Source organism: Microcoleus sp. S28C3 (assembly GCF_036700785.1).
Taxonomy (GTDB): Bacteria; Cyanobacteriota; Cyanobacteriia; order Cyanobacteriales; family Microcoleaceae; genus Microcoleus; species Microcoleus asticus.
Genome location: NZ_JAUBPO010000058.1, coordinates 1 through 47,687 on the forward strand (window position 1 = coordinate 1; position 47,687 = coordinate 47,687).

Consider the following 47,687-nt stretch of genomic DNA (forward strand, 5'->3'; position numbering starts at 1 on the left):
AAATCCAAACTACCGAAAACTCCTAGAATACGGCTCTCTCAGAGCCTGACTCTCCCAAAATATGTCCGAACTGTTGTGAAAGGGAAGCTCAGTTATTATGGCTGCCGATCTCGCGCTGAGGCTGCATCTTTGAGTAGTCTTTTTGGTTGGCTGTTAGCATAAGCACGAATCAAGGCGGACTTCTTAAGCCGTTTGACGCCACTCAAAACCAAGAGTGCAAACAGCGTTCCTATCAAACTCATCACCCACAAACCGCAGCCTGCCGCTGCACCTAATCCGGCAGCCAACCAAATAGTTGCTGCGGAAGTTAATCCTTTAACTTCAGCTTTACCCACTGGGTATTTAGTTTGTTGCAGAATGATTCCGCCTCCCAGAAAGCCTACCCCTGTGGCAACTCCTTGGATAGTTCGGCTCAAAGCATTGGAAGAGGAAAAGGTGCTGTCGCCATCCATCTGCAAAGGAATCATTACAAATATAGCTGCGCCTAGACTCACAATCATAAAGGTTCTTAAACCTGCTGGTCTACCTGGCTGCTGGCGGTTCATGCCGATCGCGAAGCCTACCAGTAGTGCAGCCGTCAGCCTAAAGGTGACTGTTTGCCAATCGTTGGGGCTAAAAAAGATAGAACTCATTGCCTGTACTCCTACTAGAACTCGCTCTTCACGCGCACGCATTCCCAGGCGTGGCAGGCTGACTTATTGTAACTCCGGTTAGTCGCTAGATTTACTAGGTAATCAGGTTAAGTTTAAGTTAAGACTAAGTTAAATTCAAGTAGAGGTTAGGCTCGATGTGCGGCCCGGAAACGTCAAACGCTGGAACTCGCACGCTTTGTTGAGGTGCTTGGCTAATAGCTTGCAGAGAAATATCTGCGGTTGCAAATTTACATCGTTGCTTCTTTCTTCACCACTTCCCCAAAGCCCCCCAAACAGTACCCGAAACTACCCCCCAAATCGCCCCCAAACCAGCCCCGACGATCGCCCCCGCCACAGGCCCCAACTCCACCGGCACCCCAGCGCTGACAGCCGGAAACATCGCAGACACCCCCGCCCCCAACACAGCACCCGCGAAAGTCCCCAAAAAACTGCCCCAAATCGCCCCCAAAGCCCCACCATTTACACCCGAAGGCTGAAACGAAATCGGCAGCTTCGGCGCAAACCCGCAAAAACCCAACAAACCCCCAGAAACCACACCCCCAACAGAACCCACACCAGCCGCCACGATCGCCACACCCAGCAGCAAACCAGCAAACTCATTCACCGGCCGCATCTGGACATTGTATTGCTGCCAAACCACCAGCCCAACCCCCAAAAAAACACCAGCCAGAGTCCCCACAAACGAGCCCCAGACCGCCCCCAAATACCCTCCCCGCCGGCCCCACACCCTCCCCACAGGCAGCGCCAGAGGAGGGCGAAAAGTTGCCCAAACACAGCCCCAGACAGCACCAACCCCCGCCCCAGCCAAAATCCTCTCTCCGATCCCCGGAGTGCTATTAATCGCGCCAAACACCGCACCGCCGATCGCCGCCAACAAAAAAGCCCCCCAAGCCGCCCCCACCAAAACTCCGCCCCACTTCCGCCAAATCTGGTTCGGCGCCAAAGTAAAAACGCCCCACATCATCCCAAAAAAACAGCCCCAAATTGTACCAACAAAAATCGCCCCCAAAATAGCCCCACCGCCCTCAGCTATTACCGAATAAATCCCCCCGATCGCCGCCAAACACAAACTACCCCAAACACCTCCCCAAGCAGCATCCTGAAAAATGCGCTCAAACTTGCCCGCGGGAACCTGAGGCGCAGGAGTCCGACTCCGAGACATCGGCATCGGTAGCAAGGGCACTGCGTACTGGCCGAGTTGACGCGGCAGCCCCGTGGCGGGCTGTAGCCGGCGCGCTGCGGGTTCCCTCACGACGGGCGGTGGTTGGGGCTTTTTACGCTTGATTTTCGCGGGCTGCAAGTGCAATCCGTTGCTAACTGCTTGCCGCGAAGGAAACGGATCGCGGCCTTTGAGGAGTTTTGCCCGATCGCACCAAGGGCAGCGATTCAGATGATTACCGTATTTATGCTGACTGTTTTTGCTGCAAGTAATTAAAGAATCTTCCGCTTCCCGAATCGCATTCACCCAAGTTTTCGCATCCGGGCGCGCCGAAGGATTGGCGTGCCCTTCCTCAAAACAGCGGACAAACATCTGTCGCAGTCGCGGATGCAGCATCTCGAAAGGAGGCGCAGCCGGCATCGGGCGGTAGGGAATCCGCTTCGTACCTGTAGGGAAATGGCCCGATCGAATTCTCGCTTCCAAAGCCGGCGGTTCGTCGCTACCGAGATAAACTCCCGAAAACGGGTGCGTACCTTCCATCAGCAATTGAAAAATTAATACAGCTAAACCGAACAAATCGTGCTCTGGAGCTCGATCGATATCGCGGAAAGTCTGGCCCTGCAACTCCGGCGGCGTAAACTCGGGTTTCCCCACAGGACACCGATAAACGTAACCCGTATAAGGATCGCGGACTTGAAACGAATCCGTGTCTACCAGCGTTACCAACGCCGTATCCGTGACGAGAATGTTCGACTCGTTTACGTCGCCGATGACGTAACCCCTGACGTGGAGGGCGTTTACAGCCGAGGCGAGATTTCTGGCGGTACGGTGGAGGTAAAGATAGTTAAACAGCGGTTTTTGTTCGCGCCTGGTTTTGGGAGTGTAAAAAGTGTGTACCGGCATCACTTTGTTGACGCGCGGCATCACAAAACCGACAATTTTTTCTCGCCCGCCGACAGTATGCAGCAAATCGATCGGCCAAGCAATTGAAGCGTGTCCCGGTTCCGCGATCGGCGCATCCGGCGGCATACTGAACATGACTGTGAGTTTGTCGCCGTCTTCGTCTGTCGGTTTGTGGTAGATTTTTGCTACAAGGGACGAGTCTTGGGCGATCGGGTAGATGCGACCTTCACCGCCACTGGCGATCGCGGTTTTGGTGTCGATCGCAATCAGTTGTCCGCTAAATTGGCGCTGCAACTGCATAGAATTCCGTTATGGGATAGAGGATTTGGAAGCCATCACTCAATAAACTTGACTTGCACATTAAATCTTACCTTTGTTCTGACTTAGGCACGGGTGCGTCGAAACCGGGTTTTTCACCAAAAGAGGCGTTGCAGCCCGCAGATTCGGTAAAAAACCCGGTATCTTGGGTCGGAGTGCGTCAGCCCTGTTTCTGTTGGTGGGATGGGCGTCCCGCCCGTCCGTCCATTGGTGGGATGGGCGTCCCGCCCGTCCGCGCTATCAAAATTAAATGTGAACCAGCTTCAAATCCACCGACAATAACAACATTTTATCCTCAATTTTTAGCCTGACGGCCGGTGTCACCTGACAATTATCGCTGTTGAGGCATTCCACCAGCAAGTTGTGGGCATAGTAATACTGTTTCAGCAAAGTTTTCTGTTGGGGGCAAAAGTTTCGATTGTAGCCGATCGCACTTTTGAATTTTGCCAGCCAACAGCGACCGCAATCTTTGCGCCACTTTTTCCAGTTTTGCAAATCAGGCATTTGAGTCTGAAATTGTGCCAGCAGTTGTTTAAGTTCTGGTTCAATATCCAGCGCCGAAATGCCAACCAATATATCCACCGCATCATGATCAAAAGCCAATTTCAGAGACTCGTTAACCTCCGCAAATTCTACATTTTTTCGCGCCTTGGCCAAACTATTCCGAAACTTGCGAACTTTCGATCTATCAAACTTCAGACTCGGATCGAGGACGCGAGTCAAAGCCAAATCGAGCACGCAAACTAAGGCAACATAAAAAGCGCGAATTTCTGCCGGTTTGAACTTCCTTTGCACTAACTGAGACTTGTGATTTGCCCAGATTAGCAACTGCTGCAAAGTTTCATCTTTAGCGGCCATACTGTCTAATTTTTGTTGCATCAGCAGCAAAAGTTCGTCAGCAGGTTGCAAAATGCTGACAACTCTCACAAATTCATTTTTCCACTTTTTGTCTGTAATCCGGCTGACCAATTCTGGCAGCGATTCAGGGTTGGCACTGTCAATCAGATATTCTGGTTGAGTGTCGGTTTCCTCTAGCAGTTCGTCAACTGCGCTTTTGATAAAGTTATCCACCAACCAGTCGCGGGTACGCGAGAAATTGCTCTCCAATTCCAGGTAATGACTGCCTAATTTTGCCTTAAAGTCTTTGGGAAAAATCTCTTTAGCCACCAACATATTTTTCCAGCGACTTAGCTGGCTGGCGTTGCGTTCGGGAAAGCGGTTGTACAGATAGTCGATCGCGATCGCATCTAGAATATCCGCACCCAGGATTTCCCGCCGTTTCACCTCGTTTTCGGGTCCTATTTGTCGCCGCCGCTGAGTTAGATCCCGATGCTGGCTAACAGTTGGTTCAATCAAGTGCTGAATCAGCCAGTTTCCCCCACGGAAAAAATCGCGATCGAACTCCAAGTAAATCGCGCCAAACAAAGCCTCAAAAGTCTTCGCCAAAATTCTATTGTACTGACTTTCTTCTGTTTCTTTCCGATTCCATACGCGCCTAGAGAGTTCCTTTAATTTCAAATTTTGTGCAAATTCCGCAACTTTTTTCGGGTCTGCTAAACGAGCTTTTAAGGTTGAGATAGCATCTGGATCGAGTTCTGGATATTCGCGGTACAGGTAATCGGTAACAACAGCACCGAAAATCGCTCCGCCTAAGAGTGACAGCCGTTTGTACTTAACCTCTTGCCAAGCGGGAGACTCTTCGGGGCGATCGGGGTAATCGCTGGTATAGTAACGGCAATTTAAGGCGATTTCCAGCAGTTTTGTCTGCTGAAAGCTGCAAAGGTCGATCGCTGCTTTAACTGCGTCAATATCTACCTTTTTACTTTTTATTAGCTCTAATTCTTCTTCACATTTTCCCCACTTTTCCAACCAATCACCGCCAGCATCTTCAACATACCGATCCACAAAATCTACGCCGTAATTCATCCATTCATCTTGCATTTTTCTGGCAGCTTCCAGTTCTTCCCTGACTTTCTGCAAGTTATTTTCAACGGTGTTCGTACCTTGTACTGTCATAGTATTGATTTTGATGTATTTTGATTTTATTTCCAACAATTTCACCGCGATTAAATCAAATCTCAATTGAATTTATGCCGTGTTGCTAGTTATTTTACAAGATTGATTTGTGCCGTAAATCTTCCCGTCGCTTAACCTTCGTATCAAACACCTGTTGCCGCCGTCTGGCAGACCCCTCCCGGAACTCGAAAAGGGGGAGGAATAATCTTGGTCTGTTTTCCCTTTTGCGGGAAGCTGGCTGGGGGCTAGCTTTGTTGCATTGTCGAGAATTGTGCAATATGTGAGTTAGTCAAAATTTCTTTTTCACCGAGTTGGGAGCAGTCGAACTATTCTCAGCAGCATATCTGCTTGATTTACGGGAACTTGAGGTAACGACCTGCAGGCAAATTATCGCTATTATATAATGCTATGTTAACTAACTGGTTCAGGAAATTTTCATCGTTTCTATCATAACTTAAAAATAATCCTCTGTCAATCCCCCAACCTTGAAGAGTTTGTTGCCAATTTTGATATTTTTGTTCAGAGAACTCATCCGAAAGAGTAGTCACTTGGATGCAGAGGGGCTGCTGTTGGCGGTTGCTAACGATCGAATCGGTTGCCATAGAAAGATCGGCAACATATCGATACAAAACAGTGCCTTGGCGATCGACAATTCGGGCTGCGATCGCTCGAATGACGAGATCGTCAGCCGGATCGAATTTACCGGCTTTCAGTTTTTGTTTCCAGATGTAAAATTTGCGATCGTTTTCGCTCAGCCACTTAGGAAATAGATAGCTGTACCAATACCTTTCCCCCGGAGTCATTAACTCAAACGCGGCTTGCTGTTCTCTTCCTGAAGGTAGAGATTGAACTGCCAGCCAAACCTGAGAATCTCGGATAAGCTGCAGCAAAAAAGCCATCACAAATTTTTTAGCAGTTAGCGAACCGGGTTTAACATCTTTCACCCAGCGATTGATTTCATCCAATCTTCTCGCCAAACTCGGATCTATTGGATCTGCTTCGCTAATTAGGGAGTTGAGCTTATCCTTAATCTCTTGTGCTTGCAAACGACGACCTACTGTACAGACTAAAGCAGAATTGTTGACACCTCGATTTTATTATAGAACCGCGCAAAATTTTCACCGCTGATTAGACATCTCGCAAAATTTTTGTGGGTAAGTATCCTGCCAGCCCTTGACTTTATTTGAGTAGATGCCTATTCAATAGTTGCTGCCGATTCCCGCAGCTCCTGGTACAATAAAACCATATAAACAGTCATCAACGGCCCGACTAAGAATCCCAGTAGGTTACTCACCATCTGAGATGCTAGCGAATTCCCCAATCTTGAACCGATTAGTCCAAAAATCAAGATTGCTGGCCCAAGAGCCACAATAGATAGCAGAAAATTCGCGCGAAATAACAACCACCAGCGCCCTTGAGTTAATTTCCAACTGCTGTTAAGACTATCCTGTAATGAAGAGTTATTAATGACCGTAACGTAAGATGAAAACATTAAACGAGATAATATATAACATCCTAAAATTTCTATTAGGAGTAGAATCAAGCCTGGCAAAAACAAATGGAACAACATAATCCCTATAATCCCTGCTAAAATAAGACCCAGAGGAATAAAATAAGCCAAGATGAGTTGCAGCAATCTCCTGTTTGCTTGATTAAAAGCCTCACTCACAGTTACTTGATTTCCTGTCAAACTTCGGTAACTGTAGAAAATCATAGCTCCCGACAAGAAGGGAATTAGCACGAACAAGTAGATAATATTCAAAGGAATAGCTGCTGAACCCAAACCAAAATTATTCACCAGTAAAATTATCAAACTGGGAGAGTTGATTATCAACAGAGGAGCGTATATAGCTCCCATCTTAGCAAAGGTTTCTCGTAACACGTATATTGCACTAATTGGTTGATCTATCATTATTTGGTATCCACACTTTATCAGTGGATTTAAACAGATTAGACATGACTCGAAAAACTTGCCAATAATAATGTTAAGTCATCATCGGTGCGTTCGGAAACGCGGGGCGATCGCAAAAATGACTCTAATTGCTGTTTCGCATCTTCTTCTTCTTTCCACTCGCCAGAAAACCGAAACAAAGGCCCAAAAAACGGCTTGTGCGGCGTGCCTTCCGGGATTTTGAGAGCTAGCATTTGCAAGCCGTCGGAAAAAACGGCTAAGTGCCGCAGTTTTTCCCGCAGTACCTGAAATTGCGCTGTTTCGATCGCATTCGGCGAAATCAAAAAGATAGTTTCGTTGATGTATTCGCCGCAGGGAGGTACAGTTAGGGCGATCGCATTTCCTGCACTGTCACCTGCTACCGCCGCACCGTCGCCGATTTGAGCAACTGCGATTAATTCTGGCGTAGCAACAACCGCAATTAAAGTGCAGGCTAAATCTCTCGCAGCCACTTCCCGCACTGCAGCTTCTGCTTCCACCTGCGCCCGCGCAACTTGCAGCGATGCTGTCAAGAATACCTGCCATTCGTCGTCATTTTTAGGCAGCCTTTCCTGTTGCTGGCAAATCGTTTCGACAACCGCTTCCACAGCAATTTTTGCCCCAACTTCTGCGAGTGCTGCCGAACCCGCGCCGTCGGCAACCGCTGCCGCTAAAACACCGTTTGGCAAGAGACGCCAGCAGTGGGCATCTTGACAAGGCTGCGATCTTTTTTCGTGGCTCGTACCTATTACCGATGCCGCTACAACTTGCCAATTAAAGGATGAATTCTGCATTAATTACTCTTTAACTCAAAACTTCGTAAATTCACAACTATGCAAAGTCTGAACGGGTTTATTTATCCCTAATTACAGCACTTTTCTGGGTTCGTAGGTACTAGCCCTTGTAGGGACACGGCAGTGCCGTGTCCCTACGGCACTCTTCCTAATGACTAATGACTGATGACTGATGACTAATCACCAATGACTAATAACTAAACTGTTCCCCATCCGGGTGGCGGCAGTGCTACTTGTTCATCAATTTTTGAGTGAGAAACTCTCTGCATACTAGCCGATAGCCAGATGAACATCTCTCTAAAGTCTAATCCTCTCAATTTTACAGGCGTGCGCTCGACTATTTGCCCGAGACGGGCGATATTAGCACCTTCCACTCCGACTGCAAAAAATGCCACGCGCTTGTTAGTTTCTTCCTCTTTAATCCGCTGTGCTGCTATTTCCACAACATCGTCTGATTCACCTTGAGGTTCGCCGTCGGTAATCATAAATACCCACGGGCGGTAGTAGGTAATGCCGTTGTTGCGGTATTCGGATTTGCGGGCCGCAATGGTATCTAATGCTAGCTGAATCCCTGCGCCCATGTGGGTTTGTCCTTGAGCTGTCAGCAGCGGCGTCTCGAACTGGTCGGCGGTCACGAAGTCTTGCACGACTTTGATATGATTGTCAAATGAAATAATCGCGACTTCGACTCGCTTTTTAGCTAGTTCGTCTTTAATTAGGTCATTCCTAAAAATTTCCAGCCCCTCATTCAAGGCATCTATGGGTGCGCCTTGCATGGAGCCGGAGGTGTCCAGCAGGAGGACGCAGGGACAGCGCGGCTCTGGGTTTTCGGCAAATTCTACGGCTTCGTCTAGTCTCATGGTTCGGGGTTGACCTGGGAGTGGCTCGATTTCTAGGTTTGTTACTTTACTGTATCAAGTCAGTAACAAATTTAAGTGCAAATTGCTAGGGCGATCGCATTTTACCATTTACCTGAATCGATTTGAGATTTTTAATTGTAGATTTGAGATTTTAGAATTGGATGTCTGCGGTCAAAAAAACAAATTCATTCCTGCCTGTGGTAATATAGACTAATAGTATTACTGCAAAATAAGGAGAAATCTTATGATTGCAACAGTCACAAAGAAATTAACCTTTGACCAATTCCTTGTAGAATGTCCAGAAGATGGACTCTATGAACTGGTAAATGGAGAAATTGTAGAGAGGAATGCCACAAGAAATTATGGTGATGTTGCTAATTTCATGCTATTTGGCTTCAACGATGAAATCCGGCGACTAAATTTGAATTATGTAGTCAACACTACAACCATTATCAAAACTGTAAGTAAAGCCGGCATCGAACAAGGGAGGAGACCGGATGTCAGCGTAATCGATCGCGACTTGTGGCGATCGAACCGTTCTGCTTATGCTGCCTTACGAGAACCAATTCAACTGGCAGTGGAAGTAACATCAACAAATTGGGAGGACGATTATATAGACAAATTGGACGAGTATCGGCGTTTGGGAATTGTAGAATATTGGATTGTCGATTATTTAGCAATTGGCAGCAGGGAATTTCTGGGAAACCCCAAAGTTCCAACTGTATTTGTCCACCTTTTGGATGCAGAGGGCAACTATCAAAGAAGCGCGTTTAAAGGCAGCGAACGAATTGTATCGCGAACTTTTCCCGAATTAACGCTGACAGCAGAAGAGGTGATGAATGTTTAACTTCGGTTAATCCAGCTACCCAGACTATTCTCCATAAAAAATTACTGAAAATATGAAATCTATTTCTGATAAAAAACTTTCCGATCGAAAAGCTATTAGTCCTTGGAGTTACAAACCTTGGTGGTGTCAGCCTTGGTCGATTCTTTTAACTGGTACTAGCCTGATTAGCGGTAGTTGGTTTTTATTAAAAACTGTTTGGATAACTGTTTTAGTCGCGATTCCTTTATTAGCCTGGATGGGTTTTTTCTTGTTAGTATGGCCGAGGTTGATGCTGTCTAGCGGAGTTTTAGATTCCGATCCAGATTAGGTTTTGGTGGCGCGCACCCTATGTTTAGGGTAAGGTGGCGCGCACCCTATGTTTAGGGTAAGGTGGCGCGCACCCTATGTTTAGGGTAAGGTGCGCGGTGCACGCCCTACCTTTGAGTGTTGCGCAGTCTAATTTTGCGGGTAATAGTCTTGAATTGCTTTTACTTGCATGGGGTGGGATTTGAGCGATCGAATTCCCGCTGCTGTCGCTTTGGCACCGGCTATTGTCGTAATAATCGGGATTTTGTAAGTCAAAGCTGTGCGGCGGATAAAGATGCCGTCGGCCCGGGATTCTTCACCGGAAGGTGTGGTGATAATTAGTTGAATTTTCTCATTCTTGATCGAATCCAACAAATTCGGCCGCCCTTCGTGCAGTTTCAATTCCAAATCTACCTCTAAACCTTGTTCTCGCAAAACTTTGCGTGTCCCGTGGGTTGCGACTACTCTGAAACCCAATTCTAAGAATTCCTTGACAACTGGTACAACTGCTAGTTTGTCCCGATCGCGCATCGAAACCAGCACGGTTCCAAACAGCGGCATCATTTGTCCCGCGCCGAGTTGAGCTTTGGCAAATGCTTTGCCAAAATCGGTATCAATTCCCATTACTTCGCCAGTCGATCGCATTTCTGGCCCTAACAAGGTATCAGTTCCCGGGAACTTAGCAAAGGGCAATACTGCTTCTTTTACCGAAACATGAGTGGGTATAATCTCTTTAGTAAAACCCAAAGCTTCTAGAGTTTTGCCTGACATGACGCGCGACGCCATTTTTGCTAAGGGAACTCCGATCGCCTTGGACACAAAAGGCACTGTTCGAGAAGCGCGCGGGTTAGCTTCCAAAATGAAAACTTGTTCCCCTTGAACAGCAAATTGAATATTCATCAACCCGATCACTTTCAGGGATTTTGCTAATTCTACAGTCCAGCGGCGGATTGTTTCTAAAGCTGCGTCCGAAAGCGTTTGGTAAGGGATAGAACAAGCAGAGTCGCCGGAGTGGATTCCCGCTTCCTCGATGTGCTCCATAATACCGCCGATCGTCACATTGCCAGTAACATCAGCGATCGCATCTACATCCACCTCGATCGCGTTCTCCAAAAACTTATCAATTAAAATCGGATGATCGGGTTCTACCAGCACGGCATAGGTCATGTAACGTTCCAATTCCGTATCGGAATAAACAATTTCCATTGCACGCCCGCCCAACACGTAACTCGGCCGCACCACCACCGGATAACCGATCCGTTGAGCTACTATTAAAGCATCCTCAAAACTGCGGGCCAAACCGTTAGCTGCTTGCTGAATATCCAACTCCCGCAGAATCTTTTCAAATCGCTCTCTGTCTTCAGCAGTATCAATGGAATCCGGCGAAGTGCCCCAGATTTTGGTTTGTACGTCGGGGTGATTTTCCAGAGCTTTTTGTAAAGGAACCGCTAATTTCAGGGGCGTTTGGCCGCCAAACTGAATAATTATTCCCTCTGGATTTTCTGCTTCGATGATGTTGAGAACATCTTCTTTTGTTAGCGGTTCAAAATACAGGCGATCGCTCGTATCATAATCCGTCGAAACCGTCTCCGGGTTCGAGTTGACCATAATTGTCTCAAAGCCGTCTTCTCCTAGGGAATAGGAAGCGTGACAGCAGCAGTAATCAAACTCAATTCCCTGTCCGATCCGGTTCGGTCCGCCACCTAAAATCATCACTTTTCGTTTGGTAGAAGGCAAAACTTCCGACTCCGGCGCGAGACTGTGGCCCACAGGCGAAATTTTCTTTTCTTCATCGCCCAATTCCCAAATTGCAGCTCCCGCTTCGTAGGTGGAATAATAATACGGTGTAAACGCTTCAAATTCAGCGGCACAGGTATCGACGGTTTTGTAAATCGGAATTACGCCTAACTGTTTGCGGTAAGCGCGGACTTGATCTTCCGATGTTTTGGTGGCGTAAGCAATTTGGCGATCGCTAAAACCCAACTGCTTTACTTCAAACATTGTCTCTTTTGTCAACTGTTCCAACCGCGTTCGTTTCAAGAACTTCTCAGTTTCCAGCAATTCCTGCATTTTATCCAAAAACCAAGGGTCGATTGCTGTGAACTCGAAGATATCTTCGACCGACATTCCCATCATCATCGCGTGGCGGACTGTAAAAATGCGATCGGGATTTGGCGTCCGCAATCCGGCGCGAATTTGTTCCAAACTCGGCAACTTTTCCGGTTTGTCGCAGCCGAAACCCGCGCGGCCGGTTTCCAATCCCCGCAGGGCTTTTTGGAAAGATTCGTTGAAGCTGCGCCCGATCGCCATTACCTCCCCAACAGACTTCATTTGCGTTGTCAGAGTCGGTTCGGAACCGGGGAACTTTTCAAAGGCAAATCGGGGAATCTTCGTCACCACGTAGTCAATTGTCGGCTCAAAAGACGCCGGAGTTTTCTTCGTGATATCGTTGGAAATTTCGTCTAGGCTGTAACCTACCGCTAATTTTGCCGCCATTTTTGCAATAGGGAAACCAGTTGCTTTCGAGGCCAAGGCGGAGGAACGGGAAACCCGAGGGTTCATTTCAATAACGATGAAATCTCCGTTGACTGGATTGACGGCAAATTGAATGTTGGAACCGCCGGTTTCAACTCCGATTTCGCGAATAATTTTCACCGAAGCATCCCGCAGGCGCTGATATTCTTTGTCGGTGAGAGTTTGCGCCGGGGCGACGGTGATAGAATCGCCAGTGTGGACGCCCATCGGGTCGAGATTCTCGATCGAACAAATAATCACCACATTATCTGCCAAATCTCGCATTACTTCCAGTTCGTACTCTTTCCAACCAATCAAAGATTGTTCGATCAAAATTTGCGATACTGGACTGGCATCAATCCCGCCTTGTGCCATTTCTTCAAACTCTTCTTGATTGTAAGAAATGCCGCCTCCCGTGCCGCCCATTGTAAAAGCAGGACGAATAATTAACGGATAACTGCCGATTTGGTGACCAATTGCTTTGGCTTCGTCGAGAGTGTTGGCAATTCCAGAAGGGCAAACTGCGACGCCAATTCGCGCCATCGCTTCCTTAAATAATAGCCTGTCTTCTGCCATTTCAATTGCTGGCAACTTAGCGCCAATCAACTCGACGTTGTACTTTTCTAAAACGCCATTTTTAGCGACGGCAACTGCTAAATTTAGCGCCGTTTGACCGCCCATAGTCGGTAAAATTGCTTGAGGTCTTTCTTTAGCAATGATTTGTTCGAGGATGGCAGGCGTTAGAGGTTCGATGTAAATGCGATCGGCAGTTTCCGGATCGGTCATAATTGTTGCCGGGTTGGAATTCACCAACACTACTTCAAAGCCTTCTTCTCGCAAAGCTTTGCAAGCTTGGGTCCCTGAATAGTCAAATTCGCACGCTTGACCGATAACAATTGGGCCGGAACCAATCAGAAGAATTTTTTTTAAGTCTTGACGGCGGGGCATAGGTTCGTAATTGGTAATTGGACAACGTTGAGGATTAATTTGATATTTTGCATCAGTCTGAGAAACAGGCTTTCTAAGCTGTTCCCCCAAAAGCTTACTCAAAATAGTGCAAGTTTTGTTGTTAAGTTGAAATTGTGCACCATTATCAGCATTTTGGAAGCAGAACCTCGCAACTCCGGCTGACAGACACCCGCAGCCAACCAGAAATATTCATGAGAAAAGGGTGCAGTCGATCGGTAAATCAAGACTATTTTAAGTGTTCCAGTGAAATCGTGTTCTAAAATACACAATCCCTGTATTCCGCCTGATTAATCATTGTAGAGACTTCGACCAAGGCGTGTCCTGACTGTGGAGAACGGGTAGAATTAACCGGGTTGGATGATGAAATTTCCCGTAGCTTGCGGGCGGGACGCCATCGCCCTCTGAGGATGTGACAATCGTATATCTAGCCATGTAGCCGCGGCGATGGAGGACACGGCATTGCCGTGTCCCTACCTCATTTAATCCAATTTTTAGGCTTTGCGCGATCGGCGAATGAGTAGGCTAATCACTTGTCCCGGCTTTGCACCTCGCTGCGGCGGGCTCCAATCCCCGACGGCGGCAAATCCCAGTCGGTACAAGGTGTGGATGGTTTCTAACACGGCGGCGCGGGAACCGACAACCGTTATCCGCACGACTTCCTGTTCGGATACTGCTGAGTCGTCATTTGGACGATCGGAAAAGTTATCGTCAGGCACGAATTCCTGTGACATAATATGGTCTCCTGGTTTTTGGTTTTCTAGGAAAACCCAAAAACCCAGCCGCCCCGCACGTTAACACCGAGCAGGGCGGCTACAGAGAGTGTTAAAATTCTCCATTAGCCTCCAGACTGCTGCTATCAGTTTGGCGGTTAGCTGTCCATTGCTGTTGGTAGCAGCTTTGGGCAGTGCAACTAGATTTTTGAGCGACGCGGGCTGCTTCCTCTTCGAGCAAAGCAGCCTTAATTTCACAGCGTAGCCGCAGATGGGGGCCGCCGTCAATCGATTTTAGATTTTAGATTTTAGATTTTAGATTGAGATTTTCCTGCAACAACTCAATCGATTTTAGATTTTAGATTTTAGATTTTAGATTGAGATTTTCCTGCAACAACTCTCCGGTCTCTCCCACTCTCCCCTTCTCCGGTCTCTCCCACTCTCCCCTTCTCCGTCCGGTCTCTCCCCCTCTGCCGTCTCCCCCTCTCCCACTCTCCCCTTCTCCCACTCTCCCCCTCTCCCTCAAGCCAACCTACTAGATGAGGGAATGCGCCGAGGAAGAGGTAAAATATGGAATCGTTCCAAAAGCTTAAAATCAAAAATCAAAAATAAAGATATGCCTAGAACTCAAGTGCGAATATTCCGTGCACCTGCTGCTTGAGGGCAACCACATCAATTTTAGATTTTAGATTTTAGATTTTAGATTGTCCTCCAACAACTCTCTCCATCTCCTATGCCTAGAACTCCCAGCGAATATTCTGTGCACCTGCTGCTTGAGGGCGGCCACCGCGAAGAAGTGCGTTTCGCAACGCTGCAAGATTTTCAAAAGTGGTACAGCAGTACGCTGGTGCCGAAACAAGATTCAAGAGAATTTCTTAACGTCCCGATTAAAAATATTCAAGGCGAATACATGGTAGTTCGGCCTACCAGCGTTCTCGCAATTCGCGTAGAACCGATATTTACTTCTAGCGTCGAACGATACGATGAATAAGGAAAATAATCAATTGAGTAGGAAAGATTGGAACTTGAGCAAGATTTTTCGCTATCAGCTATTAGCGATCGCCTGTTGCGTTTTGGCGATCGCTTTTTCGGTGCCCGCCGTTGCAGTTGCGCCGCTGCAACCAATTAGTCTAAATCAATTGCAAGCTGGCGAATCGGACGAGCTCGCCTTTGACTCTCAAATCTGGGGCGAAAATGGCAAATCGGGCGATCGGGAATTGCTGTTAAAGTCGATCGACAACAGCCTCCGCTATCTCGATACATCGGCCGCCGGCAGTGCTTACAGCCGCTATCCAGTAGCAGGAGTTACGCGCGATCGAGTCCGCCGTTCCCTCGATCGATTCCGCCAATTAGTTGTCAGTTCCACAACTCCTTCACAACTTCAGGAATCTGTCAAGCGCGAATTTGTATTTTACAAATCCACGGGCAAAGACGGCCAAGGAACAGTTGCATTTACAGGTTATTTCGAGCCGACTTACGCAGCATCTCGCACGCCGAATTCCGAATACCGTTATCCCCTGTACCGGATGCCGCCAAACATGGCATCTTGGCCGAAACCTCACCCGACAAGATTGCAATTAGAAGGCGAAGATGCTTTGCAGGCAAGTAAAGGATTGCTGCGAGGATTAGAATTAGTTTGGTTGCGCGATCGATTCCAAGCATTTCTCGTGCACGTCCAAGGTTCTGCGAGATTGCAGCTAACAGATGGCGGCGTCATGACAGTCGGTTTCGCAGGCAAAACCAGTCACAGTTATACAGGAGTCGGGCGAGAATTAGTTAAAGACGGAAAGTTTACTTTAGAAGAGTTAAATTTGCCGAAACTAACGGAATATTTCACCAACTTTCCCGCAGATATGGACAAGTATTTGCCGAAAAATGAAAGCTTTGTATTCTTCCGGGATACTAACGGAGTTCCAGCCACAGGAAGCATTGGAGTGCCAGTAACTGCCGAAAGGTCGATCGCCACCGATAAAGCCTTAATGCCCCCCGGCGCACTAGCATTAATTACTACGAAACTTCCCTATCCGAATGCGGCGGGAGAACTCGAACAAAATGCCGTGAATCGCTACGTTTTGGATCAGGATACTGGCGGTGCCATCAAAGGTGCGGGGAGAGTTGACGTATTTATGGGAACGGGGAATTTAGCGGGCAGTCGCGCCGGTTATATCAACTCCACTGGAGAACTGTATTATCCGCTTTTAAAGTAGATTAATTCTACTTCATGTGATTGTTCGCTGTGCGTCGCCATCCCGGACACGGCACTGCCGTGTCCCTACAGATATCGCGGACAATCTATATGTAATCCTAGTTTTGATAATTGCTATAAAATAGAAAATATCCACCCTCCCAACCCCACAAATGCTAAACAAAATTCTGCAATTTTTCAAACGACTAATTCAGCGAATATTCGGATACCCAACCCCACCCACCCCACCGCCGACAAATACCGCCATCCGCCCCACACTAACTGACGCGGAATACGAGTCAAAATTTATGGAAATTCTCGAAGGGGTGAATGCCGGCTGGAGTCGAGGGGATGTAGCGGGATTCTTAATCGCAAAACGCCTTAAAGATGGTGAATTGGCAGCTTGGTTGCGGCGGTTTGGGCAAAGATTGTTAGAGGGCGAACATGATGACACCGCTGCTACGGATGCCGTGGCATCGCTTCAGGAATTGGCGCAGCGGCTGGTATTGTTAGGTAGAATTGGCAGCGGGGAATTGTCAGAGGTTGCGAGGCAAATTGGGCGGGAGATATTGACACGGTTTCCGCTGCCGGAGGTTGAGGAGGAGGATGCAAAGGGGAGGGTTATTGAGGCAGTTTTTGTTGGGGATGGTTTGGGCTTTTCTGGGGAAGTGAACCGCACAGGCGCTGAGGCTGCGGAGGAAGAATCGGAAGTTAATGCAGATGCTGAGGCGTGGTGCGATCGAGGGAATGAGCAGTATAATTTAGGAAGATTTGAAGAGGCGATCGCATCTTATAACCAGGCAATTGCTCTCAAACCAGACTACCACGATGCTTTGCACAACCGAGAGGTAGCGCAACGTAAGTTAGGCGAAATTAAATAGACCAACTCGCTTGTATCCATAATTTTTGCTAAGTATTGCGATCGGGATGATACTATTAAGAATTAAGCGCAGTTTCCGCCGCTAATTATTATACACTAAAATAGGACTTTGAGTATTTAAATTCTCACTACAAACTTAATTGGTAAGGTGCGCCAAACGCACCATACAATACGTTTATACTATTATGGTTAGTCCCAAATCCTTGCATCCAAAATCCAAAATCGAATGACACAAGTAATCGGCATTGACTTAGGCGGAACCGCAATTAAACTCGGCAGATTTAGCGAAGACGGCATTTGTCACCAATCCTTAACAGTCCCAACCCCTCAACCCGCAACACCAAAAGCCGTTTTAGCCGCGATGACCGATGCTATTTTACAACTGAATCCGGCCGAAAATGCTGTAAGTGCGATCGGCATCGGCACTCCAGGCCCCGCAGACGCCGCTGGCCGCATAGCCAGAGTAGCAATTAACCTCAAAAACTGGCACAATGTCCCCCTCGCTGACTGGTTGGAAGCTAAAACCGGACTGCCGACTATATTAGCAAATGATGCCAACTGTGCCGGATTGGGAGAAGCTTGGTTGGGTGCAGGAAGGCACTTTAAAAACCTAATCTTACTAACTTTAGGTACAGGAGTCGGCGGTGCAGTTATCCTAGACGGCAAACTATTTGCGGGCCATCAAGGCACGGCAGGAGAACTAGGATTGATTGCTATAAATCCCGACGGCCCGGAGTGCAATAGCGGCAATCGCGGTTCTTTAGAACAGTATATTTCGGTGCAGGCAATTCGCCGGCAAACTGGTTTGGAACCTTTAGAATTAGCAAATTTAGCTAAGTCTGGAGATGCCAAAGCTTTAGAATATTGGCAAAATTACGGGCGCTATCTGGGTATAGGTTTGGCAAGTATAATTTATATTTTAACGCCGGAAGCTATTATTATCGGCGGCGGAATTAGTGCGGGTGCAGAATTTTTCTTACCGCAAGTTCAAGCAGAAATTCAGCAACGTGTACTGCCGAGTTCTCGCGAAGATTTGCAGTTATTGGTGGCTGAATTGGGCAATCAAGCAGGCATGGTAGGCGCGGCTAAATTAGCTTGGCAGCTTGCTCAATAGTTAAAATTTCAAAATGCAGCGAATTTTACTGCGCTTTTTTAATATCTAAACTTAGGGAGCAACCTAAGCATTTTAGGTCAAATAAAATAAAATGAATGTGAGGAGTTACTAAACATAGTCTCCTTCATTGTTCATGATTATAACTAAGGACTAAGGACTAAGGACTAAGGACTAATGACTTCTTCATGGCAGAGATTGTCCAGTCGTATTTTTAATGTATTCCTGAATTTCTTGATAAGCTTCCGGGTTGCTTTGGCGGAGTATAACAATATTAGTTGCGCTGTCAGGCAGGCAAAAGCTTAGCCGACCGTTCTGCTCGCAAGCAAAAGAGCTTATTCGACTCATATCGATCGCAAATTCTTTGCGGTCATAATTAATTTTAATCCACGAGCCTCTAGAATTGCGGTCAATAGTTTTTTTGAGGTAATCGAGAACTTGCTTGTAAGCCTCATAATTGCCTTGGGGATTGAGGATAATCGGCTGACTGCTATTAGGCAGCCAAAAGGTGAGACGCTTGTTATCCAGTTCGCTAGAAAAAGCACTAATAGTGTCAAGGTCAATTATGTATGTACTTTTCTCATAAGTAATTTTGCTCCAATAAGCCACAAAGCCTCCTCAAACCTGTGTGTCCTGGTATTTTAGGATAGTTTGACAACTCATACCATTTTAGATTTTAGATTTTAGATTTTAGATGGGGCATGACTGATGACTATCGGGGTTTGGAACTTGCCTAAAGTTGCATTTTTTTGTGAAACTGGTATCACCCTTAAAATCAAAGCGAAAAAGTTAACTAAAAATATCAGCATTTTTACCTTCTGCTCAATGCCTTTTGCCTTCTCCCTTCGGGTACTAGCCCCCCCAACCCCTATGCTAGGGCTGGGGGATGAGGTTTTTCATTGTTTGAGAATGCTGCCCGATATCTAGTCCGGTAAGTGCGACCCGAATCCAATGCGATTGTTGGGTTGGGCGGGTGAGAGTACGCTCGATAGTCTGCCTGATTTGAATATTGTGTACTCTCACCTGCCCCTACAGACATCTAATATATCAGAACTAATTGATCGGACATGATATCAGATCAGTTTCCTGCTGCGAGTTTCCCTGCCACCAAGTCGCGCCCCTCAACTTCTAAAAAATCCTGCTTTCCCTGGATGCTTGCCGCCTCGATAAACCCCTGAAACAAGGGGTGGGGGGCGCTAGGTCGAGATTGGAATTCGGGGTGAAATTGACAGGCTATGAAAAAGGGATGGTTGGGCAATTCGATCATTTCTACCAATCGGCCGTCGGGAGATGTCCCGGAGACTGCATAACCTGATTCTAAGAAAAGATTGCGGTAGGCGTTGTTAAATTCGTACCGGTGGCGGTGCCGCTCGTAAATCACTTCTTTCTGATAAAGTTTGAAAGCGAGGGTGTCTGGGTTGACACGGCACGGATACAAACCCAGCCGCATTGTACCGCCCAAATCGACTACATCGAGCTGTTCTGGCAATAAATTAATTACCGGATTTGCGGTATCTGGGTCAAATTCAGCGCTGTTGGCATCCTGTAGTTGGGCGATGTTGCGGGCCCATTCAATCACAGCACACTGCATCCCCAAACACAATCCCAAAAAGGGTATTTTATGGTGTTTGGCATATTCGATCGCCGCTATTTTGCCGTCTACTCCCCGAATCCCAAAACCTCCGGGTACAAGAATGCCGTTGATATCTTTGAGATAATTTTCGAGGTTTCCCGATTCTAAATCTTCTGAGTTAATCCAATGCAAATTCAGGTCGCAGCCGATCGCAATTGCTGCGTGCCGCAAAGCTTCTACCACCGAAAGATAAGCATCGTTCAACCGCACGTATTTGCCCACCAAAGCAATATCAATCTTGTGATTGGGACTGTAAAGTCGGTTGACTAAAGTTTGCCACTGAGTCAAATCGGGTTGCCGCGGTTCGAGTTGCAGCAAATTGATGGTTTGTTCGGCCAAACCTTCTTGTTCCATCATCAGAGGTACTTCGTAGATACTTTTAGCATCTTGAGCGGTGATGACGCATTCTTCCGGGACGTTGCAGAATTCCGACAATTTCTGTTTCATGCCCAAAGACAGCGGGCGATCGCACCGACAGACTAAAATATCTGGTTGAATGCCGATCGACCGCAATTCCTTCACCGAATGCTGAGTCGGTTTAGTTTTCATCTCCCCAGCCGAAGGAATCCAAGGTATCAGCGTGACGTGCATATACACAACATTTTGCCGCCCGACATCCTTGCGAAACTGGCGAATTGCCTCCAAAAACGGCAAAGATTCAATATCTCCCACCGTTCCGCCGATTTCCGTAATCACGACATCGGGATTGGTATTTTTTGCCACACGGTGAATTCGCTCTTTAATCTCGTTAGTGATGTGCGGAATCACCTGCACCGTACTCCCCTGATACTCGCCGCGGCGTTCTTTGTTGATCACCGCTTGATAAATGGAACCCGTGGTGACGCTGTTGAGGCGAGACATGGAAGTATCGGTAAAACGCTCGTAATGCCCCAAATCCAGGTCTGTTTCCGCACCGTCTTCCGTCACAAAGACTTCTCCGTGCTGAAATGGGCTGAGAGTGCCGGGGTCAACGTTAATATAAGGGTCTAGCTTCAAAATAGAGACAGAATAGTCCCGCGACTTCAAGAGGCGGCCCAAGGAAGCAGCGACAATTCCCTTGCCGATGCTGGAAACCACGCCGCCGGTCACAAACACAAATTTGCTCATAGGATTTTCGACTTTAGATGTTTCAATGTCAGGTCAGACTCAAATGTGACATAGGTAATCCATAAGGGCAACCACGGGGGATTGCCCCTACACCCATTTGACCCATCATTGACGATCGTTATGTGCTTGCAACCAAGTTGTCAAATCTGACACACTGGCAAAGTCTAATAGTGCCTCTCCTAGATTCTCTAATTGCTGAGCGGATAACTGAGCGATGCTGATTTTGATCTCCGGCGACAGCAGGCCGACACTGCGCTCCAACTGACGAACAATTAATGTCATATTTCCTTGTTTGATGCCTTGTTCGATGCCTTGTTCGATGCCTTGTTCGATGCCTTGTTCGATGCCTTGTCTTATTCCTTGTTCTATCCCGATTCTGGTAGCTTTGGTAATTGCCCCGCGCTGGTCTTGAATAAAAATTTCTCGCCTTTCTAAATCCTCCAATTCATCAGGATCGAGATTTGCTTCATTGGCAATTGTAAAAGCTTTGCGGAGTTCGGGTACATTTCCCAACTCTTCCGGCACAGACCTTAACGTCCGAGCTGTTTTCATGAAATATATCCACTTATCAGTCAGAGTTTCTAATTCTGCTAAAGTCTTGTCAAATTTGGGCAACTCAACAAATACAAATTCTAATTCATCCGCCAAATAATCGACCAAGTTGTTTTTCTCTTTGATACAAAACCGCGAAATTACTGTTTCCAGATGCTCAAACATTTGGAAATCTGTAATCGTCAAGGCAATCACGGGATTTAACAGGTTGTAGTTTTCTCCGCTTTTCAATTGCACTGAGTAAGCTTTGGTAGCATTGTATAAAATCCGCTTCTCAAAGGATTCTACATTCAACACCTGCATTTCAATGATTACAGTTTTGCTGCCACCAATTTTAGCTTTGACATCCAAGTAAGTATCTTTGACTCCTTTGATTTTGGGAGCTAAATAAGGGTCAAGAATTTCTAAATCTTCGATGACTGGCTGCGCTTCGTAGAGGATGGCATTTAAAAAGCTAATCAAAATGTCTTTGCTGTCAGCAGATCCGAATATTTTTTTAAATGCAAAGTCGGTTTTGGGGTTAATAAAATTCATGGCTTTTTCAATTTATTAGAGGTTGAGAGGTTGAGGTTAGAGTGATTTAATTATTTAACTATCATACAATTTTGTAGTTTGGCTTCGCGGACGATCGCCCCAACCGACATCACCCCAATACGGAGGCAAGCCGACAGCAGTCGCCCAGAGCAATCATGGCTTAGGCAAAACTGTCACCCCCCAATCCGCCCCTCTGGAGTCAATCTAAAATCTAAAATCTAAAATCTAAACTCGACCCTACCCCCCTCAGCCATTTTTCCCAAAAAGCTAACTCAGGAACGTTTCGCGAATCGTAAGGTCATGGTAAAAAAAGCACCTCAAGTCTGCCAAAAAAACAGCTATGAAGTTTGTCTGCGTTCTATCCCCCCGGTTGCTTTCTGCTGGTATCGCATTGCTCGCTGCGATCGAGTGTGGCGTATGGCTCGCTCCAAATGCGGCGCGGGCAAAAGCTCCTGGGGAAAATTATTTGTCTCTGTCGCCGAAAACCCTCGCTAGTAACGATGTTAAGTGCAATGGGGCGCGATCGCCACAAAATCCGTGTCCAGTCGGCGGTTTGTTCGTCAAAACTCAAAATACGGCCAGAGAACAAGTCTTTCCTCTCAAGCAGACTGAAGTTAAAGCCAAAATTGCTGGCAATATCTCCCGCGTCGAAGTTGTTCAGAAGTTTGAAAATCCTTTTCCCGAATCTTTAGAAGCTGTTTATGTATTTCCTTTGCCCGACGAAGCGGCGGTGGACGATATGGAAATTAAAATAGGCGATCGCACTATTAAAGCTGATATCAAACTCCGCGAGGAAGCTTTGGAAATTTACGAACAAGCCAGACAGCAAGGTCGGACTGCGGGTTTGTTGGAACAAGAACGCGACAATATTTTTACTCAGTCTCTGGCGAACATCAAACCCGGAGAAAAAATTGAAGTTACGATTCGCTACACCGAAAGTCTCAAATTTGCCGGCGGCGATTACGAATTTGTGTTTCCAATGGTGGTTGGCCCGCGCTATATTTCGGGAAATTCGACCGATGCCGATCGCATTAACCCGCCTATCTTGCCTCCGGGAACGCGATCGGGTCACAATATCGCTGTTTCGGTAGAAATAGATGCCGGAGTGGCGATCGGCGATGTCCGCTCTACTTCCCATCAAATTACAACTGACCGCAGCGGCAATATTGTGCAAGTCCAATTAGCCAATTCTGACACAATTCCCAATAAAGATTTAATTTTGCGCTATCGAGTGGCGGGCGAAAATACTCGGGCAACTATTTTGACTCAATCCGACAAGCGGGGCGGTCATTTTGCTACTTATTTGATTCCGGCATTAAACTACAAAACTAATGAAATTGTACCTAAAGATGTCGTGTTTCTGATGGATACTTCCGGTTCTCAGCAGGGCGAACCGCTGGCAAAATCTAAGGAGTTGATGCGCCGCTTCATTCAAGGGCTGAATCCTAACGATACTTTTACTATTATTGATTTTGCCAACACGGCAAAAGCACTTTCAACAACTCCTTTAGCAAATACGGCTGCCAACCGACAAAGCGCCATTAATTATATCGACAAGTTGCAGGCTAACGGTGGCACTGAACTGCTTAACGGCATTCAAGCAGTGATGAATTTTCCGGGTGCGGCAACGGGAAGGCTGCGGAGTATTGTACTAATTACTGACGGTTACATTGGTAATGAAAATGAAGTGCTGGCTCAGGTTCAGCGGAGTCTGAAACCGGGAAATCGACTTTATAGTTTTGGTGTCGGCAGTTCGGTGAATCGGTTTTTGCTCAACCGTTTGGCGGAAGTGGGAAGAGGCACGTCTCAAGTAATTCGTCAAGATGAACCGTCGGCAGAAGCGACAGAAAAGTTTTTTCGTCAAATTAATAGTCCGGTATTGACTAATATTCACATTAGTTGGGAAGGAATGGGGGAAAAACCGGAGATTTATCCGATCGCACCTCCAGACTTGTTTGCGAGTCAGCCGCTAGTTTTGTTTGGGAAAAAGACCGATCGATCTAACGGTCAACTTCGCATCCGCGGCACTGTTGCGGGCGGCAAAGCTTACGAGCAGATTTTACCTGTCAATTTTGCTCAATCCGGCGGGCGGCAGCGAGAGTCTACTTCAGTCGCAGCAACTGCTACGGATTTTGGCAATCCGGCGGTAGCTCAACTTTGGGGTCGATCGCGCATTAAAGATTTAATGAATCAAATGTTTGGTGCCGAGACTAAATCTCTGGTAGAAGCTGTAACTAATACTGCTCTGACTTATCGGTTGCTGTCGGAATACACGGCTTTTGTGGCTGTGAGCGAAGAAGTGCGAGTCGAACCAGATGGAACTCGTCGCCGCGTGCAAGTACCTGTGGAATTGCCACAGGGTGTCAGCTATGAAGGTATTTTCGAGTCGGGAGGGGCAGAGTCAACTAGGGGCGGCATTAGGAACGCTACCCCGACTCGCGCCCAGGCGCCGGTGATGCCAGCTCCTGTTATGCCGCCGCCGCGGCAGCGAGGTAACGGTGAGTTGCAACCCTCGGAGCCAAAGGCTTCTCGCTGGGAAGTAGTTAGCGCCGAAGGGTTGGATGCCGGGGCGATCGCCGCTTTGACTCAATACCTGCAATCTGTTAATCTCCCGGCGGGGGTTAGCGGTGAAACGGTGTGGGAGTTATCGGTACAAGACGGCCGCGTTGCCCGAGTGGGGATAGATACTCAAACCTCGACGCTGCAAGCAACAGACGCCGTAGAGACTCTCAAGAGGGCCTTGAGTTCCTGGCAACCTCCCGCAGGATTCAAGGGCACGCTGCGTCTGAAGTTGCGAATTACGGTCGATCGTTAAGGAATGACTATCTATGTCAAGAAACATTAACTTTTAATTCAAAAATACCGAAAGGGGGCTCGCTACCACGAGAAAGATATAAAATCTTTATTAAGAGAGCGCGTTTAAACAGAAAGTAATGCTAACAGAATTTATACAGTTTGAGGCAAACGCTGAAACAGTCTAGTTTCTGAAACAGTCTAATTTCTGAAACAACCTTAAGATTAGAGATTTCTCGCTCGAAACCCCCCAATCATAGAAGGTATCACGCCCTATGGAAGTTAGCGAACTACTCAACAATTATGAAAAAGGACAAAGAGACTTTGCTGGAGCCGACCTCAGCGGGGCAAACCTCAGCGGAGCAATCTTAATCGGAGTCAACCTTTCGCGAGCTAATCTTTCCGGGGCGAATCTCAGTAGAGCGTTTCTCACCAAAGCAACACTCAAAGGCGCACAGATGCAAAGAACAAATCTGAGTTTTGCCAAAATGGGCGAAACTAAACTCTCAGGCGCAGATTTGACAAAAGCGAATTTGAGCGGGGCTTTTTTGGTAAAAGCAAAATTGCCGAGGGTAAAATTAAGCGGCGCAACTTTAACGGGCGCAAACCTGCGCGGTGCTGCGTTGTGGAATGCGAATTTGTGCAGCGCCGACTTGCAATTGGTTAACTTGCTGGGCGCGAATCTGACAGGAGCTAATTTTAAGTGGGCAAACCTTTACGGTGCAAGGCTCAACAGTGCAAAACTTTTTGGAGCTCAATTAACCGGAGTCAGTCTGCGGCGAGCGCAATTGACAGGGGTGAATCTCTGCGGTGCAGATTTGAGCGGCGTCAACGTGAGCGAAGCTAAACTAATGGGAGCTAATTTGGAAGGCTCGAATTTGGCGGGGGCGAATTTCAGCGCGGCTCAGTTGCGGGGGGTAAAGTTGGCGGGTGCAAACTTAACCGGGGCTAAGTTGAGGGGAAGTTGTTTGAGAGAGGCAAATCTGAATTGGGCGAAGCTGTGTCAAGCTGATTTGATGGCGGCAGATTTGAGTGAGGCGACGTTAATAGGAGCTAATTTAGATAATGCTTTATTGGCAGGAGCTATTTTGCCGGAATCTACTAGGCGCTACTTTTCCTTAGCTGGGGCGGGCCAAGTCAATTCTTGGGAAGTTAATGAGATTTCAAATGGGTAATTGGTAATTGGTAATGGGAAATTGTTGGCGATCGACCAATGACAACTAAAAACTAATATCAATTTAAAAAAGTCTTCTGACAAGCCTCAATTTTATACGAATTTAGTTCGCGATCGCACTCGCCGACAAAGAAACCGGGTTTTTTAACTTTTATTGAGGCTTTTAACGGCGTGTATTTGGATTAAAAAACCAAGGTGATGGTCAACCGCGCGATCGCAAACTAGAATTATTAAAAGTGGCAGATATCGGCGCCGGAGACGGCATTGCCCTCTCCTTACAAAAAACTACGCTCAAGGTTTTCTGTTGAAATCTATTCTTTAATCTCAAATCTCAAATCGTTATGACTGTTAATTATGGGGTGGTGCTGGTAACTGCGGCATCGGAGGCAGAGGCGGAGAATCTCGCTAAATCTCTAGTTGAACACAAGCTGGCTGCTTGTGTGAGCTTGTCGCCAATTCGCTCGATTTATACTTGGCAAGGCGAGATTCAAGCCGAGTCAGAGTGGCAGTTGGTAATTAAAACTGATTTGGCTAAATTTGAGGCTTTAAAAACAAAAGTTCAGGAACTCCATTCCTATGAAGTTCCTGAAATTATTGCTATTCCTATTATCGCTGGCAGCGATGCTTATCTCAATTGGGTGGGACAATCTTTAAGTTTGTAGCCAAGACTTTAGTCCTAAATTATCCAATAAAGAGGGACTGAAGTCCCTACTAAAAATGGTCAGAAACCTACGAATTATGACTGGTAGGGCCGATGACGCCGATTTTGTGGCGAAAACTTAGTTCGCCGCCGAACCAGCCTGTAATGCCCAGCAAGGTTGCCACGACGATCGAAATTGCTAAACCTGTATATACGATCGGCTCAGCCGGATTTCCTTGTCGCAACACCAGGTTAATCAGGGTAAGTACCATAACCGCCACATTGCCGCCCATGTGCAACCAACCGGCACTGCGATCGCGCACTCTTTTAACTTTGAAAAAATCTAAAAAGCCCGTGATTGCTGCCAAAATCCCCGCAGCAAAACCCACACCCATCAGCCAAACCGAAGCTCTCGCCCAAAACGGATCGCTTGTCAGCCAATAACCGATGTCCGTGCCGGCGGCTCCTACTAAAAAGGCTACCGGAAAGATGACGATGATGGGGTGGATGGGATGGCCTGCAACTGAAAGCGTACTCGTAATGCCGGCGTCGCGATACTCTGCGTCGTCACTTTCGAGAATCGGCGGCAGATTGGGATAGGGCGTACTATTTCTGGGATTTGTTTCCATGATTCCTACAGATAACTTTTGTACAACTAAGCCGTTTTTATTGGATTGAAATTAATCCCAAACCCGCTCGCCATTTTCGTCAACGCGGGCCTGCCGAATTACGTCAGAAATTTCGTCGGCGTCTTTGACGTGGTGCAAAGCTTTCTTTTCCCCATCCGGTTCTTCTACGACCACATAAGTTGGAACTGTAACAACATCTCCCGTGATGTCGGGCACGTGGTCTACCGCCAGTTGCTGGGCTTTTTCTTCGATGCTTTGCGGTTCTTCGGAAATCCGATCGCCCGGATTGACAGTGCGCTCCATATCTTTGCCTGGTTTGTCGATACTCATAAAACCCCTCTGGTGTTTCTAATTTTTTGCTGACGCTGGCTGTAATTCCTACTATTGAACGAAAAATCTCCCTGCACATACATCTCCCGAGGGGTGGAAGTTTCATTTATGCCGATCGCAGGCAGCCTCTACCTACAGGAAGAGGCTTTTCGGCTGGTTCGGAAAAAACCTAAGGTAAAATCTAAACATGATATTTTCCTTCCCTTTGAATTGCCCATGAAAAGTTACGATTGGATTGTTGTCGGCGGTGGCATTACGGGTGCGTCACTGAGTTACGAACTGGCAAAAAAAGGTTTTGCTGTGCTGCTTTTGGAACGAGATTCTACCATGCAAAATGCTACTCGTTTTAGTTACGGCGGCTTGGCTTATTGGTCGGGAACGACTGATTTAACTCGGAAATTGTCTGGGGAAGGTATCGAACGCCACCGCAATTTATCGGCGGAATTAGATGCTGATACTGAGTTTCGCGAGTTGGATTTGTTGCTGACAATTGATGCGGGCAGTGATGCCGAAAAAGCGGCGGCTAATTACGCGCATTTTGCGATTGTTCCGCAGCTTTTGAGCGTTGCAGAAGCTGGCGAGTTGGAACCTTTGCTGAATAAAAGTGCGATCGCCGGAGCTCTGACTGTGCGTCACGGTCACATTTCGCCGACTTCCACAAATAAAGCTTACTGTCAAGGGTTTCTGCGGTTGGGAGGAACTATAGAATTTGCTGAAGTAATTGGGTTGATAAAAGAGGGGAATCGGATTTCTGGAGTCAAGACGGCGCAGGGAATTTATCGTTGTGAAAATGCTGTTGTTTGTGCAGGAGGTTGGAGTCGGAGTTTCCTAAAAGCCGCTGGTGTTTCTGTGGGAGTTTATTTTACTCGCACGGAGATTTTGGAAACTGCACCTGTGGATTTGAAACTCAGGACTTTGGTGATGCCTGCGGTATTAAAACGTTTTGAATTGGAAGCAGAATCGAGTAGAAATGAGGTGGATTTTCTTTGGGATGAACCCGGTAAAGAGTTGCTGTCGCCGATTTTAGATTCGGGTGCAATTCAGTTTAATGATGGCAGTTTGCGGATCGGGCAATTGTCGCGCACTTTGAGCGATTTGAATGCTAAAGTCGATCGCGAAACCAGCGAAAGGGCAATTCGTGCAGGAATCGGCAAGGTTTTGCCTGCTTTGGCAGGTTTACCGGCAACTTGGCACGAGTGTATTGTGGCATTTAGCGCGGATAATTTGCCTGTAGTGGGGCCGATTGCCGATCGCCCTGGATTACACGTTTTTTCGGGTCTCAGCAATCCTTTGGCTACTGTACCTGCTTTGGCTGAGCGATTTGCTAATTGGGCGGGGGGAGAAGAAGATAGGGCGATCGAGCTTTTATCTCCCGATCGATTTATCGCAGAAAGAAGAAGGAAGAAGGAAGAAGGAAGAAGGAAGAAGGATAGATGACTACTAACTAATGACTAATAACTAATGACTACTGACTACTGACTAATGACTCATTACTAAAAAAGGCAGCGCGACAATAAATGTAGTACCTTTACCTAGTTCACTTTCCACACTTATTGTACCGCCGTGCAGGTCAACTATGTGTTTGACAATGCAAAGTCCTAACCCCGATCCTTTAATCTTGCCGACATTCCCACCCCGTTCAAACTGCTGAAATAATTTCCCCTGATATTCCGCTGTCATGCCAATCCCTTCATCTCTAACGCAAAAAACTACTTGTTTACCCTCACAGCTTAATTCTAGACATATATTCCCACCATTAGGAGAATATTTTATAGCGTTTGACAGCAAATTAGTGAGGAGGTGTTGTAGCAGTTTTGCATCCAGATTGGCTTGGATTTTTTCTGTTCGATTGCGAAAAGCTACTAAGTGTTTTTGAGTAGCGAGGGGTTGCATTTCTTCTAAAATAGATTTGCACAAATCAATCACATTTACCGGATTTAAGTTCAAGGAAAGTTTTCCGGATTCGGCTTTGCTGAGCATTAAAATTTCCTCCAGCAATTCACTCATATTGCTGACGGCTTTTTTTATCCGCTCGACATTTTTATTGGTCGTTCCAGGGGTTTTATGCAATTCGCTATCTTCCAACATTTCAGCCGATAGCTGTATGGTAGTTAAAGGAGTGTTTAAATCGTGGTATGCCATTGAAATAAATCGAGACCTGTTTTCGCTTTTGGCTGCTGCCAATGCAATTAGTTGTTGCATTTTAACGGCTTCTTGATGTTTGCTCAGCGCTATCTTGATGGTGGCGTGCAGTTCTCTTTGTTTAAACGGTTTGAGGAGGTAGCCGTAAGAGCCAGTCTTTTCGGCTCGCTGCAAAGTTTCGTCATCGGCATAGGCAGTTGTATAGATAATTGGGATATCTAATTCTTGATTGATTATTACTGCTGTTTCTATGCCGTCAATGTCACCTTTGATGACTATATCCATTAAGATTAAATCTGGTTCCAGTTCGCCTGCGCGCTGGATGGCATCGGCTCCTGAAGAAACAATGTCTGCGATTTGATATCCCAATTTTTCTAATTTTTGGGATAAATTTTTAGCAATTAATAGTTCGTCTTCTACAATCAAAATATTAATTGCTTTTTCTGCTAAATCCATGATTTTAGAACCTTTGAGAATAGTTTAACTCGTTAAATTTTAGGTGGAAGGCTGTGCCATTTTGTCTTGACAGTTCGATGTTTCCTTCTAACTGCTCAGTTAAAGTGCAGACAACTTGAAAGCCCATTGAGTTAGTTTTCCGAAAATCTAAGTTTTGAGGAAAGCCGATGCCGTTGTCCTTAACTAAGAGGTTGATTTCTCCATCGCCCGTTTGATGACATTCTACACTAACTGTACCGCTAGTGCCATTAGGAAAAGCGTGTTTGAGGGTATTTGAAACCAATTCATTGGCAATTAAACCGCAGGGACTAGCAGTTTCAATGTTTAGGTAAATTGGTTCAGCTAATACCTGCAACTGAATGTGATTGTCACTAATATTGTAAGAGTGAAACAAGTTACTTACTAAATCTTCGAGATATTCGCCAAAATTGATTTGCGCCAGGTTAGTCGAGCGATACAGTTTCTCGTGAATCAGAGCCATAGAGTAAAGGCGATTCTGACTTTCTTCAAACATCTTGGCTATTTGCGGGTCGGCAACTGTGTTAGATTGCAATTCTAACAGACTCGCAACTACGCAGAGGTTGTTTTTGACGCGGTGGTGAATTTCTTTGAGCAAAATTTCTTTTTCTTTGAGGGAGCTTTTCAAATTTGCTTCCGCTTGTTTGCGTTCGCTCAATTCAGCTTGCAGTTGCTGGTAGAGTAGAGATTGCTGAATGGCGATCGCTAATTGATTCACCAACTGGTGAAATAAATTGATTTCCCATTCTTGCCACTCACGAGGGCCATCGCATTGGTGGGCAATCAGCAATCCCCAAAGCCGGCTGTGCTGAATAATCGGCACTACTAACTTTGCCCTAACTTGAAGTTCTTTCATAAACTCCATCACACAAGGTGTAATGCTGGGAGAATCTAGTTCGGAAATCGCAGAAATTCGCCCTTGCAAATAAAGCTGATAACTTTCAATCGGAAAAACCTCTTCGCCAAAACATCTATCCAGGAGTTGGCTGCATCCTTCTGCCACGGCTTCAGCAATGACTCGCCCGCCCTTTTTGGGTAAAATTTGATAAACCAAAACTCGATCGGCTAACAATACTTGCTGGAGTTCGGCAACCGTAGTGTTGAGAATTTCTTCTAATTGCAAAGACTGGCGGACGCGACGGGCGATCGCCTCCACGAGCCGTTCTCGCTCGAATTGCTGTTGCAGCGCGATTTCGGCATATTTAGAATTGGTGATCTCGGCGGCGTAACCAATAATTTCGATCGGAATGCCCCTGCTGTCAACCAATAGTTTCTGTTCCGTCCGCAGCCAGCGGTAAATTCCATCTCGGTGCAGAAAACGGTACTCGCAAATGCAATTTTTACCCTCGGACAAATTAGAAAACTTTTCTAAAAATAGTCGCCGGTCTTCAGGGTGAATCCGGCTCGACCAAATTTTAGAATCTGCTAACAGTTCTTGGGGTTCGTAGCCAACGATTGCCTTAACGTTGTCGCTAATGTAAGTAGTACAAAAATCTCCTGTAGGTGCGGCAGTAAAAATTACCGCCGGATTAGAAGCCAGTAAAAATTGCAGGCGTTCTTTTAACTGCTGAAATTCCATTTCTGCCCGCTTGCGATAACTGATATCTTCGATCGCCTCCATGCTGTAGAGAGGAATTCCCTCGCGGTCGCGGATCAGCGTCACCGTCAAGTTTGCCCAGATCAGCTCGCCATTCTTCTTAATTAAGCGTTTTTCGAGCCCGAAGCGAGAAATATTGCCGCAGACCAACTCCTTGACTTGCTCCAATTCTGCTTGTAAATCTTCTGGATGCGTCAGTTGAGTAAAAGTCATGGTCGCCAACTCCGAATCGCTGTAGCCCAACATCTGGCGGTGAGCTTCATTCACTTTGATAGTGCGGTAGTCGCGCACGCTTGTCAAACCGATCGCGATCGGAGCATCGTCAAATAAGTTGCGAAACTTTTCCTCGCTCTTTTGCAGTGCTGCTTCTGCGTGTTTGCGAGCGGTAATGTCTCGGGCTACCCACATCACCCGATCGAGATCTAGGGGCGAAATACTGGCATCAAACCAGAATAACTTGCAGCCAATTTCCATGCTGTATTCAACTCTGTGGGTTTGCCTAGATGCCAATGTTTGGCGAATGTGGCTCAGCACAAAATTAGCTTCTGCTTCTGGGAAGATTTCGGCGAGGGTTTTGCCCAGGACTTCATTAGCCTGTTTGTACAGCAATTCGGGAGCCGTGGGGGCAATTTTGAGGTAGCGGCCTGTTGCGTCAAAAACCAGCACGATATCCGTCATGGCATTAAACAGCGCCAGCAGTTCGGCTTCGGAGTTTTGGAGTTTTTCTTCGGTCAATTTGCGATCCGTAATGTCGGTGTCAGTGCCAGTCAGCCGGTAGGGCTTGCCGGAAGCCGATCGGATCGCGCTGCCGCGGGCAAGTATCCAGCAGGTGCTGCCGTCTTTGCGCAGCATCCGGTGTTCTACTTCATAAATTTCTGTCACACCCTCTAGATAAGCCTTTACTGCTTCCTCGACTGCAACTCGATCGTCGGGATGAACGTGAGACACCCAATTTTCCATGCGGTTGGGAATCTCTGCGTCCTGATAGCCCAACAAAGCTTTCAAAGACGGAGCAATGTAGATTTCGTCGGTTTCCAAATTCCAGTCCCAAACCCCCACTTTGCCTGCGGATACTGCCAGTTCGTACCATTTAGTTCGCTGCTGGACTCGCAGTTCTAACTCTGCATTGAGCTGCTGCAAAGCGATTTCTGTTTGTTTGAGCTGCGTGACATCCCGACCTGCTGCTTGATACTCGACGATTTGTCCGCTCTCGTTGAATATAGCCCGATCGATCCACTGCTGCCAGCGAATTTCCCCGCTCGGCAAAATTACTCGGTGTTCGCAAGTAAAAATAGGCTTGTCGGGAGACACAGAAGTATATTGCTCTTGAAAAAATTCTCGGTCTGGTTCTGGGATCAGCGGCATGAAGCTGTTGCCGAGCAAGTCGAACGGTTGCACCCCGAAATAACGGCAGTAAGCTTGATTGACAAATGTGATTTTACCGTCGGGGAGATAGCGGCAAATCAGTTCGGTTTGGTCTTCCACAATCGCCTGGTAGCGCGCCTCGCTTTGCAGCAGGGCATTTTCGGATTTTTTGCGATCGCTGACTCGTTTTTCTACTTCACAATTGCCGTCTAAAAGTTCGGATTGTTCCTGAAGTTTTACAGCTTCTTGATGCAGTGTTTCGATCCAGCTATACATTGCTGGACGAATCCTTTTTTCGCTTACTAAACCTACGGGCTGACCCCGTTCATCCACAATTGGCAAGCAATCAATCGAGTTTTGACAAAATAGCTTAAATGCGGTCAAAATATCTCTAAATTCTGATTCTTTTAAAACAATTAAATTTCGCGTCATTGCATCGGCAACTTTCATGTCTTGCCATTCGTATTCGGTGGCTAAGTTCAGCACATCTTCCGGGCTTAACAGTCCGACTAGCTGATTTTCATCAACAACTAAGACGGAACTAATCGATGGTTTTACCGTTTCGTTTGAGTGCGGCGGTGAATTAGACAGCGGACAAGGGTCGATCGCCCCACGCATCAGGGCGATCGCATCCCCGAGGCAAGTGGAGGGAGCAACCGTCACAGGGTGGCGATCGACAACTTCGTCGGGCGATCGTAAATTTGCCGGCAAATTAGCAAGTTGCATCAGTTTTGGCCAAAAAGTATTGCTCATTAACTTTAGCAACACTTTTTGTCATCAGCCAGAGGACTGATGACTGATGAGTTATGACCGATCTTATTTTTGCCGAAGGAGAATATAAGTTTTCATTTCCCCTTTGCCTTTAACTTCAATAATTCCTCGCTCCTGAAACAAATATTTGTCTGCCACTAATTTATAAGTTGTTTCGCTGACTTGAATCCGCCAAGGCAAACCCTGAGATTCCATGCGGGAAGCAATATTTACCGTATCGCCCCACAAATCGTAAATAAACTTCTTGATGCCAATTACTCCGGCAACAACCGGGCCGCTGTGAATGCCAATGCGAATGCTAAAATATTTATTATGATTAGCATTAAATCGGGCTATTTCTGCTTGCATATCTAGGGCCATTTTGGCGATCGCCTCTGCGTGATCTGCCCGGGGATTGGGCAGCCCTCCAACCGCCATGTATGCGTCGCCGATGGTCTTGATTTTTTCTAACCCGTGCCGTTCGCACAAAAGGTCGAATCCTGAGAAAATCTGATTGAGGATCTCCACGAGTTCGATCGGATTCATGACGGCAGACAAAGCAGTAAACCCCACAATGTCGGCGAACAAAACAGTCACTTCCGGAAAGTATTCGGCAATAGTAGTTTCGTTTTGTTTGAGGCGTTCTGCTATTGCCTTGGGTAAGATATTTAACAGCAGGTTTTCTGATTTTTCTTGTTCTTCCCGCAGGGCATCTTCTGCTTGCTTGCGTTCCGTAATGTCATGGTAACTCCAGACTCTGCCGATAATTTGATCTCCGAGCCGCTGCGGTTGCGAATAGCGTTCAAAAAATCTGCCATCTTGAAATTCCAACAAGTCGTAACTTTCGGCTTTTGGCTGTTCGTAAAGCGATTCTATTCTCTCTTGAAATGCTTGGGGATCTTTGAGTTGGTTCAGGACAAAGGCGATCGTTGCGGCGTCGTCTCGGAGTGCCATCACTTCATTAGGTATGCCCCACATTTCCACAAATTCTCGATTGAAAGTGACTATTTTTCCTCTGCTGTCAATAGCTAAAATACCGTCCCCAGTAGAATCAAAAGTTGCTTGCAGCAGGGACACAGATTTTGCGAGGGCGTCTTCTGCCATCTTTCGAGCAGTAATGTCTCGCAAAATAGCGCGAATCGCTACTAGCGAACCTTCCGCAAATTTACAGCTTATGCTACCTTCCAACAAAATTTGTTCGTGATGTTTAGTAATAAATATTGCTCTAATTGAGTCTGGACAAACTGTATTTTCATTTACGTTTTTATTGATAATAGCTTGATACAATATATCCAGAGACTCTTGGGAACTGTTGGGATGAATAATATCAAACACAGTCATTTGAGCAATTTCTGCTTCGCTGTAGCCCAGAGTTTCCCGCCAAGCCCGATTTACATACAAAAAATGACCGTCGGCTCCAATACTTTGAATTAAGTCAGTAGCATTTTCAAATAAGTCTCGCAGTTGTTCTTCGCTTTCCCGCAAAGCTATTTCCGCTTGCTTGCGCTTGATAAATTGACCCAGTTGGCTGCCGATGGTTGCCATTGTCTGAAGCAATTCTTCATCAAAACACTGCACTTCCCGGCTGAAAAAAATCATTACCCCCAACACAGACCTAGCAGATTTTTCCTGCTCGTAGTCGCCCAAAATTGGGAAGCCAAAAGCTCCGTGCAGTCCTTCTTGGGCGGCGATTTCTCGGCGCAGACAACTCTCGCTTTCTGTGACATCTGCAATCCACTGAGAGGAACCGCTGGCCCAAATGAGACCGGGCAATCCTTCACCAAACGCACAGGTCATTTGTTCGGTAAATTCGGCAAATTTGGGGATAGAAACTGAGCGTTTTGTCCAACTGGCGACGCACCGCAAATTGGGGTCGGAAACCGCAGTTATTCTGTTAGTTTCTGACAGCAGTTTTTCCCCAGCTTCTGGCATCCAAAGTTCGGCGGTATCCCATCCCAAGCTGTCGCAAATTGCGGGGAGAATTGCTGCTAGAGCTTTTTTGATTGTTTCGGATGCCGACAGGATGCGGGTGGTTACGTACTGAACTATTTGTCGCTGGCGGGCGCGCTGTCTATCTGTCACATCGCGGCCGATGTACACGAAATCTTGAACGGCGGCTCTTGCTTCAAAACTGCTTTTAATGTCAGTCGAAATCGCCGTACAGGAAAACGAAACTGTTAGCTTTTGTCCGTTTTTGGCCCGGCAAATTACCTCGGTGTTAGTTTGAGATTGTTGAGGCGGATCTTGGCTGACTGCTTGCAAAGAGGAGCCAACAGCAGCAAGAGCGTCTATTTGCTGGCCTACTAATTCTGATTCGCTGTAACCGAACAAATCTTGAGCCGCTTGATTGACTTTTTTAATTTTTCCCAAGGCTGTTGTTACCAATAAAACTTCGACCATTGAACTAATAATTTTTTCAACATAATTATTAGTAGCGGCTAAGGTAGTCAACAAAATATTCATTTCATTGGTAGCTTGGACTAGAGTTTGTTCCAAACCCATCCTGTCGGTTACGTCTTCAAAAAATATAATTAATCTCTGATAATTATCGTCATCGGTGAACTCGACGATATACATATCAAAATAAAGCTGCAAGCCATTTCCTAATACCCGCGCGATCGCTTTTAATTCAAAATTGGGCAAACGTCTTTCAAAAATATCGATTAAAATTTCTTCACTCCCCACCAATTCGGGAAAGGGAATGCGGACATCGTTGCCGGCGACTACTTCCTCGGGACTATCGGCAAACCGCTGCACTTTGAGAGAGATTTCTTGGATTAAAAAGTCTTTATCCAGTGCTAGGTACTCCAAGTGGTGGGGAACTAACAGTTTTTTTAATAAGGTTTTCATGTGAGATTTGTAGTAGTGAACGCGCCCTCTGTTGTAGCGAATTATCTGAAATTAATCTATTTATCTCTGTTTGTAAAAGGGAATTTTGACTGCAAAGGTAGTGCCTACACCTTTGTCGCTGGAAAATTCGATTTGACCTCCGTGCAAGTCTACACACAGCTTCACTATGGATAAACCCAGTCCTGTACCTGGTATTTTTCCGACATTTTGCGCTCGGTAATAAGATTCAAAGAGTTGTTCTCTGTCTTCAATAGGAATGCCAATGCCTGCGTCTTTAATTTGAAATTTAGCTTCTTCATTGTCACAATTTAATTCAAAATAAATATTGCTGTGGATCGGCGAATATTTGACAGCGTTTGACAGCAAATTTGTCAAGATGTGCCGCAGCAATTTTGCATCGAGTGCGGGCCAGTTTTGCGTTTCCTCCGACTCGTTCTCTATTTTTTTCCCGGGCGGAACTAACTCGGGGCAAATAAAATTAATGGTATGATTTTTTGCGTAACTAATTTTAATTGATTCTACTAACTCGCTGCAAAATTTTTGTAAGTCAACTGGTGCGGGATTGAATTCGAGTTTTCCGGCTTCGGCGCTGCTGAGCAACCGCACGTCATCTAATAGCTGAGCCATGTGTTTAGATGCTGATTTAACGTGTTCGAGGTATTCTTGTTTTTCCTCGTGGGTGATTTGGTCGCCGTAGTCTTGGAGGATTTTAGTAGCAAATAATACTGTATTTAAAGGATTGCCAAATTCGTGAGCGAGCATCGAAAAAAAACGAGATTTTACCTGTCTGAGTTCTTGCTCTTTTGCCAAGGAGCGGCGAATTTCTATTTCTTGTTGCTTGCGTTCTGTGATGTCCCTGCCGATATAGATGAAATCGTAAAGTTCCTGTAATTCTGTCTGAATGGCCGCACAGGAAAATTCTACCCAAATTTCTTCTCCTGCTTTAGTAGTGCAGATTACTTCCAGTTCTTTTAGCAGCTCTTTATGAGACAAAATATAGCGGTGGCGAGCTTGGTAAAGCAATTTTTCTTCGACTACTATTGTGGAGAGGGGGTGGCCGATCAATTCTGCTTCGCTGTACCCAAATAACCATTGTGCTGATTGATTGACTGTTTTGATAGTTCCTAATGTTGTTGTCACCAACAAAGCATCGCCCATCGAGCGAATAACTTTATCTATATAATCGTTAGAAGCGGCTAAGGCGCTCACCAAAAGATTAGCTTCATTCGCCCTCTGAATCAACGATTGCTTCATCACCATCTTGTCGGTGGCATCTTCAATCAAAATTAGCAATTTACTGGGCACATCTTCTTGTTCGTCTTCATGTTTGATAGCCAACATATCAAAGTATAAAGGGCGGTTGTGGTCGGCAAACCGAGCGATACCTTTGAGATCAAAACTCGGCAGCCGTCCCATCATGATAGACATGAGGATATTTTCAATGCCAATCAGTTCTGGAAAACTCGTGCGAGCATCTGCACCGGGTATCGCGTAGCCCGGAGTATCGGCATAATGCTGCACTTTGGCGGAGGTTTCCTGAATGATGAAATGGTGATTTAATACAAAATACTCGGTTTTTCGCGGCTCCAACAGCTTTTTCAAAAGGGGGTTCATACTTGTTCTACCATTGTGTAAGCTAGTTTATAGAAGATTTCGTCAACGTCTTTGCCTGTTTTAGCAGATGTCGCGTAAACTGCTATTACTTTGTCTTGACCTATCGAATGGGATATTTCGACTAGCACCCCCAATTTTTCCTCGTCAATCAAGTCTACTTTGTTCAAAGCGACGATTATTGACCCTTTAGGATTGACTGAAGAAAAAAGCTGAATGTGTTCGGAGATTCGCTCAACTGTTTCGGATCGGCTGACATCGGCAACGATTAAAACACCGCTTGCTCCCTGCAAGTAAGTCGGTGCTATTCCTTTGAATTTTGTATGCCCTTCTAAGTCCCAAATTAGCAACTGTGCAGTCACGTTTTCCCGCTGTTTTACGCCTTCTAATTCTACGCTTTTTCGGGAAATTTTTACTCCCACAGTAGACAGGTACTGGTCGCTGAATTGCCGATCGACAAAACGGCGGATCAGGCTGGTTTTGCCGACGCCAAAATCGCCAATCATGCACATTTTTTTAGATATAGTAACTGACATAATTATTTACTGTTTACGGTCTTAGTTATTGGTTCAAATAGCACGCATCTGCTTAAAAGTCGCGGTTGATTCGGTTCCACGTCGGCAGGAGGATTGGGGTTGCCGACGGTTTGGAGGCGCTTCGGGTCAGCACCTTGTCGCACTAAAGCATCTCGCACTGCTTCGGCACGCTTGAGCGACAACTGTTGATTTGTAGCAAGTTCCCCAGTTCGATCGCTGTGTCCAATTATCTTAATATGTTTTTGAGGATATTGAGCCATGAAATTTTTGACACTGGCGATGAGTTCTCCATATGTAGAGTCTAATTTTGTGGTTCCTGGCTCGAAGTAGATGCGGGTTGTAATTTTCAGGGGATCTAATTTAACCGTACTGATGACCGACTGAACACCGGGAATTTGCTTCAAGGACTGAGCTATTTTCTGTGTGTCTGCTAGGTCCATAACTGTGCCATCTACTGTAACTTTGCGATCGCCATACCGACTAGAAATAGAAACGCCCGACAAGCGGTTCAAAACAGCAGTGATCCGCTGCACTTCAGCCGCTGCCAAAACAGGATCTGGGGGTACATCTACAGCAACAATTTTATTTTCTAATTTTAGATTGGGTGCAGTTGATGCAGCTATTTTTGCAGCTTTTGCCCGCAATTGTGCATTTGGCAACTGTCCGGTTAACTTGAGAGTGTTGCCTTCAACGTCGGCATTTAAGCGGTAAACCGCTAATTCTGGGGTCGATGCTAAAGCTAAAGCGGCATTTGCTTCGAGGCGGCGGTCAATGCTGCGGTGGTACTGATAAATTCCCCAAGGTACTAAGATTAAGCTCAGGGCTGTTAAACTGATAGCCGCTAGGGCGATCGGGGGTTTTGTTGATTTTTCTTTGTGAAGCGGGTCGAATAAATTTTTTAGGAACGGGTGCAGCGACTCCGGTATAGTACCGGGATCGCCGTTAAACTCGTGGATTTCTTGAGCGTAATTAAGGATAAGATCGCTAACTGTTTGCCGCAGTTTTTTGATAAACAAATGTGGCGGTTCTCCTTTAATCACGACTGCCATGTAGCAGTATCCCGCTACTTCTAGCATAATCTTGGAGTCGCCGTATTCAATTTGATTGAGTTCTGAAGCTTCTCCGGGTTCAACGATGCACTCGTTAACAAAGCTGCGAATCGCTGTGAGCATTCCTGCTACCATTTCTGATTCTAACTGGTAGCTTTCTGAGTTTTGAACTTCGGAAATTATCAAGCCAGATGCTTTGTGAATTAAGAATGCTGCTTGGACGGTAAAGGGTACTGATTCTTGGAGGATTAATTCAGCTTCGGAGACTCGTTGTACTTTGGAGCGAATTTTTCTCTGGAATCCTTCGACGCTGATGGCATTGGACACTTTTTCATTGATTGTCTTGATAGCTTCTGCCATGTATCGGGCAATTGTACTGCCAATTACGGGATAGAGGGCATCCACCATAGAGTCGCGTTCGAGTTTTATTTGGGCTGTAATCGCTTTGCCCATTTCCGGGGCGAGGGCCTGGGCGATCGACTCTTGGTCGAGGCGAATTTGCTCTTTAATTGCCAGACCGATTTCTGGGGCGATCGCCTTAGCAATATCCGCTGGCGAATTCACTATTTGTTGAGCAAGTGCGTCGGGAAGCAGCTCAGCTATTGCCGCACTCATTGCCGACTTGTTTTCGACAGTTTTTGCCCTAATCACTTCGTCAATAATTGGTCCGATAGCCTTGACAACTTCTTCTCTGGAATCGGCAATTTTGCGGCTGAGAATTTCTGCGATCCAAGGCAGCATCAACTCAATCAACTCTTGGGGCTCGTAGATTTGGTGCTCCAATTTTCCTAATTTCTCGTCGATTGTTGCCATCAGGTGGCGCACCCCCGGCAAGTCGTTTTCTGCCAGCAGATTTTTGACTTGCTCGATATCTGATATTTTTGAGCCGAAAATCAGATTTTGCAGCGTTTCCATCGCGCTGTCGGCTTGATTTAAGTCTTGTTTAATTTGGCTTAATATTTCTGTCGGCTGTTCTAGTAAGTTGGGGATTTCTATAGCCGAAGCCATCGCAGCATCTAAATATCCAGTTTCTGGTGGATTTGAGACTGGGGAAACTATGGGGTTATGGGGAATTACCGAGAATTTCGACTCGGTTTCGGGAGGGGAAACATCCTGTAAATGCCGATCGAACCCGTGGGATTTTTGAGCCTGTACTTCCTGTAGAGAATCTTTCATTGTCAAGTCAGACAACTCTGGGAGTGGCTCTGATTTCTCCTCCAAATCCGGCTGGACGATCGCTGAAACATCTATAGTTTTAGCTGATGAATAGTCTTTTTCCAGTTCTGAAGAGTTGAGTTTGTGAGTAGCGAACAGCAAATTTTTGAACTCGTCTGCAACAGCCAGGGAATCGCCAGACTCCGGTTTGCGATCGCCAGTTTCGGGCAGACTCGCTGCAACTTCCTCTTGCTTTTCTGAAGAAATACCTAACAAATCCATCAACCCGCCGAGAGCCCCAGCTCGATTGTTTTCGCTGCTGCTGTCACCTTCTGGCTCTGCATTTTGCTGGTTTGAACCAGCAATAATTTTGAGATCGACTAACAGATTCAGCAAGGGTTCTAGCTGGGTTGCTGCATCGGCAGCGGACTCGTCAGGTTTAGAAACAAAACCCTCTAACTCATCTTCGTCAGCCGGATTTTCTTTCGGTAAAGCCATGCGTTATTATCCGTGATGGTGGCGCTCCGGCAACAGAAATTCGGTATTTAACTTATTATCAGCAACGCCTTTAAGTTCGGGGACAAATTCTGTTCCTTTGAGCCTCATGCCGAGTTCAAACAGAATTTCTGCCATGTCGTCTCGGGAAACTTTAACATCTCTGAGCATGGAAAAGCGGCGATCTAGTTCTTCAAAAACCTGTGTTTTCAAAGTGCGGGTTTCTTCAAATAGTCGCTCTCTGGTTTGGGAGAGTTCGTCGCGAAGCGAACTGGTTTGATTGTCCATCGCCTCGTCCAGGGCTTCCATGCTGCTGGAGAATTTGCGGTTAACGCGATCGACTTGCTGACGGATGTCTGCGCTTTCTTCTTGGGTGTTTGAGGTGAGCGATTTAACTTTCTTTTCTAACGAATCAACTGCCGCCTTCATTTCGGCAGACAGAACTGTTTTTACTTGTTCGATGCGAACTTGCATATCTTGCTGCATCATCGACAAGTCTGAATCTATTTTATCGAAGCGATTGTCGTATTCTCTAAGCTGCGCTCCAAAAATTATATCGCGAATCTGGTCGATATTTCCCAGCCGTTCGCGCATTTCTTCTTTAGTTATTTCTGCCATGCTTGTACCTGGAATCTCCAGAGATTGTGAGTTTAAGAAGTGTGCTAGTGATTTACGACAGTTGTTAGTGGCACTAGCTTTTTTGAGTGGGCGGGCTTTTATTGTTTGAACTCTCACCCCTGCGTCGGGGATGGAATTTTTGAGAATATTGACTCTAAATATCCTGAGATTCAAATTATTGAGCCAGTTTTTGTCACCACAAATGAATGGCGGTTTGCTATCCTTGCCTTGCAGCAAGCTCACAGAAGCGTAGACTGCTATAAAGCGGGGTAGGTTTTAAAGTCTTGACTGACATCTTCAATCATATCGCATCTTGACAGTGCCTCATACCACAGGGCTTAAACCCCGGCAAAAAGCTGCGGCCGCGATCGCACAGGTCTTATGTATAAGATATAACTCAAAAGCTGCACCGATCGATCGCCGATCGGCTCCGAGGGAAGTTTCTTTTCAGCAAAAAGCATTTATGCAGTCGAACTCTGCCCTCTCTCCCTCTCGAACCCTCTCCTCTTGCGATCGCCCTATAACAATTCATAGGGCCCGATCGACAGCGACCAGACCCAATAATAGGAGAGCTTTGTTTTTTTTAACAAACGAGATGTGTTTCCGATTGAGAACTGTTACTTACTAGGGTTTACAACTTGTGCAGCTTTACTTTTAATTTGCAACTACAACTAAGTCTGACTCGACTGCGGTTTGGCTTGACTGCTCGATCGGCAGTTCGCCACTATTCCAAGTTGTGTTCGGTTAATTTCTGCTGCGCCTGGGAATCTAGACCGGAGACACCATGCCTATATCCTCGAACTTTCTTTCTAAATATAGCGACCTCCTTTCTCTTTCTGTCCGGGTGTCTATTATTAAGTTAGCACGAGCTTTCCGAGCAGTAAAGCACTATTTGCAAAACTTGATAGGTCTTTACATTACTAAGTATAATGATATAAATATCCACATAGATGTAAGTTCTATTGCTGCTACATCTTTACATACTTAACTGTTTTTGTCATGTCTATTTCTCCTAAGTTTCTCAGTGGCAGCCAAATCCGCCAAACATTCCTCGACTTTTATGCTCAGCGGGGACATAAAATCTTGCCGAGTGCTTCTTTGGTGCCCGAAGATCCGACTGTGTTGCTGACGATCGCCGGAATGCTACAATTCAAGCCGATATTTCTCGGACAGCGCGCCGCCGAATCACCGCGCGCCACCACTTCTCAAAAGTGCATCCGCACCAACGACATCGAAAACGTCGGCCGCACCGCCCGCCACCACACATTTTTTGAAATGTTGGGTAACTTCAGTTTCGGGGATTATTTCAAGAAACAGGCGATCGCCTGGGCGTGGGAACTTTCCACGGAAGTTTTCGGTTTACCAGCATCCAATTTAGTTGTTAGCGTTTTCCGAGAAGATGACGAAGCTTTTGCGATTTGGCGCGATGAAATTGGCATTCCGGGCGATCGCATTCAGCGCATGGGAGAAGATGACAATTTCTGGCAATCCGGCCCGACAGGCCCCTGCGGCCCGTGTTCGGAGATTTACTACGATTTCCACCCGGAAAGAGGCGACAATATTGACCTCGAAGATGATAGCAGGTTTATTGAATTCTACAACCTGGTTTTCATGCAGTACAATAAGGATGCAGAGGGCAATTTAACACCGCTGCAAAATCAAAATATTGATACTGGCATGGGACTGGAACGGATGGCGCAAATCCTCCAGAAAGTCCCCAATAATTACGAAACAGATTTGATTTTTCCCATCATTCAATCGGCGGCGGAAATTGCCGGGATTGATTACCACAATAGCGATGAAAAAGTCAAGGTTTCGCTGAAAGTAATTGGCGACCACATTCGGGCTGTGGTGCACATGATTGCGGACGAAATTCGCGCGTCGAATGTGGGTCGGGGTTACATTTTGCGCCGGTTGATTCGCCGGGTGGTGCGCCACGGGCGGCTGATTGGAATTGAGGGCGAATTTACGGTGCGGGTGGCTGAAAGTGCGATCGCCCTTTCGGAAGCAGCTTATCCGAACGTGCGGCAGCGGGAAGCTCAAATTAAGGCGGAATTGGCAAGGGAAGAGGCGCAGTTTCTCAAGACTTTGGAACGCGGAGAGAAGCTGCTGGAGGAAATTGTCGATCGCACAAAACAGCAAACCAACCAACAAATCAGCGGTAAAGATGCTTTCACTCTTTACGATACCTACGGTTTCCCTTTAGAACTGACTCAAGAAATTGCTGAGGAACAGGGAATTACTGTGGATTTGGACGGCTTTGAATTGGCGATGAAGGAACAGCAAACTCGCGCTAAAGATGCTCGACAAACTATCGATTTAACCGTGCAGGGTTCTTTGGATAAGTTGGCTGAAACTATCCAAGGAACTGAGTTTGTCGGTTATGCTGAATTGTCGAGTTTAGCTGAGGTGGAAGTTATCTTGGTTGACGGCAAATCGGTGGAGGAAGCAGCCGCAGGTACTGAGGTACAAGTTGTTTTGAACCAAACGCCGTTTTATGCTGAATCCGGCGGACAAATTGGGGATAAAGGCTATTTGAATGGCAGCATTCAGGTAGAGAATGGAGAGGCTTTGTTGGTAAGAGTTGATGATGTGAAGAAGGAATCGGATTTCTTCGTGCATTTCGGCTTTGTGGAACGGGGAACCCTGAGAGTTGGCGATAGTATTACTGCGAAAATTGACAATAGCGGTCGCCGCCGAATTCAGGCTAACCACACAGCAACTCACTTATTACAATCAGCTTTGCGAAAAATTGTGGACGATTCAATTTCGCAAGCTGGTTCGCTGGTATCGTCTGAGAGATTGCGGTTTGATTTCAATTCTCCGCGCGCTGTGACAGCAGAAGAGTTGCAGAAAATTGAGGATTTAGTTAATAGTTGGATTGCTGAGGCGCACGCTGCTGAGGTTGCAGAAATGCCGATCGCCCAAGCGAGGGAAAAAGGCGCGACTGCGATGTTTGGCGAGAAGTACGGCGACGTGGTGCGGGTGATCGATTTTCCCGGCGTTTCGATGGAATTGTGCGGGGGGACTCACGTCAGCAATACGGCAGAAATCGGGCTGTTTAAGATTGTTTCGGAAGCGGGGGTAGCGGCGGGAACTCGCAGGATTGAAGCGGTTTCGGGTCAAGCTGTTTTGGACTATTTGAACGTGCGGGATAAGGTGGTGCGCGATTTGGGCGATCGATTTAAGGCGAAGCCTGAAGAATTGCCGAACCGGATTACTAATTTGCAGAATGAGTTGAAGGATACTCAGAAACATTTGGCTGCTTTAAAGTCGGAATTGGCGATCGCAAAATCCGACCAGTTGTTGAGTGCGGCTGAGGATCTCGGCGAATTCAAAATCATTGTAGCTCAATTGGGGGATGTGGATACAGAAGCGCTGAAAACTGCGGCGGAAAGATTGCAGCAAAAGTTAGGAAATGCTGCGGTTGTTTTGGCATCAATTCCTGAACCGGACAAGGTAAGTTTGGTGGCAGCTTTTAGTCCTGAAGTTAATAAGAAAGGATTGCAAGCTGGCAAGTTTATCGGAGGAATTGCTCAAATTTGCGGCGGAAAAGGTGGCGGGCGGCCGAATTTGGCGCAAGCTGGGGGACGCGAGGCAAGTAAGTTGCAGGAAGCGTTGGAAAGTGCTCGCAATTTGTTGCTTGAAGGGTTGGGTTAATCTGGGTTTTGTCTGGGAGACTAAAACTCTTTTTATCTCTCGTTTATAGCGGAGGCTAGATCCCCCTAAATCCCCCTTAAGAAGGGGGACTTTGATCGGAATCTTGTCCCCCCCTTCTTTAAGGGGGGCTAGGGGGGATCGGGGCCTAATCGTCAGTTCGATCGCTTCCGTCTGCCTGAATCTCCGCAGGCTGCTACCGGATATTTTGGCCCTTACATCTGCGTTTATCCGCGTCCATCCGCCAACATCTGCGGTTCAAAACTCCCTTGAATTCCCCCCGCAAAAAATGTAAAATCATACAAACATGGGTAGCAAAAATGAACGAAGAACGCCACCAAGCCTATCTCACCCTGATTGAATCTCTCCTCACCTGTCCCAGCGACGAACAAACCGCCATCCTGCAAGCCCATCTCGAATTATTAGACGATGATTTTGCCCGATATCTGCGAGAGGGGGCAACTCAAACTCTGGAAAAGTTGGAGGTACACCCACCATACTATCTTGCTAATATTTTTTTATGTTTAGAAATAAGCTTTTCAAGTCTTCAGCAAGGCAGTCGGGCAAGCAACATAGAGATTGCGATTGCTTGTTTGGATATAGGATTAACTATTTTTACTCGCGAAGCTTACTCAGAAGATTGGGCAAGGTTTCAAAAGAGTCTGGGATGGAATTACTTATACAGAATCAAGGGAGAACGGAGTGAGAATATCGAAAGGGCGATCGCATTTTATGAAGCAGCTTTACAAGTTTACACCCCCGATGCTTTTCCCCAAGATTGGGCGATGACTCAAAATAATTTGGCATATGCTTACGATAGCAGAATCAAGGGAGAACGGAGTGAAAATATCGAAAGGGCGATCGCATTTTATGAAGCAGCTTTACAAGTTTACACCCCCGATGCTTTCCCCCAAGATTGGGCGATGACTCAATATAATTTGGCAAATGCTTACGATAGCAGAATCAAGGAAGAACGAAGTGAGAATATCGAAAGGGCGATCGCATTTTATGAAGCAGCTTTACAAGTTCGCACCCGCGATGCTTTTCCCCAACAATGGGCGATGACTCAACATAATTTGGCAGATGTTTACCGTGGCAGAATCAAGGGAGAACGGAGTGAGAATATCGAAAGGGCGATCGCATTTTATGAAGCTAATTTAGAACTTGGCACCCGCGATGCTTTTCCCCAACAATGGGCGATGACTCAACATAATTTGGCACTTGCTTACTATAGCAGAATCAAGGGAGAACGGAGTGAGAATATCGAAAGGGCGATCGCATTTTATGAAGCAGCTTTACAAGTTCGCACCCGCGATGCTTTTCCCCAACAATGGGCTCACACTCAAAATAATTTGGCAAATGCTTACCGTGGCAGAATCAAAGGAGAACGGGGTGAGAATATCGAAAGGGCGATCGCATTTTTTGAAGCAGCTAGTGAAGTTTATACCCGCCCTGCTTTCCCGGAACATTGGGCGATGACTCACAATAATTTGGCACTGACTTACAGCGACAGAATCAAAGGAGAACGGGGTGAGAATATCGAAAAGGCGATTGCATTTTTTGAAGCAGCTAGTGAAGTTTACACCCGCGATGCTTTCCCGCAACATTGGGCGATGACTCAAAATAATTTGGCAAATGCTTACAGTGACAGAATCAAAGGAGAACCGGGTGAGAATATCGAAAAGGCGATCGCACTTTATGAAGCAGCTTTAGAAGTTCGTACCCGCGATGCTTTCCCGGAAGATTGGGCTAATACTCAAAATAATTTGGCTGCTGCTTACAGTAACAGAATCAAAGGAGAACGGGGTGAGAATATCGAAAAGGCGATTGCATTTTTTGAAGCAGCTAGTGAAGTTTACACC

At 46.4% G+C, this 47,687-nt stretch carries 36 protein-coding genes; 13 read left to right on the forward strand and 23 right to left on the reverse strand.

Annotated elements, in window-relative coordinates; translation table 11 throughout:
- Positions 1-95: 95 nt before the first annotated feature.
- From QUA13_RS17945 to QUA13_RS17975, 7 genes are all read right to left on the reverse strand, one after another.
- A complete protein-coding gene (locus QUA13_RS17945) occupies positions 96-632 on the reverse strand; it encodes an MgtC/SapB family protein (RefSeq protein WP_333200605.1) in 537 nt (178 codons plus the stop codon).
- 268 nt (positions 633-900) lie between these two features.
- Entirely contained in the window at positions 901-3,015 is a 2,115-nt protein-coding gene (locus QUA13_RS17950) for a DNA-binding protein (protein WP_333200607.1), read from the reverse strand.
- 264 nt (positions 3,016-3,279) lie between these two features.
- A complete protein-coding gene (locus QUA13_RS17955) occupies positions 3,280-5,049 on the reverse strand; it encodes a ribonuclease III domain-containing protein (protein ID WP_333200609.1) in 1,770 nt (589 codons plus the stop codon).
- A 353-nt stretch (positions 5,050-5,402) separates the two neighbouring features.
- The gene (locus QUA13_RS17960) at positions 5,403-6,095 is read right to left on the reverse strand and encodes a hypothetical protein (RefSeq protein ID WP_333200611.1); all 693 of its coding nucleotides are present in this window, start codon (positions 6,093-6,095) and stop codon (positions 5,403-5,405) included.
- Positions 6,096-6,244: 149 nt separating this feature from the next.
- Entirely contained in the window at positions 6,245-6,961 is a 717-nt protein-coding gene (locus tag QUA13_RS17965) for a hypothetical protein (protein ID WP_333200613.1), read from the reverse strand.
- 38 nt (positions 6,962-6,999) lie between these two features.
- Entirely contained in the window at positions 7,000-7,773 is a 774-nt protein-coding gene (locus tag QUA13_RS17970) for a PP2C family serine/threonine-protein phosphatase (protein WP_333200615.1), read from the reverse strand.
- Between the two features lie 197 nt (positions 7,774-7,970).
- Complete coding sequence (locus tag QUA13_RS17975) at positions 7,971-8,633, reverse strand: vWA domain-containing protein (protein ID WP_172192353.1); 663 nt, start codon at positions 8,631-8,633, stop codon at positions 7,971-7,973.
- A gap of 244 nt (positions 8,634-8,877) precedes the next feature.
- Between QUA13_RS17975 and QUA13_RS17980 the strand changes: the two genes are divergently transcribed.
- Positions 8,878-9,480 (forward strand): Uma2 family endonuclease, encoded by a 603-nt coding sequence (locus tag QUA13_RS17980; protein WP_333200617.1) that lies wholly within the window; start codon positions 8,878-8,880, stop codon positions 9,478-9,480.
- Between the two features lie 52 nt (positions 9,481-9,532).
- Complete coding sequence (locus QUA13_RS17985; RefSeq protein WP_333200619.1) at positions 9,533-9,787, forward strand: DUF6737 family protein; 255 nt, start codon at positions 9,533-9,535, stop codon at positions 9,785-9,787.
- A 128-nt stretch (positions 9,788-9,915) separates the two neighbouring features.
- Here the strand turns inward: QUA13_RS17985 and carB are convergent, their stop codons facing one another.
- From carB to QUA13_RS18000, 3 genes are all read right to left on the reverse strand, one after another.
- Positions 9,916-13,227 (reverse strand): carbamoyl-phosphate synthase large subunit, encoded by a 3,312-nt coding sequence (gene carB / locus QUA13_RS17990; protein ID WP_333200662.1) that lies wholly within the window; start codon positions 13,225-13,227, stop codon positions 9,916-9,918.
- 512 nt (positions 13,228-13,739) lie between these two features.
- Positions 13,740-13,979 carry a hypothetical protein gene (locus QUA13_RS17995; RefSeq protein ID WP_333200621.1) on the reverse strand — a complete coding sequence of 80 codons (240 nt, stop codon included), beginning with the start codon at positions 13,977-13,979 and terminating at the stop codon, positions 13,740-13,742.
- A 91-nt stretch (positions 13,980-14,070) separates the two neighbouring features.
- Positions 14,071-14,199, reverse strand: a complete 129-nt coding sequence (locus QUA13_RS18000; protein WP_333200623.1) for a hypothetical protein — start codon at positions 14,197-14,199, stop codon at positions 14,071-14,073.
- A gap of 492 nt (positions 14,200-14,691) precedes the next feature.
- On the opposite strand from QUA13_RS18000, the gene QUA13_RS18005 reads away from it, so the two are divergent.
- The 4 genes from QUA13_RS18005 (at position 14,692) to QUA13_RS18020 (ending at position 18,137) form a co-directional block, all read left to right on the forward strand.
- Positions 14,692-14,949 (forward strand): hypothetical protein, encoded by a 258-nt coding sequence (locus tag QUA13_RS18005; protein WP_172192361.1) that lies wholly within the window; start codon positions 14,692-14,694, stop codon positions 14,947-14,949.
- 13 nt (positions 14,950-14,962) lie between these two features.
- The gene (gene mltA, locus QUA13_RS18010) at positions 14,963-16,165 is read left to right on the forward strand and encodes a murein transglycosylase A (protein WP_445242724.1); all 1,203 of its coding nucleotides are present in this window, start codon (positions 14,963-14,965) and stop codon (positions 16,163-16,165) included.
- 151 nt (positions 16,166-16,316) lie between these two features.
- Positions 16,317-17,024, forward strand: a complete 708-nt coding sequence (locus tag QUA13_RS18015) for a tetratricopeptide repeat protein (protein ID WP_333200626.1) — start codon at positions 16,317-16,319, stop codon at positions 17,022-17,024.
- A 225-nt stretch (positions 17,025-17,249) separates the two neighbouring features.
- Complete coding sequence (locus QUA13_RS18020; RefSeq protein ID WP_333200627.1) at positions 17,250-18,137, forward strand: ROK family protein; 888 nt, start codon at positions 17,250-17,252, stop codon at positions 18,135-18,137.
- Positions 18,138-18,320: 183 nt separating this feature from the next.
- Here QUA13_RS18020 and QUA13_RS18025 read toward each other — a convergent pair whose 3' ends face one another.
- From QUA13_RS18025 to QUA13_RS18035, 3 genes are all read right to left on the reverse strand, one after another.
- The gene (locus QUA13_RS18025; protein WP_333200630.1) at positions 18,321-18,743 is read right to left on the reverse strand and encodes a hypothetical protein; all 423 of its coding nucleotides are present in this window, start codon (positions 18,741-18,743) and stop codon (positions 18,321-18,323) included.
- A 469-nt stretch (positions 18,744-19,212) separates the two neighbouring features.
- Complete coding sequence (locus tag QUA13_RS18030) at positions 19,213-20,874, reverse strand: CTP synthase (protein WP_333200632.1); 1,662 nt, start codon at positions 20,872-20,874, stop codon at positions 19,213-19,215.
- Positions 20,875-20,979: 105 nt separating this feature from the next.
- Positions 20,980-21,960: an Rpn family recombination-promoting nuclease/putative transposase gene (locus QUA13_RS18035; protein ID WP_333200634.1), complete on the reverse strand. Its 981-nt coding sequence runs from the start codon at positions 21,958-21,960 to the stop codon at positions 20,980-20,982.
- Between the two features lie 340 nt (positions 21,961-22,300).
- Here QUA13_RS18035 and QUA13_RS18040 point away from each other — a divergent pair, with 340 nt between their 5' ends.
- From QUA13_RS18040 to cutA, 3 genes are all read left to right on the forward strand, one after another.
- A complete protein-coding gene (locus QUA13_RS18040) occupies positions 22,301-24,775 on the forward strand; it encodes a VIT domain-containing protein (RefSeq protein ID WP_333200636.1) in 2,475 nt (824 codons plus the stop codon).
- A gap of 253 nt (positions 24,776-25,028) precedes the next feature.
- On the forward strand, positions 25,029-25,928 hold the full coding sequence (locus QUA13_RS18045; protein WP_333200638.1) for a pentapeptide repeat-containing protein: 900 nt from the start codon (positions 25,029-25,031) through the stop codon (positions 25,926-25,928).
- Positions 25,929-26,268: 340 nt separating this feature from the next.
- The gene (gene cutA / locus QUA13_RS18050) at positions 26,269-26,589 is read left to right on the forward strand and encodes a divalent-cation tolerance protein CutA (protein WP_333200639.1); all 321 of its coding nucleotides are present in this window, start codon (positions 26,269-26,271) and stop codon (positions 26,587-26,589) included.
- Between the two features lie 67 nt (positions 26,590-26,656).
- Here cutA and QUA13_RS18055 read toward each other — a convergent pair whose 3' ends face one another.
- Both QUA13_RS18055 and QUA13_RS18060 read right to left on the reverse strand, forming a co-directional pair.
- Positions 26,657-27,196: a DUF2231 domain-containing protein gene (locus QUA13_RS18055; protein WP_172190182.1), complete on the reverse strand. Its 540-nt coding sequence runs from the start codon at positions 27,194-27,196 to the stop codon at positions 26,657-26,659.
- Positions 27,197-27,247: 51 nt separating this feature from the next.
- On the reverse strand, positions 27,248-27,526 hold the full coding sequence (locus tag QUA13_RS18060) for a hypothetical protein (protein ID WP_172190183.1): 279 nt from the start codon (positions 27,524-27,526) through the stop codon (positions 27,248-27,250).
- A gap of 216 nt (positions 27,527-27,742) precedes the next feature.
- On the opposite strand from QUA13_RS18060, the gene QUA13_RS18065 reads away from it, so the two are divergent.
- Positions 27,743-28,963 carry an FAD-binding oxidoreductase gene (locus QUA13_RS18065; RefSeq protein ID WP_333200663.1) on the forward strand — a complete coding sequence of 407 codons (1,221 nt, stop codon included), beginning with the start codon at positions 27,743-27,745 and terminating at the stop codon, positions 28,961-28,963.
- 42 nt (positions 28,964-29,005) lie between these two features.
- On the opposite strand, the gene QUA13_RS18070 is transcribed toward QUA13_RS18065, so the two are convergent.
- The 7 genes from QUA13_RS18070 to QUA13_RS18100 form a co-directional block, all read right to left on the reverse strand.
- Positions 29,006-30,124 (reverse strand): hybrid sensor histidine kinase/response regulator, encoded by a 1,119-nt coding sequence (locus tag QUA13_RS18070; RefSeq protein WP_172190184.1) that lies wholly within the window; start codon positions 30,122-30,124, stop codon positions 29,006-29,008.
- Positions 30,125-30,128: 4 nt separating this feature from the next.
- Entirely contained in the window at positions 30,129-33,857 is a 3,729-nt protein-coding gene (locus tag QUA13_RS18075) for a PAS domain S-box protein (RefSeq protein ID WP_333200642.1), read from the reverse strand.
- 63 nt (positions 33,858-33,920) lie between these two features.
- On the reverse strand, positions 33,921-36,704 hold the full coding sequence (locus tag QUA13_RS18080) for an adenylate/guanylate cyclase domain-containing protein (RefSeq protein WP_333200644.1): 2,784 nt from the start codon (positions 36,702-36,704) through the stop codon (positions 33,921-33,923).
- Positions 36,705-36,764: 60 nt separating this feature from the next.
- Positions 36,765-38,318, reverse strand: coding sequence for a PAS domain-containing sensor histidine kinase (locus QUA13_RS18085; RefSeq protein ID WP_333200646.1), 1,554 nt, complete (start codon positions 38,316-38,318; stop codon positions 36,765-36,767).
- On the reverse strand, positions 38,315-38,851 hold the full coding sequence (locus tag QUA13_RS18090; protein ID WP_333185361.1) for a Rab family GTPase: 537 nt from the start codon (positions 38,849-38,851) through the stop codon (positions 38,315-38,317). Before QUA13_RS18090 ends, QUA13_RS18085 begins: the two co-directional genes overlap by 4 nt.
- A gap of 2 nt (positions 38,852-38,853) precedes the next feature.
- Positions 38,854-41,553, reverse strand: a complete 2,700-nt coding sequence (locus QUA13_RS18095) for an OmpA family protein (RefSeq protein ID WP_333200648.1) — start codon at positions 41,551-41,553, stop codon at positions 38,854-38,856.
- Between the two features lie 6 nt (positions 41,554-41,559).
- The gene (locus QUA13_RS18100; RefSeq protein WP_333200650.1) at positions 41,560-42,168 is read right to left on the reverse strand and encodes a hypothetical protein; all 609 of its coding nucleotides are present in this window, start codon (positions 42,166-42,168) and stop codon (positions 41,560-41,562) included.
- Positions 42,169-42,273: 105 nt separating this feature from the next.
- Here QUA13_RS18100 and QUA13_RS18105 point away from each other — a divergent pair, with 105 nt between their 5' ends.
- On the forward strand, positions 42,274-42,441 hold the full coding sequence (locus tag QUA13_RS18105) for a hypothetical protein (protein WP_333200652.1): 168 nt from the start codon (positions 42,274-42,276) through the stop codon (positions 42,439-42,441).
- A 65-nt stretch (positions 42,442-42,506) separates the two neighbouring features.
- Here the strand turns inward: QUA13_RS18105 and QUA13_RS18110 are convergent, their stop codons facing one another.
- Entirely contained in the window at positions 42,507-42,629 is a 123-nt protein-coding gene (locus QUA13_RS18110) for a hypothetical protein (RefSeq protein WP_333200654.1), read from the reverse strand.
- 538 nt (positions 42,630-43,167) lie between these two features.
- Between QUA13_RS18110 and alaS the strand changes: the two genes are divergently transcribed.
- Together alaS and QUA13_RS18120 are read left to right on the forward strand one after the other, a co-directional pair.
- Positions 43,168-45,828 (forward strand): alanine--tRNA ligase, encoded by a 2,661-nt coding sequence (alaS, locus tag QUA13_RS18115; protein WP_333200656.1) that lies wholly within the window; start codon positions 43,168-43,170, stop codon positions 45,826-45,828.
- A 317-nt stretch (positions 45,829-46,145) separates the two neighbouring features.
- Positions 46,146-47,687 (forward strand): tetratricopeptide repeat protein (locus QUA13_RS18120; protein WP_333200658.1); only part of this gene is annotated, 1,542 nt, incomplete at its 3' end.

Coding starts and splice junctions, on each gene's coding strand:
- QUA13_RS17945 (WP_333200605.1), bottom strand. CDS start 632: ATGAGTTCTATCTTTTTTAGCCCCAACGATTGGCAAACAGTCACCTTT.
- QUA13_RS17950 (WP_333200607.1), bottom strand. CDS start 3,015: ATGCAGTTGCAGCGCCAATTTAGCGGACAACTGATTGCGATCGACACC.
- QUA13_RS17955 (WP_333200609.1), bottom strand. CDS start 5,049: ATGACAGTACAAGGTACGAACACCGTTGAAAATAACTTGCAGAAAGTC.
- QUA13_RS17965 (WP_333200613.1), bottom strand. CDS start 6,961: ATGATAGATCAACCAATTAGTGCAATATACGTGTTACGAGAAACCTTT.
- QUA13_RS17970 (WP_333200615.1), bottom strand. CDS start 7,773: ATGCAGAATTCATCCTTTAATTGGCAAGTTGTAGCGGCATCGGTAATA.
- QUA13_RS17975 (WP_172192353.1), bottom strand. CDS start 8,633: ATGAGACTAGACGAAGCCGTAGAATTTGCCGAAAACCCAGAGCCGCGC.
- QUA13_RS17980 (WP_333200617.1), top strand. CDS start 8,878: ATGATTGCAACAGTCACAAAGAAATTAACCTTTGACCAATTCCTTGTA.
- QUA13_RS17985 (WP_333200619.1), top strand. CDS start 9,533: ATGAAATCTATTTCTGATAAAAAACTTTCCGATCGAAAAGCTATTAGT.
- carB (WP_333200662.1), bottom strand. CDS start 13,227: ATGCCCCGCCGTCAAGACTTAAAAAAAATTCTTCTGATTGGTTCCGGC.
- QUA13_RS17995 (WP_333200621.1), bottom strand. CDS start 13,979: ATGTCACAGGAATTCGTGCCTGACGATAACTTTTCCGATCGTCCAAAT.
- QUA13_RS18005 (WP_172192361.1), top strand. CDS start 14,692: ATGCCTAGAACTCCCAGCGAATATTCTGTGCACCTGCTGCTTGAGGGC.
- QUA13_RS18015 (WP_333200626.1), top strand. CDS start 16,317: ATGCTAAACAAAATTCTGCAATTTTTCAAACGACTAATTCAGCGAATA.
- QUA13_RS18020 (WP_333200627.1), top strand. CDS start 17,250: ATGACACAAGTAATCGGCATTGACTTAGGCGGAACCGCAATTAAACTC.
- QUA13_RS18030 (WP_333200632.1), bottom strand. CDS start 20,874: ATGAGCAAATTTGTGTTTGTGACCGGCGGCGTGGTTTCCAGCATCGGC.
- QUA13_RS18035 (WP_333200634.1), bottom strand. CDS start 21,960: ATGAATTTTATTAACCCCAAAACCGACTTTGCATTTAAAAAAATATTC.
- QUA13_RS18040 (WP_333200636.1), top strand. CDS start 22,301: ATGAAGTTTGTCTGCGTTCTATCCCCCCGGTTGCTTTCTGCTGGTATC.
- QUA13_RS18045 (WP_333200638.1), top strand. CDS start 25,029: ATGGAAGTTAGCGAACTACTCAACAATTATGAAAAAGGACAAAGAGAC.
- cutA (WP_333200639.1), top strand. CDS start 26,269: ATGACTGTTAATTATGGGGTGGTGCTGGTAACTGCGGCATCGGAGGCA.
- QUA13_RS18055 (WP_172190182.1), bottom strand. CDS start 27,196: ATGGAAACAAATCCCAGAAATAGTACGCCCTATCCCAATCTGCCGCCG.
- QUA13_RS18060 (WP_172190183.1), bottom strand. CDS start 27,526: ATGAGTATCGACAAACCAGGCAAAGATATGGAGCGCACTGTCAATCCG.
- QUA13_RS18065 (WP_333200663.1), top strand. CDS start 27,743: ATGAAAAGTTACGATTGGATTGTTGTCGGCGGTGGCATTACGGGTGCG.
- QUA13_RS18070 (WP_172190184.1), bottom strand. CDS start 30,124: ATGGATTTAGCAGAAAAAGCAATTAATATTTTGATTGTAGAAGACGAA.
- QUA13_RS18075 (WP_333200642.1), bottom strand. CDS start 33,857: ATGAGCAATACTTTTTGGCCAAAACTGATGCAACTTGCTAATTTGCCG.
- QUA13_RS18080 (WP_333200644.1), bottom strand. CDS start 36,704: ATGAAAACCTTATTAAAAAAACTGTTAGTTCCCCACCACTTGGAGTAC.
- QUA13_RS18085 (WP_333200646.1), bottom strand. CDS start 38,318: ATGAACCCCCTTTTGAAAAAGCTGTTGGAGCCGCGAAAAACCGAGTAT.
- QUA13_RS18090 (WP_333185361.1), bottom strand. CDS start 38,851: ATGTCAGTTACTATATCTAAAAAAATGTGCATGATTGGCGATTTTGGC.
- QUA13_RS18095 (WP_333200648.1), bottom strand. CDS start 41,553: ATGGCTTTACCGAAAGAAAATCCGGCTGACGAAGATGAGTTAGAGGGT.
- QUA13_RS18100 (WP_333200650.1), bottom strand. CDS start 42,168: ATGGCAGAAATAACTAAAGAAGAAATGCGCGAACGGCTGGGAAATATC.
- QUA13_RS18110 (WP_333200654.1), bottom strand. CDS start 42,629: ATGCTTTTTGCTGAAAAGAAACTTCCCTCGGAGCCGATCGGCGATCGA.
- alaS (WP_333200656.1), top strand. CDS start 43,168: ATGTCTATTTCTCCTAAGTTTCTCAGTGGCAGCCAAATCCGCCAAACA.